The sequence below is a fragment of the Nocardioides sp. CPCC 206347 genome (assembly GCF_048654605.1).
Lineage (GTDB): Bacteria > Actinomycetota > Actinomycetes > Propionibacteriales > Nocardioidaceae > Nocardioides.
In genome coordinates this window covers 902,113-956,541 of sequence record NZ_JBMCYZ010000001.1, presented here as the reverse complement: position 1 = coordinate 956,541, position 54,429 = coordinate 902,113, and the positions used below count along the sequence as shown (strand labels likewise).

The 54,429-nt window shown below is 70.3% G+C and carries 63 protein-coding genes (2 of these 63 cut by a window edge); 36 read left to right on the top strand and 27 right to left on the bottom strand.

Annotated elements, in window-relative coordinates; genetic code table 11:
- The 7 genes from uraH to ACOACQ_RS04580 form a co-directional block, all read right to left on the bottom strand.
- Positions 1–248, bottom strand: partial view of a hydroxyisourate hydrolase gene (gene uraH / locus ACOACQ_RS04610; protein WP_378600739.1) — the 5' portion only. It extends 70 nt beyond the left edge of the window; the window shows 248 of its 318 coding nt (coding positions 1–248); its start codon is at positions 246–248; its stop codon lies beyond the left edge, outside the window.
- A complete protein-coding gene (gene uraD / locus ACOACQ_RS04605) occupies positions 245–763 on the bottom strand; it encodes a 2-oxo-4-hydroxy-4-carboxy-5-ureidoimidazoline decarboxylase (protein WP_378600736.1) in 519 nt (172 codons plus the stop codon). The genes uraH and uraD overlap by 4 nt, the downstream gene beginning before the upstream one ends.
- 104 nt (positions 764–867) lie before the next feature.
- Positions 868–1,797, bottom strand: a complete 930-nt coding sequence (locus ACOACQ_RS04600) for a threonine/serine dehydratase (protein ID WP_378600733.1) — start codon at positions 1,795–1,797, stop codon at positions 868–870.
- A gap of 150 nt (positions 1,798–1,947) precedes the next feature.
- A complete protein-coding gene (locus ACOACQ_RS04595; protein WP_378600730.1) occupies positions 1,948–2,535 on the bottom strand; it encodes an AMIN-like domain-containing (lipo)protein in 588 nt (195 codons plus the stop codon).
- A gap of 38 nt (positions 2,536–2,573) precedes the next feature.
- A complete protein-coding gene (locus tag ACOACQ_RS04590) occupies positions 2,574–3,737 on the bottom strand; it encodes an amidase family protein (protein ID WP_378600728.1) in 1,164 nt (387 codons plus the stop codon).
- Positions 3,737–4,810: an acetamidase/formamidase family protein gene (locus ACOACQ_RS04585; RefSeq protein ID WP_378600726.1), complete on the bottom strand. Its 1,074-nt coding sequence runs from the start codon at positions 4,808–4,810 to the stop codon at positions 3,737–3,739. The genes ACOACQ_RS04590 and ACOACQ_RS04585 overlap by 1 nt, the downstream gene beginning before the upstream one ends.
- A gap of 39 nt (positions 4,811–4,849) precedes the next feature.
- On the bottom strand, positions 4,850–5,890 hold the full coding sequence (locus ACOACQ_RS04580) for a hypothetical protein (protein ID WP_378600723.1): 1,041 nt from the start codon (positions 5,888–5,890) through the stop codon (positions 4,850–4,852).
- 50 nt (positions 5,891–5,940) lie between these two features.
- Between ACOACQ_RS04580 and ACOACQ_RS04575 the strand changes: the two genes are divergently transcribed.
- Positions 5,941–6,237: a hypothetical protein gene (locus ACOACQ_RS04575; protein ID WP_378600721.1), complete on the top strand. Its 297-nt coding sequence runs from the start codon at positions 5,941–5,943 to the stop codon at positions 6,235–6,237.
- Positions 6,238–6,240: 3 nt separating this feature from the next.
- Here the strand turns inward: ACOACQ_RS04575 and ACOACQ_RS04570 are convergent, their stop codons facing one another.
- Entirely contained in the window at positions 6,241–7,281 is a 1,041-nt protein-coding gene (locus ACOACQ_RS04570) for a hypothetical protein (RefSeq protein ID WP_378600719.1), read from the bottom strand.
- Between the two features lie 25 nt (positions 7,282–7,306).
- Here ACOACQ_RS04570 and mshB point away from each other — a divergent pair, with 25 nt between their 5' ends.
- The 7 genes from mshB to ACOACQ_RS04535 all read left to right on the top strand — a co-directional run bounded on the left by mshB (position 7,307) and on the right by ACOACQ_RS04535 (position 13,680).
- On the top strand, positions 7,307–8,230 hold the full coding sequence (gene mshB, locus ACOACQ_RS04565) for an N-acetyl-1-D-myo-inositol-2-amino-2-deoxy-alpha-D-glucopyranoside deacetylase (protein WP_378600717.1): 924 nt from the start codon (positions 7,307–7,309) through the stop codon (positions 8,228–8,230).
- The gene (locus ACOACQ_RS04560) at positions 8,227–8,610 is read left to right on the top strand and encodes a hypothetical protein (RefSeq protein ID WP_420287699.1); all 384 of its coding nucleotides are present in this window, start codon (positions 8,227–8,229) and stop codon (positions 8,608–8,610) included. Before mshB ends, ACOACQ_RS04560 begins: the two co-directional genes overlap by 4 nt.
- Before the next feature lie 10 nt (positions 8,611–8,620).
- Entirely contained in the window at positions 8,621–10,408 is a 1,788-nt protein-coding gene (locus ACOACQ_RS04555) for a VanW family protein (RefSeq protein ID WP_378600713.1), read from the top strand.
- A gap of 55 nt (positions 10,409–10,463) precedes the next feature.
- On the top strand, positions 10,464–11,036 hold the full coding sequence (locus ACOACQ_RS04550) for a 2'-5' RNA ligase family protein (RefSeq protein ID WP_378600711.1): 573 nt from the start codon (positions 10,464–10,466) through the stop codon (positions 11,034–11,036).
- Positions 11,037–11,067: 31 nt separating this feature from the next.
- The gene (locus ACOACQ_RS04545; RefSeq protein ID WP_378600709.1) at positions 11,068–11,937 is read left to right on the top strand and encodes an esterase/lipase family protein; all 870 of its coding nucleotides are present in this window, start codon (positions 11,068–11,070) and stop codon (positions 11,935–11,937) included.
- A gap of 64 nt (positions 11,938–12,001) precedes the next feature.
- The gene (locus ACOACQ_RS04540) at positions 12,002–12,496 is read left to right on the top strand and encodes a Zn-ribbon domain-containing OB-fold protein (RefSeq protein ID WP_378600707.1); all 495 of its coding nucleotides are present in this window, start codon (positions 12,002–12,004) and stop codon (positions 12,494–12,496) included.
- On the top strand, positions 12,496–13,680 hold the full coding sequence (locus tag ACOACQ_RS04535) for a lipid-transfer protein (RefSeq protein ID WP_378600705.1): 1,185 nt from the start codon (positions 12,496–12,498) through the stop codon (positions 13,678–13,680). The genes ACOACQ_RS04540 and ACOACQ_RS04535 overlap by 1 nt, the downstream gene beginning before the upstream one ends.
- Positions 13,681–13,687: 7 nt before the next feature.
- Here ACOACQ_RS04535 and ACOACQ_RS04530 read toward each other — a convergent pair whose 3' ends face one another.
- Positions 13,688–14,515, bottom strand: coding sequence for an adenylate/guanylate cyclase domain-containing protein (locus tag ACOACQ_RS04530; protein WP_420287698.1), 828 nt, complete (start codon positions 14,513–14,515; stop codon positions 13,688–13,690).
- Between the two features lie 53 nt (positions 14,516–14,568).
- On the opposite strand from ACOACQ_RS04530, the gene ACOACQ_RS04525 reads away from it, so the two are divergent.
- The 7 genes from ACOACQ_RS04525 (at position 14,569) to ACOACQ_RS04495 (ending at position 22,100) form a co-directional block, all read left to right on the top strand.
- A complete protein-coding gene (locus ACOACQ_RS04525) occupies positions 14,569–16,017 on the top strand; it encodes a magnesium chelatase (RefSeq protein ID WP_378600701.1) in 1,449 nt (482 codons plus the stop codon).
- Positions 16,010–18,013, top strand: coding sequence for a VWA domain-containing protein (locus tag ACOACQ_RS04520; RefSeq protein WP_420287697.1), 2,004 nt, complete (start codon positions 16,010–16,012; stop codon positions 18,011–18,013). Before ACOACQ_RS04525 ends, ACOACQ_RS04520 begins: the two co-directional genes overlap by 8 nt.
- A gap of 70 nt (positions 18,014–18,083) precedes the next feature.
- On the top strand, positions 18,084–18,665 hold the full coding sequence (locus ACOACQ_RS04515; protein WP_420287696.1) for a hypothetical protein: 582 nt from the start codon (positions 18,084–18,086) through the stop codon (positions 18,663–18,665).
- Complete coding sequence (locus ACOACQ_RS04510) at positions 18,656–18,982, top strand: hypothetical protein (protein WP_420287695.1); 327 nt, start codon at positions 18,656–18,658, stop codon at positions 18,980–18,982. The genes ACOACQ_RS04515 and ACOACQ_RS04510 overlap by 10 nt, the downstream gene beginning before the upstream one ends.
- The gene (locus tag ACOACQ_RS04505) at positions 18,982–20,796 is read left to right on the top strand and encodes an alpha/beta hydrolase (RefSeq protein WP_420287694.1); all 1,815 of its coding nucleotides are present in this window, start codon (positions 18,982–18,984) and stop codon (positions 20,794–20,796) included. The genes ACOACQ_RS04510 and ACOACQ_RS04505 overlap by 1 nt, the downstream gene beginning before the upstream one ends.
- Complete coding sequence (locus ACOACQ_RS04500) at positions 20,796–21,293, top strand: hypothetical protein (protein ID WP_420287693.1); 498 nt, start codon at positions 20,796–20,798, stop codon at positions 21,291–21,293. The genes ACOACQ_RS04505 and ACOACQ_RS04500 overlap by 1 nt, the downstream gene beginning before the upstream one ends.
- Positions 21,294–21,320: 27 nt before the next feature.
- Entirely contained in the window at positions 21,321–22,100 is a 780-nt protein-coding gene (locus ACOACQ_RS04495; RefSeq protein WP_420287692.1) for a sulfite exporter TauE/SafE family protein, read from the top strand.
- Between the two features lie 27 nt (positions 22,101–22,127).
- Here ACOACQ_RS04495 and ACOACQ_RS04490 read toward each other — a convergent pair whose 3' ends face one another.
- The 4 genes from ACOACQ_RS04490 to ACOACQ_RS04475 form a co-directional block, all read right to left on the bottom strand.
- Positions 22,128–22,490 (bottom strand): hypothetical protein, encoded by a 363-nt coding sequence (locus ACOACQ_RS04490; protein ID WP_420287691.1) that lies wholly within the window; start codon positions 22,488–22,490, stop codon positions 22,128–22,130.
- A gap of 3 nt (positions 22,491–22,493) precedes the next feature.
- Positions 22,494–23,855, bottom strand: a complete 1,362-nt coding sequence (locus tag ACOACQ_RS04485; RefSeq protein ID WP_420287690.1) for an ABC1 kinase family protein — start codon at positions 23,853–23,855, stop codon at positions 22,494–22,496.
- Between the two features lie 25 nt (positions 23,856–23,880).
- On the bottom strand, positions 23,881–24,531 hold the full coding sequence (gene msrA, locus ACOACQ_RS04480; protein WP_378597357.1) for a peptide-methionine (S)-S-oxide reductase MsrA: 651 nt from the start codon (positions 24,529–24,531) through the stop codon (positions 23,881–23,883).
- Between the two features lie 78 nt (positions 24,532–24,609).
- Positions 24,610–25,584 carry a DUF5995 family protein gene (locus tag ACOACQ_RS04475; protein WP_378597358.1) on the bottom strand — a complete coding sequence of 325 codons (975 nt, stop codon included), beginning with the start codon at positions 25,582–25,584 and terminating at the stop codon, positions 24,610–24,612.
- 55 nt (positions 25,585–25,639) lie between these two features.
- On the opposite strand from ACOACQ_RS04475, the gene ACOACQ_RS04470 reads away from it, so the two are divergent.
- Positions 25,640–26,812, top strand: a complete 1,173-nt coding sequence (locus tag ACOACQ_RS04470) for a cystathionine gamma-synthase (protein ID WP_420287689.1) — start codon at positions 25,640–25,642, stop codon at positions 26,810–26,812.
- 10 nt (positions 26,813–26,822) lie between these two features.
- Positions 26,823–28,148 (top strand): AI-2E family transporter, encoded by a 1,326-nt coding sequence (locus ACOACQ_RS04465; protein ID WP_420287688.1) that lies wholly within the window; start codon positions 26,823–26,825, stop codon positions 28,146–28,148.
- Here ACOACQ_RS04465 and greA read toward each other — a convergent pair.
- Entirely contained in the window at positions 28,145–28,657 is a 513-nt protein-coding gene (gene greA, locus ACOACQ_RS04460) for a transcription elongation factor GreA (protein ID WP_378597361.1), read from the bottom strand. The genes ACOACQ_RS04465 and greA overlap by 4 nt on opposite strands.
- Before the next feature lie 77 nt (positions 28,658–28,734).
- The gene (locus tag ACOACQ_RS04455; RefSeq protein WP_378597362.1) at positions 28,735–29,142 is read right to left on the bottom strand and encodes a DUF4307 domain-containing protein; all 408 of its coding nucleotides are present in this window, start codon (positions 29,140–29,142) and stop codon (positions 28,735–28,737) included.
- 41 nt (positions 29,143–29,183) lie between these two features.
- Between ACOACQ_RS04455 and mca the strand changes: the two genes are divergently transcribed.
- The 3 genes from mca to ACOACQ_RS04440 are packed head-to-tail and all read left to right on the top strand — an operon-like array spanning position 29,184 to position 30,997.
- Entirely contained in the window at positions 29,184–30,095 is a 912-nt protein-coding gene (gene mca / locus ACOACQ_RS04450) for a mycothiol conjugate amidase Mca (protein WP_378597363.1), read from the top strand.
- 12 nt (positions 30,096–30,107) lie between these two features.
- A complete protein-coding gene (locus ACOACQ_RS04445; protein ID WP_378597364.1) occupies positions 30,108–30,356 on the top strand; it encodes a hypothetical protein in 249 nt (82 codons plus the stop codon).
- Positions 30,356–30,997: a LysE family translocator gene (locus tag ACOACQ_RS04440; protein ID WP_420287686.1), complete on the top strand. Its 642-nt coding sequence runs from the start codon at positions 30,356–30,358 to the stop codon at positions 30,995–30,997. The genes ACOACQ_RS04445 and ACOACQ_RS04440 overlap by 1 nt, the downstream gene beginning before the upstream one ends.
- Before the next feature lie 4 nt (positions 30,998–31,001).
- Here ACOACQ_RS04440 and ACOACQ_RS04435 read toward each other — a convergent pair whose 3' ends face one another.
- Positions 31,002–31,595, bottom strand: coding sequence for a TetR/AcrR family transcriptional regulator (locus ACOACQ_RS04435; protein WP_378597365.1), 594 nt, complete (start codon positions 31,593–31,595; stop codon positions 31,002–31,004).
- A 37-nt stretch (positions 31,596–31,632) separates the two neighbouring features.
- A complete protein-coding gene (locus ACOACQ_RS04430; RefSeq protein ID WP_378597366.1) occupies positions 31,633–32,595 on the bottom strand; it encodes a diguanylate cyclase in 963 nt (320 codons plus the stop codon).
- Between the two features lie 74 nt (positions 32,596–32,669).
- Here ACOACQ_RS04430 and ACOACQ_RS04425 point away from each other — a divergent pair, with 74 nt between their 5' ends.
- Positions 32,670–33,938 (top strand): oxygenase MpaB family protein, encoded by a 1,269-nt coding sequence (locus ACOACQ_RS04425; protein WP_420287685.1) that lies wholly within the window; start codon positions 32,670–32,672, stop codon positions 33,936–33,938.
- A gap of 6 nt (positions 33,939–33,944) precedes the next feature.
- Here the strand turns inward: ACOACQ_RS04425 and ACOACQ_RS04420 are convergent, their stop codons facing one another.
- From ACOACQ_RS04420 to ACOACQ_RS04400, 5 genes are read right to left on the bottom strand one after another with little or no spacing between them, the layout of a single operon-like run.
- Complete coding sequence (locus ACOACQ_RS04420; RefSeq protein ID WP_420287684.1) at positions 33,945–35,006, bottom strand: hypothetical protein; 1,062 nt, start codon at positions 35,004–35,006, stop codon at positions 33,945–33,947.
- Complete coding sequence (locus ACOACQ_RS04415; RefSeq protein WP_378597369.1) at positions 34,999–35,535, bottom strand: SigE family RNA polymerase sigma factor; 537 nt, start codon at positions 35,533–35,535, stop codon at positions 34,999–35,001. The genes ACOACQ_RS04420 and ACOACQ_RS04415 overlap by 8 nt, the downstream gene beginning before the upstream one ends.
- Positions 35,536–35,585: 50 nt before the next feature.
- Positions 35,586–36,674: a DNA glycosylase AlkZ-like family protein gene (locus tag ACOACQ_RS04410; protein WP_378597370.1), complete on the bottom strand. Its 1,089-nt coding sequence runs from the start codon at positions 36,672–36,674 to the stop codon at positions 35,586–35,588.
- A gap of 3 nt (positions 36,675–36,677) precedes the next feature.
- Positions 36,678–38,348: a DUF885 domain-containing protein gene (locus ACOACQ_RS04405; protein WP_420287683.1), complete on the bottom strand. Its 1,671-nt coding sequence runs from the start codon at positions 38,346–38,348 to the stop codon at positions 36,678–36,680.
- A gap of 10 nt (positions 38,349–38,358) precedes the next feature.
- Complete coding sequence (locus ACOACQ_RS04400; RefSeq protein WP_420287682.1) at positions 38,359–39,330, bottom strand: helix-turn-helix transcriptional regulator; 972 nt, start codon at positions 39,328–39,330, stop codon at positions 38,359–38,361.
- A 105-nt stretch (positions 39,331–39,435) separates the two neighbouring features.
- Between ACOACQ_RS04400 and ACOACQ_RS04395 the strand changes: the two genes are divergently transcribed.
- Positions 39,436–40,551: an epoxide hydrolase family protein gene (locus tag ACOACQ_RS04395; RefSeq protein ID WP_420287681.1), complete on the top strand. Its 1,116-nt coding sequence runs from the start codon at positions 39,436–39,438 to the stop codon at positions 40,549–40,551.
- Positions 40,552–40,578: 27 nt separating this feature from the next.
- Here the strand turns inward: ACOACQ_RS04395 and ACOACQ_RS04390 are convergent, their stop codons facing one another.
- Positions 40,579–40,935 (bottom strand): DUF4345 family protein, encoded by a 357-nt coding sequence (locus tag ACOACQ_RS04390; protein ID WP_378597374.1) that lies wholly within the window; start codon positions 40,933–40,935, stop codon positions 40,579–40,581.
- 115 nt (positions 40,936–41,050) lie between these two features.
- Between ACOACQ_RS04390 and ACOACQ_RS04385 the strand changes: the two genes are divergently transcribed.
- A complete protein-coding gene (locus ACOACQ_RS04385; RefSeq protein WP_378597375.1) occupies positions 41,051–41,329 on the top strand; it encodes a hypothetical protein in 279 nt (92 codons plus the stop codon).
- Positions 41,326–41,754, top strand: a complete 429-nt coding sequence (locus ACOACQ_RS04380) for a TA system VapC family ribonuclease toxin (protein ID WP_378597376.1) — start codon at positions 41,326–41,328, stop codon at positions 41,752–41,754. Before ACOACQ_RS04385 ends, ACOACQ_RS04380 begins: the two co-directional genes overlap by 4 nt.
- Before the next feature lie 3 nt (positions 41,755–41,757).
- Here the strand turns inward: ACOACQ_RS04380 and ACOACQ_RS04375 are convergent, their stop codons facing one another.
- Both ACOACQ_RS04375 and ACOACQ_RS04370 read right to left on the bottom strand, forming a co-directional pair.
- Positions 41,758–42,009, bottom strand: a complete 252-nt coding sequence (locus ACOACQ_RS04375; RefSeq protein ID WP_420287680.1) for an acyl-CoA carboxylase subunit epsilon — start codon at positions 42,007–42,009, stop codon at positions 41,758–41,760.
- 121 nt (positions 42,010–42,130) lie between these two features.
- Entirely contained in the window at positions 42,131–43,735 is a 1,605-nt protein-coding gene (locus tag ACOACQ_RS04370) for an acyl-CoA carboxylase subunit beta (protein WP_420287679.1), read from the bottom strand.
- A 105-nt stretch (positions 43,736–43,840) separates the two neighbouring features.
- On the opposite strand from ACOACQ_RS04370, the gene ACOACQ_RS04365 reads away from it, so the two are divergent.
- From ACOACQ_RS04365 to ACOACQ_RS04335, 7 genes are all read left to right on the top strand, one after another.
- Positions 43,841–44,677: a biotin--[acetyl-CoA-carboxylase] ligase gene (locus tag ACOACQ_RS04365; protein WP_378597379.1), complete on the top strand. Its 837-nt coding sequence runs from the start codon at positions 43,841–43,843 to the stop codon at positions 44,675–44,677.
- A 61-nt stretch (positions 44,678–44,738) separates the two neighbouring features.
- Positions 44,739–45,260 carry a PH domain-containing protein gene (locus ACOACQ_RS04360; RefSeq protein ID WP_378597380.1) on the top strand — a complete coding sequence of 174 codons (522 nt, stop codon included), beginning with the start codon at positions 44,739–44,741 and terminating at the stop codon, positions 45,258–45,260.
- Entirely contained in the window at positions 45,253–46,215 is a 963-nt protein-coding gene (locus ACOACQ_RS04355) for an adenylate/guanylate cyclase domain-containing protein (protein ID WP_420287678.1), read from the top strand. Before ACOACQ_RS04360 ends, ACOACQ_RS04355 begins: the two co-directional genes overlap by 8 nt.
- Before the next feature lie 83 nt (positions 46,216–46,298).
- The gene (locus ACOACQ_RS04350; protein ID WP_378597382.1) at positions 46,299–46,625 is read left to right on the top strand and encodes a winged helix-turn-helix domain-containing protein; all 327 of its coding nucleotides are present in this window, start codon (positions 46,299–46,301) and stop codon (positions 46,623–46,625) included.
- Between the two features lie 27 nt (positions 46,626–46,652).
- Positions 46,653–47,843 (top strand): 5-(carboxyamino)imidazole ribonucleotide synthase, encoded by a 1,191-nt coding sequence (locus ACOACQ_RS04345; RefSeq protein ID WP_378597383.1) that lies wholly within the window; start codon positions 46,653–46,655, stop codon positions 47,841–47,843.
- A gap of 35 nt (positions 47,844–47,878) precedes the next feature.
- Positions 47,879–48,370, top strand: coding sequence for a 5-(carboxyamino)imidazole ribonucleotide mutase (gene purE, locus ACOACQ_RS04340; RefSeq protein WP_420287677.1), 492 nt, complete (start codon positions 47,879–47,881; stop codon positions 48,368–48,370).
- Positions 48,367–49,527: a heparan-alpha-glucosaminide N-acetyltransferase domain-containing protein gene (locus tag ACOACQ_RS04335; RefSeq protein WP_420287676.1), complete on the top strand. Its 1,161-nt coding sequence runs from the start codon at positions 48,367–48,369 to the stop codon at positions 49,525–49,527. The genes purE and ACOACQ_RS04335 overlap by 4 nt, the downstream gene beginning before the upstream one ends.
- On the opposite strand, the gene ACOACQ_RS04330 is transcribed toward ACOACQ_RS04335, so the two are convergent.
- The gene (locus tag ACOACQ_RS04330; RefSeq protein ID WP_420287675.1) at positions 49,524–49,958 is read right to left on the bottom strand and encodes a CoA-binding protein; all 435 of its coding nucleotides are present in this window, start codon (positions 49,956–49,958) and stop codon (positions 49,524–49,526) included. The genes ACOACQ_RS04335 and ACOACQ_RS04330 overlap by 4 nt on opposite strands.
- A 36-nt stretch (positions 49,959–49,994) precedes the next feature.
- Here ACOACQ_RS04330 and ACOACQ_RS04325 point away from each other — a divergent pair, with 36 nt between their 5' ends.
- From ACOACQ_RS04325 to ACOACQ_RS04305, 5 genes are all read left to right on the top strand, one after another.
- A complete protein-coding gene (locus tag ACOACQ_RS04325; RefSeq protein ID WP_378597388.1) occupies positions 49,995–51,170 on the top strand; it encodes an acyl-CoA dehydrogenase family protein in 1,176 nt (391 codons plus the stop codon).
- Between the two features lie 234 nt (positions 51,171–51,404).
- Complete coding sequence (locus ACOACQ_RS04320) at positions 51,405–51,917, top strand: hypothetical protein (RefSeq protein ID WP_420287674.1); 513 nt, start codon at positions 51,405–51,407, stop codon at positions 51,915–51,917.
- Positions 51,918–51,986: 69 nt separating this feature from the next.
- Positions 51,987–52,766 carry a class E sortase gene (locus ACOACQ_RS04315; protein ID WP_378597390.1) on the top strand — a complete coding sequence of 260 codons (780 nt, stop codon included), beginning with the start codon at positions 51,987–51,989 and terminating at the stop codon, positions 52,764–52,766.
- A 132-nt stretch (positions 52,767–52,898) separates the two neighbouring features.
- Positions 52,899–53,465: an LPXTG cell wall anchor domain-containing protein gene (locus tag ACOACQ_RS04310; protein WP_378597391.1), complete on the top strand. Its 567-nt coding sequence runs from the start codon at positions 52,899–52,901 to the stop codon at positions 53,463–53,465.
- A gap of 107 nt (positions 53,466–53,572) precedes the next feature.
- Positions 53,573–53,716 (top strand): DUF1059 domain-containing protein, encoded by a 144-nt coding sequence (locus ACOACQ_RS04305; RefSeq protein ID WP_420287673.1) that lies wholly within the window; start codon positions 53,573–53,575, stop codon positions 53,714–53,716.
- 3 nt (positions 53,717–53,719) lie between these two features.
- On the opposite strand, the gene ACOACQ_RS04300 is transcribed toward ACOACQ_RS04305, so the two are convergent.
- A protein-coding gene (locus ACOACQ_RS04300) for a crotonase/enoyl-CoA hydratase family protein (RefSeq protein ID WP_378597392.1) crosses the window boundary here: on the bottom strand, positions 53,720–54,429 show its 3' portion. It continues 154 nt past the right edge of the window; the window shows 710 of its 864 coding nt (coding positions 155–864); the start codon falls outside the window, past its right edge; it ends in the stop codon at positions 53,720–53,722.

The window sequence follows — 54,429 nt, the reverse complement described above, 5'->3', positions numbered from 1 at the left end:
GGCTCGACGGTGAAGTGCAGCGTCACCCCGGGATAGAAGGTCTTGCGCTGCTGCTTGGCGAACCAGGGTCCGGTCGCGAAGGTCAGCCGGTAGTCGCCGGGGGCGAGGTCCGCGTCGAACCGGACCCGCCCGTCCGCATCGGTCACCGCTTCGGCCAGTGCAGCGTCCACCGACGTCAGGAGTACGGCGATGCCGGCTGCCGGTCGTCCGAGGGCGGCGTCGAGCACGTGGGTGGAGCAGGTGCTCACCGAATGACCTCCCGGTCATCGGTGCTGAGAAGGTCGGCCAGGCGCAGCAGCGCGATCTCGCCCAGCTGCTGCCGGGTCACCTCGAGTTCGGTCACGGGGTCATTGTCGAGGCGCTGCTCGAGCAGCGCCAGCATCTCCGCGCCGGTACGCCCCTTGGCCCGCACCAGGTAGATCCGGTCGAACCGTTCCTCGTAGCGGGCGTTGCCGTCACGCAGGCGTTCGGCGAGGTCCTGGTCGGTGGCGTCCACCCCTGCCTGCTCGTTGCGTGAGTGCTCTGCGGTGGCGCTGTCCGGCGCAGGTCGTTCACCGATCCGCGGATGGTCGGCCAGTGCGGCCTCGACGTCGGCCGGCGCCCACCCCACTACCTGGGCGCGGCCGGCGTCGAGAAGCTGGGTCGTGTCGTCGTACGGACGACCGGAGGCGAGGTCGGTGACCCAGGAATCGATGGCCACGCAGGCGCGGAGCGCGGCCTCGACCTCGGCGTCGGGCAGCGCATTGAACTCCTCGATCCGCACGCTGCCCCCTGTCCCTTGGTGCCCCGGTCTTCGCCTGTGGAGACTGAAACTAGATCCTCCCGGTCACAGGCTCGCGAAACAATCGTTTCAGCGACATTACGTGTCTAGAGGGTGGAGGGGTCCGTGTTCGCACCGCAGAGCACGACGACGAACCTCTCGGCCGCTGCGGGTACGTAGGCGCCGCTGGTGAGGGCAGCGAAGGCGGTGGCGGCTCCGTGCTCGACGACGATCCGGTAGGTGTCCCAGAGGATCCGCCGCGCTCGGGTGATGTCGTCGTCGGTCACGAGGACGGACTGCACACCCGTGCGCGTGGCGACGTCGAAGGCGATGTCGCCGATGCGTCGCGCACCCAGGGAGTCCACGGCGATGCCGGACACGTCCACGTCGGTCGGCCTGCCTTCGGCCAGGGCCGTGTGCAACGTCGGGATGGTCAGCGGCTCGACCCCGACCACCCTGGCCCGGCCCTCGGTCGCCGCCGCGACGCCGGCCATCAGCCCGCCGCCACCGACAGCGAGGACGATCGTGTCCACCTCCTGGAGGTCCTCGAGGACCTCCAGGCCCAGGGTGCCTGCTCCCGCCACGATCGCCGGTTGGTCGTAGGCGTGGCAGTAGACCGCGCCGGTGGCTTCCGCGTGCTTGATGGCCGCCTCGTAGGCCATCGCGTACTCCGTCCCGCGGAGCACCACCTGCGCGCCGTACGTGCGAAGCTTCTCGACCTTCACGGCCGGCGCGTTCTCCGGGACGAAGACCGTCGCCGACACGCCGAGAGCAGCGGCCGCGAACGCATTCGCCAACCCGGCGTTGCCGCCCGACGCCACGACGACGCCGACCTTCGGGTCCAGGCTGCCGTCCTCGGCCGCACCGAGGATCCGGTTGAACGCCCCGCGCGCCTTGAACGTGCCCGTGTGCTGGAGGTGCTCCAGCTTGAACCAGCCCGCGCCGCCGAAGCCTGCGTCCATCGTCAGGAGCGGAGTACGACGCACGCGCCCCGCGATGCGTTCCCGGGCCGCCTCGACGTCGGTGCGGGTGATCATCGCTGCTGCCTTCTGCTGGTCCAGTGGGGTACTCGCGAGCCTAGACAGGAGCTGGGAGCGGATCGTCCTGGGCGCCCGCGCGAGATTGGGGTACTTCTGATCAAGCAGGTTGATCAGAAGTACCCCAATCCTGCTGAATCAGGCGCCGGGTCAGTACCAGAGGTGCGCGACATCCACGACGAGCCGGTGCCCGCCGCCGGTGTTGTTCAGGACGAACGCCCGCATCGGCAGCCGGGCGCGCACACCGAGCCCGATCGTGGTCTGCCCCTCGAAGCTCCCGGCCCACGCGACCTGGCGGAAGGTCCGGTAGCCGGAGACGTTGACGAGCTCGCGACGATTGGCGGGCCGGTACGTGAGGTTGCCGTTGGCGTCGTACGCCGGGGCCTTGACGACGACCTGCAGTCGCGCACCGCCCCGGAGCGGCACGACGGCGCCGGATCCGTCCGTGACGACCTGCGAGACGTAGGCGACCCGGTACCCCGGTGTGCCCGTGCCCCGGGCGTTGATGTCGATCACTAGCCGGTCGAAGCAGAGGTGCCGACCGGAACGGACGTTCGTGAGCTGCTTGCTCGTGTACGGCGTTCGCGCCTTCGCGAGCGACCCCCACTGCGCCTCGCAGACCGTGGACGATGCCGTCGGTGCGGAGGTGACCGCCGCGAGCGGCACGATGCTCACCGATACAGCGAGGGCGAGAGCGAGTGGGCGCACCATGCGCCTCAGTTGCTGGGAAGTGTTCATGGCGTCCTCCTTCTGGACACCTGTTGGACGCGGAACGCCTACGCCTGGTTGACGAGATCGAGCAGATCCTTGTCGCGTCCGGGCGCGGCCACCAGGCACACCCCGCACGGCAGCCCGCCGGCGGTGGTGAGAGGCACGGTGACGGCGGGCAGTCCACCGATCCCGGCCAGGCAGGTCAGCGCCAGGGTGGCCTCGCGCGCAGCTTGCAGCCGTTCGCCCAGGCCGGGGCCGAGGTCAGGCGCCACGGTCGGCGCCGCAGGGAGTACGACGATCCGGTCGGCCACCAGGTCGCGGATCACCTCCCGCGCCTCCGTGACCACCGAGCGTGCCGCCGAAGCCTCGCCCTCCGTGACCAGCCGAGCCCGCTCGAACCGGCCACGTACGTCCTCGCCCAGCGTGTCGAGACGACCCTCCAGCCAGACACCGTGGGCCTGCCACGCCTCCCAGCCCTGCAGCGTCACGAACGCATCCCGCCACCCCGGCAGGTCCTCGAGCGGCCACGCCTCGGGCAGTCGCAGGCCCAGGTCCGGCTGCCAGCCGGCGACCGCCGCAGCCACGTCGGCATCCGCCAGGGCGAGCAGCGACGGGACCGTGACCAGTCGCCGATCCTCAGCAGTGACCGACCCCGGCAACAGGACGTCGCCGACCCGCGCCAACAGCCCAGGAGAACGCGTCAGCCAGCCCACCGTGTCGAAGCTCGGCGCCAGCGGCAACAACCCGTCCCGTCGTACGACGTCGTGGCTGGTGCGGATACCGAACAGGCCCTGGTAGGCGGCCGGTACCCGGATCGAGCCACCCGTGTCCGTACCGAGCCCGATCGACGCCTCGCCGAGCGCGACCGCGGCCGCCGAGCCCGACGACGACCCTCCCGGCACCCGGCCGGGAGCGGCCGGATTGGGCGGCGTCCCGTAGTGGGCGTTGGTGCCGGCGAGGGAGTAGGCGAACTCGTCGGTCCGGCTGATGCCCCGCACCGAGGCGCCTGCCGCCAGCAGCGTCGACACGACGGGAGCGGACACCGCAGCAGGCGACGAGGCCGCCAGCCACGCAGGGTTTCCTGCGCCGACGGCGAACCCCGCGACGTCGTACAGGTCCTTGACGGCGACGGTCTCGCCGACCAGTGGGCCCTCGGGAGCGCCAGGCACCAGGGGAGAGCCGACGACCCGCCACACCCGCTCGTCCCACGCCTCGCCCGCGGCGCCCATCACCGCACCTCCGGGAAGTCGCTCTTCCGGATCCGCGCGTGCACGCCCTTCACCAGGTCGACGACCTGGGAGATGTCGAAGTCGGTGGCCGCGCTGAGGTAGGCGTAGGCGAGGTGCGGGGCCATGCCGTAGCGCGCGCCGAGGAGAGCGATCGCCGCCCGCACGCAGTTCTGCAGGGCCACGTCGAGCGAGGGGTCGAGGCCTGTCGGCACCAGATGCTCGGTCGTCTCCGCCAACGGTCCCGCGAGCTCGCCGAAGCGCCGCAAGGCGTCCTCGCGCGGCACCACGTCGAACCGGATCGTCGCCCGCAGCGAGGCCTCCAGTGCGGTGAGTGACACCTCGCCGTCGCCCTGCGCGAAGTGCGGGTCGCCGACGTAGGCCAGCGCACCGTCGACCTGGACCGGGAGGTAGAGGGTGGCGCCCACGGTGAGCAGGTTGATGTCGATGTTGCCGCCGTAGGCGCCGGGTGGAACGGAGTGCGGACGTTCCGCGGCCGCCGACGCGACGCCCATGATCCCGAGGAACGGAGCGAGCGGGAACGACACGACCGGGTCGCCACCCTCGACCAACGGCAACAAGCCGGAGGCGCCGTCGTCGGACACCCGCGTGAAGACCGAGACCGTCTCGCCGCCGGCCGGGAACTCCCCGGGCAACGCACCTCGACCGTGCCGGTTCGACACCACGCCGTACGGCACCCGCGGCAACGTCTCGACGACCGTCATCGCGAGCAGATCGCCCACCCGGGCGCCGGAGACGTGCACCGGCCGCGACACCACGTGCGGCCCGTCGACACCCACCACGTGCGAGACGGTCGAGGACGCCAGGGCGACCGCGTCGGAGAGCACGCCGTCCTCGGCAACACCGTGGCCACCGAAGAACGCACGCGGATCCCGCCCCTGGTCCTCGAGGATCCCCTCGTGGCTGATCGTGTCGAAGGTGACCTCTGCGCCGGACTCCACCGTCAGTGCCGGAGCGTCAGCCGAGCACGGAAGCCGACCCCACAGGACCGTGTCCGGGTCCGCGGGAAGATAGGACGCCGCCCGGATCGGGCCGGTCCCGGGCTGCAGGATCATGGACCGACCCTAGAGCCCCGATATTTCAGGCAAGGTCCATCAGGCCGGCAGGTTCGAGCGCTTCATGCCGAAGATCCAGCGCCGGCGCGGGTGCTCGCTGACCGACCAGAACCGCTTCGTCTCGGGCCACCAGACCAGGTCCTCGGGACCGATCACCGTCGCCCACCGGTGCTCGCGGAAGGAGCCGGGCGCGCCGACGTAGACCGAACCGGGGAAGTAGCCGCTGCGCGACGAGGTCACGTAGTAGACGCCCTCAACGACCGAGACCCCCTGCATCCGGGCCTGACCGCGCTCGTCGATCACGGGTCGCGCCAGCCCCTCGGCGTCGGCGGCCACCAGCCCCGTGGCCGGATCGAGCGGGAACCGCGCCATCCGGCGGGTCTGCTTGCGCGAGCCGTACTCGCCGACGACCAGGGTCGGCTCCGTCGTACTCCGGTCGATGGTGAAGAAGGAGAACCGCAGCTTCGCCTGTCCCTCGTCCGCGTTGCCCCGGTGCGCGAACCGGACCGGCAGGACGTAGCGGTGCCCGAAGGTCTCGTACGACGACCCGGCCGGCACGCGAAGGAGGTCCTCGAGGCGGCAGCTGAAGAAGCCGCGGCCGGTCCCGGCGACGTGCAGGTAGTCGCCGTGCCACACGATGCCGCCGGCGTGCACCTTCAGCGGCTTGAAGCCGGGCTCCCCGTCGACGAGGGTGGGGGTGACCAGCAGCACGTGGCCGTAGCGGTGCCGCTCGAGGTCGATGATGCTGATCCGCGACCCGGCGCCGTGCTTGGAGTACCAGGAGGACGCCAGGACGTCGTGGCCGAAGTCCTCCTTGAAGCCGGTGAGCGCCGAGGTGGTGATGCCCTGCGGCCACCACTCCGGATCCCGCCGGTCGAACGCCTCCCACGTGTAGGCCCGGCTGACCTTGAGCCCGAGCAGGCGGGGCGTGGGTGCGAACGTGCGGCGCAACCTGCCGGTCAGGTCCGGCAGCATGCCCGCGAGGCCGACCCGGCCGCCGCCGTCGGCCGCCAGGGCCGCCGCGAGCGCGTCTATCTCGGCGCCGTTCTCCGCGGTGCGGGTCAGGTGAAGTCCGGCCACGGCCGTCACGCTAGCCCAACCCCAGCGACCTCCTGCGTCATGATGGTCACGTGAGGGGCATCTTCTTCGAGGAGGAGCACGCGCGGTCCGCCGCGCTGGTGCTGGTCCGTGGCGGGTACGCCGCGGAGGTCGTCCGCGAGCGTCTCGCCGGCGAGGACGACGACGAGGGCCACCCGTGGGCGGTCGTCACGGACGCGCCGGAGATCCAGCTCGACATGCTCGTGGAGATGTACGACGGCTGGCTGGACTACGACGAGGACGAGTCCGCGCCGGTCGAACCGCCCACCAGGGCCGGGTTCGTGCTGCCGTTGCCGGACCAGCCGAAGCGGATCAAGCGACCCGAGTGAGGCTCACGCCGGCGAGCAGGCGAACGGCCCTTCGCCGCGCGTCCATGCCTGGGTGATCGGCTGACGGTCGTCGAAGTCCGCCTCGACGACGACGGTGCTTCCGTCGACCTCGGTGTCGAGCTCGACGTCGAGCCCGGCGGCCTTCGCCGGTCCGTCGAGATGGGTCACCAGGCCGTTCTCGTCGTCCGTGGCCGCCTCCTCGTCCCGGAAGAGGCGCACCACCTTCAACCGCTCGTCGGCAGCGGCGAAGTAGCCGATGTTGCGGGGGTGGCCGAGGTTGCCGAGGGCCTGTTCCGCCTGCTCGGGTGTGACCCTTCCCCCGAGCGCTGCCCCGCAGGGCGGGTCGAAGGCCATCGTCGCGAACTCGAGGTCGTCCTGGCTCGGCGCCTGGTCGAGCACGTCGTCGAACCTGCCCGAGTCGGCCAGCGAGTCCTTGTCCTCGCCCACGACGTCGAGCCCCTCGGCGATGTCGCCCGTCACGATGAGGTGTTCGTCGGGAACCAGGGCGACGTTGAGCAGCACGCTGGGATAGCGGCCGCCGATCAGTCCGGTCGTCGCGTCCGCGGACGACAAGTCGGCCGTGAACGTCTCGGCATCGCCCTTCTTCGAGCGTTCGTAGCCGGCGTCCTCGAGGTCGTCGGCGATGGCTTCGAAATCCACGTCGGCGTGGAGCTTGGTCACCCGCACCAGGTCGTCCTCCGACGTCGCGGTCGCCTCCCACTCGACGTCGAACTCGCTGAACGCGGCGTCCTGCATGACGGCGGTCCAGTTGCGGAGCTCGGAGCCGTAGGCCTCCTCCTTCGATGCCTCGATCCACCGGTTGATGTCGTCCTCCGAGGCTCCGGTCTCGAGGTCGTCGACCTCCAGCCGCTCGGCGATCGCAGCCTCGTCGACGAACACGACGCTTGTCGCGTCGTCCGGGAGGTACTCGAGGGCTTCCTGGATCCGCGAGCTGCCGTCCAGCAGCCCGCAGCCACCCAGCCCGGAGGTGGTCAGCACGACGACTGCAGAGACGGTCACGAGGCGCCCGAGCGTGGAAGTCATGGGTCACATCATTACGCTCCAGAGCATGAGTGAAACACCGGCACACCGGCTGCTGCTCGTCCACGCTCACCCCGACGACGAGTCGATCGGACAGGGCGCCACCATGGCGAAGTACGTCGCCGAGGGTCGCGGCGTCACGCTGGTCACCTGCACTGCCGGGGAGATGGGCGAGATCCTCGTGCCCGGACTGGTGCACCTGGCCGCCGATCAGGAGGACGGCCTCGGCGAGCACCGCAAGGGTGAGCTCGAAGCCGCCATGGTCGCGCTCGGCGTGACGGACCACCGGTTCCTCGGGGGTTTCGGCACCTACCGCGACTCCGGCATGAAGTGGCACGAGGACGGCCACGCGGTCGCTGCCGACGACATCCACGACAACGCCTTCTGGCACGCCGACCTCACCGAGGCCGCCACCCAGCTCGTCGCGGTCATCCGCGAGGTGCGGCCGCAGGTGATGGTGGCCTACGACGAGTTCGGTGGCTACGGCCATCCCGACCACATCCAGGCCCACCGGGTCGCGATGTACGGCGCGCAGCTGGCCGCCGCGCCGTCGTACCGGCGGGACCTGGGGGAGGCCTGGGACATCGAGAAGATCTACTGGGGCGCGATGTCGGAGAGCCGGATCCGCGAGGGCCTGCGCTCGTTGCGCGCTGCCGGTGACACGACGACGTTCGAGGGCATGGACCCGGACGGGCCGCTGCCGCCGATGTTCCGTCCCGACGAGGACATCGACTGCGAGGTCGACGCCGGTGAGTACGTCGAGCGCAAGCTCGACGCGCTCCGCGCCCATGCCACCCAGATCACCACCGACGGGCCGTTCTTCGCGTTGTCCAACAATGTCGGCGCCCAGGCCTTCGGACGCGAGCAGTTCCGCCTGGTCAAGGGTGTCGCCGGCGATCCGGGCGACAACGGGTGGGAGACCGACCTGTTCGCAGGCGTCTCCGCCGGGTGAGCTCCGAAGGCGTCATGCCGCTCCCGTGGCGTGCGTTGCTGGCGGTGCCGTGCGTGCTGCTCGGTGTCGTGGTTGCCGTCTGCGCGGTCGCCCTGCACGACTACGCCTGGGGCCTCGCCCTGGGACTGGCGGCAACCGCTGCCACGCTGGTGGCGCTGCCCGCGGGCTGGTGGTCGCGCCTGTCGTTCGCGCTCGGGTGGGTGGCCGTCCTCGTGGTGGTGACCCCCGAGCGCGCTGAGGGCGACGTCGTCGTGTCCGGTGACCTCGACGGCTACCTGTTGCTCGGTGCCGGAATCGCGGTGTTCGGTGCGGGATTCGTCGGTCTGGTCGCGCCCCGGGAGGCCGTTCGCGATTCAGGCCAGTCGGGTACCGCTCCCTAGACTGACGCGCGTGACGAACTGGGAGCCCACCGAGGGCAAGAGCGAGCGCGCCGGCGGCAAGGTCGTTGCCGGTGTCGTTGCGATCCTCGTCGTCCTCGTCGGTGGCGCCTACGCCGGTGCCTACGCGCTGGCCGGGGACAAGGTGCCGCGCGGCACGTCCATCTCCGGTGTCGACGTCGGAGGCCTCAGTCGGGACGCTGCCGTCGAGAAGCTCACGAAGGTCTTCGACCCGCGGGCCGACGCATCCATCGACGTCTCGGTCGAATCGGCATCGGGTAAGTCGGCGGAGGGCAACGGCGCCGCCGTCGAGCCCGGCGACATCGGCCTCCGCGTCGACTACGCCGCGTCGGTCGACGCGGCCGGGGCCGGCTCGAGCTGGAGCCCGGGTCGCCAGTGGGACTACTTCACCGGCGGCACGGACGTCGACGCGGTGGTCACCGTGGACGACACCCTGTTCGACGCGAAGCTCGATGACCTGTCGAAGGGCCTCGGCACGCCGCCGAAGGACGGCCAGGTCAACTTCACCCCCGACGGCGTCGAGACCGTCGAACCGCAGTCGGGCAAGGCCGTCGACCGCGACGCCGCCCGGACCGCGATCATCGACGCCTACCTGGCTGGCGAGAAGTCCGTGTCCCTCCAGGTTGCCGACGCCGAACCCGAGATCGACGCCGCCGACGTGGCCGAGGCCGCCGAGTCCTTCGCCAACCCCGCGATGGCCAACGCCGTCACGCTCGTCTTCGGTGAGAACGACATCAAGCTGGAGCCGCGCAAGTTCGCTGCGGCACTGTCGATGAAGCCCGAGAACGGCGAGCTCGTCCCGGTGGTCGACCAGGCCGTGCTGACCAGGCTGGTCGAGGCTGCGACGACCACCGGCAAGCCGGTCGACGCCACCGTGAAGCTCGTGAAGGGCAAGCCGAAGGTGATTCCGGCCAAGCCGGGCGTCGCCTTCGATCCGGCCGACGTCGCCACCGTGTTCACCGGACTGTTGACCGCACCCCAGGGCTCGCGCAGCGGCGAGGTGAAGGCCGAGGTGACCGACGCCGAGTTCACGACGCAGGACGCCAAGGACCTCAAGATCGTCGAGAAGGTCTCGCAGTGGGTGACCTACTACCCGCACGCCGACTACCGCAACGTGAACATCGGCCGCGCCGCCGAACTGATCGACGGCACCGTCCTCAAGCCCGGCGAGCGGTTCTCCCTCAACGGCATCGTGGGGGAGCGCACCGCCGAGAACGGCTTCACCGAGGGCTACGTCATCAACAACGGCATCCTCAAGAAGGACCTGGGCGGTGGGGTGTCGCAGCTCGCGACGACCACCTTCAACGCGATGTTCTACGCCGGCCTCAAGGACATCGAGCACAAGCCGCACTCGTTCTACATCGATCGCTACCCGGCGGGCCGCGAGGCGACCGTGGCCTGGCCCACCGTCGACATGTCGTTCGAGAACGACAGCCCGTACGGCGTCCTGGTGCGCGCCTGGGTGCAGCCCAGCAGCTACTCCTCCCAGGGCGTCGTCACCGTGCAGATGTGGTCGACGAAGGTCTGGGACATCAAGTCGAAGAGCTCCGAGCGCTACGCCTACGTCGCGCCCGCGACCCGCACCCTCACCACGCCCGACTGCGAGGTCCACACGGGCTCGTCCGGGTTCCAGATCGACGTGACCCGGATCTTCCGCAAGCACGGCGAGTCCACGGTCCACCACACCGAGAAGTTCCACACCAACTACACCCCGGCCGACACCGTCGTGTGCAAGAAGCCCGGTCCGCCGCCACCGGAGGACCCCGAACCGGGGGACTAGTTTCCTTCGGATCCTTCGCGTCGGGCCGATGGGGCTCGATGGAGGGATTGCGATGATGCTTCGAGCGGCATTCGTTCCGCCGGAGGAGGCGGTCGAGGAGTTGCGCGCGCTCGCTGGCCGCTTCGGCTTCCTGCCGGGCGTGCACCCGTTGCCCCTCGACCAGCTCGACATCCGCATCGCGCGGTTGGGCAACCTGCACGCAGCCGACGCGGTCAAGCTCGCCGACAGGTTCCAGGAGTGGCCCGGGGTCGACGTACTCCCCGAGGTGCGGTGGTCAGGTGTGCACCTGGAGCCCAACGGTGACGTGGGAGTCGGCCTGGCCGGGGACCTCGACCGCCTGGCGGAAGTGGCGCGTGCTGTCGGCCTGAGCGCCGAGAAGGTCAATGTGTACGTCGACCGGCGGGCCTTCGTGCCCGTGGCCATCGCGGCCACGATGGACGAGCAACGGCCCGGCTCACGCGTCGGGTCGGCCCTTGCGGGGATGAGCGACGTGGGCGGCACCCCCTGGACCATGTCGGAGGTCGCCCTGATCCGGATCCGCTGGTTCGCCGGGCAGGAGGCGAGCGAGGTCGTGGAGAGGATCCCGATCCCGGTGCTGGAGCCGATCGTCGAACGCGAGGCCGTGTGACCTGCGTCGCAGGGTGTCGTTGATTGCTGATGTGCGCACCCGATACCGGCTCCCGGCCCTGCTGACCTCGCTGCTGACCTCGCTGCTGACCTCGCTGCTGGTCGGCCTGGGTGGCGTGACGGCCGCACCGGCCGGCGCGGACACGATCCTGCCGCCGCTCCCGACCGCGCCGGACGGTGACATCCCCGGGGTCAACATCTGGACCTGCAAGCCGAGCGCCGCGCGGCCGACGCCGGTGATCCTCGTGCACGGCACGCTCGGTGACCGGACGCACCTGCTGGAGAACCTCGGCAAGGCCATCAAGGCCAAGGGCTTCTGCGTCTACTCGCTCGACTACGGCAACCGAGGCACCAACGACATCGTGAAGTCCGCCGGCGAGCTCAAGGCGTTCGTCGCGAAGGTGCGCACCTCGACCCGGGCCGCGAAGGTGTCCCTGGTCGGGCATTCGCAGGGCGGCATGATGCCGCGGTACTACATCAAGTTCCTCGGTGGTGCGCCCTACGTCGACGACCTCGTCGGCATCGCGCCGTCGAACCATGGCACCCGTCTGATCCCGGCGCTCAACCCGCTGGCGGACGTGCTGCCCGGCCTGATCTGCGTGGCCTGCCAGCAGCAGGCCCAGGGATCGCCGTTCCTGGTGAAGCTGAACGCCGGCGACCAGACCCCCGGATCGGTCAGCTACACCCAGATCACCACGAAGTACGACGAGATCGTGGTGCCGCACACCAACGGCTATCTCGCGGCCGGGCCGCTGACGACCAACGTCACGATCCAGACCAAGTGCCGATGGTCCATCTCCGAGCACGTCCTGATCCCGGCCGACCGGGCAACGATCAGCTACACCCTCAACGCACTGACCCGTCCCGGCCCGGCGCTCGCGACGTTCACTCCTGCCTGCTGAGACCTCGGTGGTCGCGCCCGTCGCAACCGGCTAGAATAAGAACACGTTCTAGTTCAGGAGTGCCATGACCGCCACCCCCGTCAGCCCCGTCATCGAGGGCTGGTTCACCACGGGCGCGGAGCCCCGGCTGCTCGCGTCCCGGTGCACCAGCTGCAGCAACGTGGTGTTCCCGCCGGTCTCCTCCGAGGCGAGCGCCGCGGCGTTCTACTGCCGCAACCCTGCCTGCGACGGGGAGCAGTACGACGCCGTCGAGCTCTCGCCCCGCGGCACGGTCTGGTCCTACACCGACGCCCAGTACCAGCCGCCGGCGCCGTACGTCCCCGCCAGCGACCCGTACCAGCCGTTCGCGCTGGCCGCCGTCGAGCTGCCCGAGGGCCTCGTGGTCCTCGGCCAGGTGGCCGACGGGTACGGCGTCGCCGACCTCGCCGTCGGTGCCGAGGTCGAGCTCGTGATCGAGACCCTGCACACCGACGAGACCGGGGAGCGCACCATCTACCGCTGGAAGCCGGTGGGTTTCGAGGCTCGCTCCGCTCGCACCTCGACCACCGAGGAGGCCTGATGTCTGTCGTGATCGCCGGGGCCGGCATGCACCCCTGGGGCAAGTGGGGCAAGAACTTCGTCGAGTACGGCGTCCACGCGGCCCGGGCCGCCCTCAACGACGCCGGCGTCGCGTGGTCCGACGTCGACTTCGTCGTCGGCGGTGAGACCGTCCGCAACGGCTACGCCGGGTACGTCGCCGGCTCGACCTTCGCCCAGGCGCTCGGCTGGAACGGTGCGCGGATCGCGACGTCGTACGCCGCCTGCGCCACCGGCGCCCAGGCCATCGACACCGCGCGCACCCGGATCATGGCCGGACTGTGCGACGTCGCCCTGGTGGTCGGTGCCGACACCACGCCCAAGGGCTTCCTCGCCCCGAACGCAGGCGAGCGCTGGGACGACCCGGACTGGCTGCGGTTCCGGCTGCTCGGCATGACCAACCCGGCGTACTTCGCGCTCTACGCGCGCCGCCGGATGGACCTCTACGGCGCGACCAGCGAGGACTTCGCCCAGGTCAAGGTCAAGAACGCCCGCCACGGGCTCGAGAACCCGAACGCCCGCTTCCGCAAGGCGGCCACGATCGCTGACGTGCTCGCCTCGCCGGTGGTCTCGGACCCCCTGCACCTGCTCGACATCTGCGCAACGTCCGACGGCGCCGCTGCGGTCGTGCTCGTCAGTGCGGAGTACGCGAAGAAGCACGGCATCGCGTCACCGGTGAAGGTCGCGGCGGTCTCGACCGTCACGCCGACGTTCCCGAACACCGTCATCGACATGCCCCTGCTGTCGACCGACTCGTCGGCGCTCACCGGCGTGCCCGAGCGCACCTTCAAGGAGGCGATCGGCCAGGCCGCCTACGAGGAGGCGGGCATCGGCCCCGAGGACGTCGACGTGGCCGAGGTCTACGACCTCTCGACGGCGCTCGAGCTCGACTGGATCGAGGACCTGCAGCTCTGCAAGCGCGGCGAGGCCGAGGTCCTGCTGCGCGCGGGCGACACCACCATCGGTGGCCGGATCCCGGTCAACCCGTCCGGTGGCCTTGCGTGCTTCGGCGAGGCGGTGCCGGCCCAGGCGATCGCCCAGGTCTGCGAGCTGACCTGGCAGCTGCGCGGTCAGGCGACCGGTCGTCAGGTCGAGGGCGCGAAGGTCGGCATCACGGCCAACCAGGGCCTGTTCGGCCACGGCTCGTCGGTGCTGCTCACCGTCTGATTCCCGGCTAGGGAGCAGGCGGCAGGATCCGCCAGATGACGTGCTCGCCGGTGAGGCCCTTGAGCTCGACCGTCTCGAGCTCCTCGAGCCGGACGGCGGCGTCGTCGTCCAGGGCTTCCCGGACGGCGTCGCTGGCCAGGATCTCGTCGCCCTGGGCGAGATCGGCCACCCGTGCGGCCATGGCCACGTTGCGTCCGAAGTAGTCCCCGTCGAGGGCGACCACCTGGCCGGTGTGGATGCCGATCCGGATGTGGATGCCGCCGTACCGGCGCAGGGTCGCGTCGCGCGGCAGGTCGCGCTGGATGGCCAGCCCGGCCCGGCAGGCGGCTTCGGCGTCACGGAAGGTGACCATGTAGCCGTCGCCGGCGGTCTTCACGACCTGGCCGCGGTACTGCTCGATGCGGGCCCGCAGCACGCGGTCGTGGGCCGCGAGGACCTTCACCCACGCGGCGTCCCCGAGCCGGTCGTTCAGGGGCGTCGAGTCCTTGATGTCGGAGAAGAACAGGGTGACGGTGCCGTCGGAGGCGGCCATGTTGAGGATGTCGGCGCGGGCGTCGTCGCTGGCCCAGTTCTGCAGGTCCTCGATCGTGCCCTGGATCAGGCCGCTGATGCCGTGCACGCGGACCCGCGACGCCGTCCGCAGCACACGGCGGACCGTCCGCTCGGCCGAGCTGCTGGGCGGAGGTGGCCGGAGTGCGGCGTCGAGGTCCGATTCCAGCTGGGTGATGTGGTGCTGCGCGTCGGCGAGCTGGGCCTGCAGGCTCGCCCGGCCCCGGGCGAAAAGGACGATGATGCCGAGCAGCAGCACGCACACGACGCCAAGGACGATGACCACGTCCGAAGCGTAGAGCGCAGACGGCCGTTGTGTGTCCGCAGTAGCGTGAGACGGTGACCACTCCGGCTCCCGCGTCCGCCCCCACGACGGCCCCCACCCTTGCCACTGTCGGCGCGCTGCGCGCCTCCGGCCATGTCCAGAAGTCCCTGCGTGTCGAGCTTCGCGAGAACCTCCTCGCCCGGCTCCGCGCCGGCGAGGACCCGTGGCCGGGGCTGCACGGCTTCGAGGACACCGTCATTCCCCAGCTCGAGCGGGCAATCATCGCCGGCCACGACATGGTGCTGCTGGGGGAGCGCGGCCAGGGCAAGACTCGGCTGCTGCGCACCCTGGTCGGGCTGCTCGACGAGTGGACGCCCGTCATCGACGGCGCCGACCTCGGGGAGCACCCGTACGAACCGATCACGGTGGCCTCGCGGCGCCGCGCCGCCGAGCTCGGGGACACGCTGCCCATTGCGTGGCGGCACCGTGAGGAGCGGTACGCCGAGAAGCTGGCCACGCCCGACACCAGCGTCGCTGACCTGATCGGCGACGTGGACCCGATGAAGGTCGCCGAGGGCCGGTCGCTGGGTGACCCCGAGACCATCCACTTCGGCCTGATTCCCCGCTCCCACCGGGGCATCGTCGCGATCAACGAGCTGCCCGACCTCGCCGAGCGGATCCAGGTCGCCATGCTCAACGTGATGGAGGAGCGCGACATCCAGATCCGCGGCTACGTCCTCCGGTTGCCCCTCGACGTGTTCGTCGTGGCCTCGGCCAACCCCGAGGACTACACCAACCGTGGCCGGATCATCACGCCGCTGAAGGACCGGTTCGGGGCCGAGATCCGCACGCACTACCCGAAGGAGCTCGCTGCCGAGATCGCCGTGATCCAGCAGGAGGCAGACCTGCTCGCCGACCAGGTGATCGTCCCGGGGTTCCTCGTCGAGATCCTGGCGCGCTTCACCCGCAACCTGCGTGACTCCAGCGCCGTCGACCAGCGCTCCGGCGTCTCGGCCCGCTTCGCGATCGCCGGCGCCGAGACCATCGCCGCGGCTGCGCTGCGCCGGGCGACGATCGAGGGCGAGGACCACGCAGTGGCCCGCGTCGTCGACCTGGAGACCGCGGTCGACGTACTCGGGGGAAAGATCGAGTTCGAGTCGGGCGAGGAGGGCCGGGAGACCGAGATCCTCACCCACCTGCTGCGCACCGCGACGGCCGAGACGGTGCGGGAGAAGTTCCGGGGCCTCGACCTCGCCCTGCTCGTCGGCGCCATCGAGGACGGTGCCACGGTCACGACCGGCGAGCGGATCGGCGCCCGCGACCTGTTGAGCGGGCTGCCGGTGCTCGGGGAGTCGGACCTCTACGACCAGGTCTGCGACCGCGTCAACGGCGCCGGCAGCGGTACGACGGACGGCGAGCGCGCCGCCGCCATCGAGCTGGCGCTCGAGGGCCTCTTCCTGGCCCGCAAGATCGGCAAGGACCAGCACATCGGCAGCACCGGTTCCGAGACCGTCTATGGCTAGATACCTGCGGTACGACGGCGGCGACCCCCTCGCGCCACCCGTCGACATCGCCGAGGCGCTCGACGCCATCGGCGAGGACGTGATGGCCGGCTACAGCCCGGAGCGGGCGATGCGCGAGTTCCTGCGTCGCGGCGGTCAGGACCAGGCGGGGCTCGACGACCTGGCCCGCCGGGTGGCCGAGCGGCGCCGGGACCTGCTGCAGCGCAACAACCTCGACGGCACCCTGCAGGAGGTGCGCGAGCTGCTGGAGAGGGCGGTCCTCGAGGAGCGCAAGCAACTGGCCCGCGACGCCCTGATGGACGACGGCGACCGCGCGTTCCGCGAGATGCGCCTGCAGAACCTGCCGGACTCGCCGGCAGCCGCGGTCACCGAGCTGGGCGACTACGACTGGCAGTCCAGCGAGGCCCGGGAGGCCTTCGAGCAGATCAAGGACCTGCTCGGTCGCGAGCTCCTCGACCAGCGCTTCGCCGGCATGAAGCAGGCACTCGAGAACGCCACCGAGCAGGACCGGCAGGCGATCAACGAGATGTTGTCCGACCTCAACGACCTGCTGGAGAAGCACGCGGCGGGCGAGGACACGCCTGAGGACTTCCAGGAGTTCATGGACAAGCACGGACAGCACTTCCCCGAGAACCCGCAGGACATCGACGAGCTCCTCGACACGCTTGCCCAGCGGTCGGCCGCCGCCCAGCGGATGCTCAACTCGATGACGCCCGAGCAGCGCGCGGAGCTGATGCAGCTGTCGGCCCAGGCGTTCGGCTCGCCGGCCCTGATGGACCAGCTCGACCGTCTCGACCAGAACCTGATGGACCTGCGTCCCGGCGAGGACTGGGGCGGGTCCGAGCAGTTCGGCGAGGGCGGTACCGGCCTCGGGCTCGGCGACGGGACCGGCGTCCTCCAGGACCTCGCCGACCTCGATGCGCTCGCCGACCAGCTGTCGCAGGCCTACGGCGGTGCCCGGCTCGATGACGTCGACCTGGACAAGCTCGCCCGTCAGCTCGGCAACGAGGCCGCGGTCGACGCGCGCAAGCTGCAGGAGCTCGAGAAGGCGCTGCGCCAGTCGGGTGCCATGGAGCGCAGCTTCGACGGCGAGCTGAGGCTCACTCCGAAGGCGATGCGCCAGCTCGGCAAGGCACTGCTGCGCGACGTGGCGCAGAAGCTGTCCGGACGGCAGGGGCAGCGCGACCTGCGGCAGGCCGGAGCCGCCGGCGAGCTGTCCGGAGCCACGCGACCGTGGGCCTTCGGGGACACCGAGCCGTGGGACATCCCGCGCACGATGCTGAACGGAGTCCTGCGGCGCTCCGGTGAGGGCGGCCCGCTGCTGTCCATCGAGGACGTCGAGGTGTCCGAGACCGAGGCGCGCACCCAGGCGGCTGTCGCGTTGTGCGTGGACACGTCGTTCTCGATGGCGATGGACGGGCGTTGGGTGCCGATGAAGCAGACCGCGCTGGCGCTGCACACCCTGATCGGGTCGCGGTTCCGCGGCGACAGCCTGGAGCTGATCGGCTTCGGCCGGCATGCCGAGACCATGCAGATCGAGCAGTTGACCGCGCTCGATGCGAAGTGGGCCAAGGGCACCAACCTGCACCACGCCCTGCTGCTCGCCAACCGGCACTTCCGCAAGCACCCGAACGCCCAGCCCGTGCTGCTCATCGTGACCGACGGTGAGCCGACCTCGCACCTGGAGTCGAGCGGCGACATCTTCTTCTCCTACCCGCCGCACCCGATGACGATCGCGCTCGCTGTCCGCGAGCTCGACAACGCGCAGCGGCTCGGCGCCCAGACCACGTTCTTCCGGCTGGGCGAGGACCCGGGCCTGGCCCGGTTCATCGACTCGATGGCCCGCCGTGTGGACGGCTCGGTCATCGCGCCGGAGGAGGGCGACCTCGGCGCTGCGGTGGTCGGCTCCTACCTCGGGTCACGCCGGGGCGGACGCTCCGGTGCTGGTCCCGGGAGCTATGGCGACATGTTCGGGTCCCGGGGTTTCTGGGTCTGATCGGCTGAGCGCCTGTGGACAACGCCGGGCGTTGGTTTGTGTGACCTGACCCACGGGCACCGATCAGTCCATGAGCGAAGCGAATCCCGGGCGCCTCCATCGCGTCGATCCATCCCTCCTCGACGACGACCCGTTCTGGTCCGTCGTACGACGCCGCCACCCCGACCTCGACGTCGTCGTCCTTCCTGACGCCTCGACAGGGCCGGACGCGGCTGGCCCTCCTGCATCGGTCGATGAGGTGCGTCGGGCCGCGGCCGCCCTTCAGGAGACCTGGCGCGGGATCCGCCCGGTCGTCGCCGAACACGCTGACCCTGCGCCTCCGAGCATTCGTTGGCAGCAGGCGGAGGGGCAACGGTGCCTGGTCCTGAAGAAGGCCGTCACCGGGATCGGGCAGGAGGCGGGCACCGAGCTCCTGCAGCGGCTCTTCGTCCACCTGGGCGAACAGGGCTGGATGCTCCACCCGGGAGGCAGGGACGGCCTCCCGGTCCTGCGGGCGACCGACGGGCAGGTGGCGGTCGAAGCCATTGCCGGGCCGGGAGCCACCGTCGTGACCCTGACCAGCGTTCCCCTGGCGGTCACCTCCGAGCTCGCCCCCGAGGTCGTACAGGCGGTCCTTGACGACCTCCGGACGGAGGTGGCGTCATGGGAGTGACGATCGACGTCCCTCCGGGCGTCCTGGCAGCGGCCAAGACTGCCTGGGACGACGCGGCCGATGGACTGGACGGCGCGTGGCGCCGGCTGGGCAAGGCGTCGACGGCCGGGTTCGCGCCCGCGGTGGTCACCGCTGTCGAGGCGTTCCAGACGACCTGGACCGACGAGCTCAAGCGGCGCGCGGAGGCGGCCCAGGCCAACAGCGATGCCTTCGTCGAGGTCAGCGGCGACTTCGAGTTCACTGACGCCGCTGCTGCCGAGCAGGCACGCGCGCTCCTCGGTTGGGCTCACCGTGCGGCACCGATCGGGGAACGCTGATGGTCACGATCGAGCTTCCCCGCACGATCGACCCGGTCCCGACCCTGGACTCCACGGCGGTCCGGGCGGCCACGTTCGCGACCAACCTTCGCGCGGTGGAGGTGCAGGTCAAGGACGTCCAGGCGTGGGCCGAGTCCCAAGGGGTCCCCGAGGGGTGGCAGGGCGATGCGCGGGATGCCGCCGACCACGGCACGACCCGCTTCGCGCGGCGGGTCGACGTGTCGGAGGCTGCGCTGGAGCAGGCCATCATCGCGACCGACAGGTTCGAGGACCGGCTCGTGAGGCTCGGTGCCCGACGGATTGCGCTGGCAAAGCGTCGGACGACGCTGAACGACGACGTCGAGACCCTCCGGGCCGAGATCGAGGGCAACGAGGCGGTCGAGATCAACGTCACCGCGTGGGAACGTCGTGCAGCCGCCCTCCGCGCCGGAGCAACGGACCTGGTGGACGACATCACCGTGTGGAACGGCGACGCTGACGATGCCGAGGACGAGTTCGTCCGATCGCTCCGGGGCGTCGACGAGATCGCGGAGGGACAGCGGGCAGCACAGGATCCCGATCGGCCCGATCCCGACGCGCTCGGCCGCGCCTTCGACCGCCGTGTCGGCGATCCCGTGGCCCTGGCTGCCTGGTGGCGGACGCTGTCACGTGCGCAGAAGCAGGCCCTGCTCGCCGAGCGGCCGCACGACATCGGCAACGCCGACGGCATTCCCGTGCGTGATCGTGACGAGGCCAACCGTGCCGCGGTCTACAGCGACATCGATCGGCTCACCCGCCAGGAGGCCGACGGGGAGCTGACCGACGACGAGCGCGCGATCCTGGACAACGCCACGGTGATCCGCGAGGAGCTCAACGGCCGGCTGGACGACATCGATCCGCTCACCGGCGAGCACCTGGTCCACGTCATCGTCTACAAGCCCGGCGAGCACGGGGGCGACGGTGGGGTCGCGATCAGCTTCGGTGACCCCGACCGTGCCGACCACGTGTCGGTCAACGTGCCCGGCCTGACCAGCGAGACGTCGAGCCTGCCCGGCAATCTCGCCCGGACGGAGGACCTCCACGCATCGGCCAGTGGGCAGACGGACGGGACCGTGGCCAGCGTCTTCTGGCTCGACTATGACGCCCCCAGTGGCAATCCGGTGGGCAGGGTCGATGACCTGCTCGACTTCGGTTCCGTCGTCGGACCGGGTGCAGCTGATCGTGGCGGCGAGCGGTTCTCCGACTTCATCGACGGGCTCCGTGCGTCCGACGAGGGCGAGCGCGCCCACCTGACGGCGATCGGTCACAGCTATGGGTCCACCACCGTGGGCCACGCCCTCCAGGACGGCCTGCCCGTCGATGACGCCATCCTGATCGGCAGTCCGGGCGTCCCCGAGTACACGGCAGCGGCGCTGACGGACGCGGACGTGTGGGTGGGTGCCAAGGACAATGACCCGGTGTCGCTCCTGGGTGCCGACGACGGTCCCGGAACGCTGGGAGGCGACCCTGCTCAGGAGTCGTTCGGAGCCACGAGGTTCGAGACCGGGGACGGGTCCTCACGGATCCAGGACGCGCTCGACAATCACACGTCGTACTTCAAGGGCGATTCACTGCACAACCTGGGAGCCATCGTGGTCAACCAGGACGACAACGTCATCCACGACGAGGAGCGCGAACGATGGACCGACGAGGGGCACTATCAGACGCTGCCGGAGTATCTGGTGGAGTCGTCGATCAAGGGCGCGGGAGGGCCGATCGTGGACGGAGTCGAGGAATGGGGCAGGGACTTCATCGATTCGTTGTCGCGAGGCTTCGGTCCGGGACGGTTCCTCTGATGAGGGGCTGGACAATCGCTGCGGGCATGGCCTTGGCGGCGAGCCTGTCCGGGTGCAGCGACGACCCCGCCACCGACCAGAAGGACGTGGACGCCGTGGAGGCGCGGGCACTGGCCGCGGTGGATGGTGTCGTCCACGACGCCATGGACGGCACGGGCCCGGAGTTCGTGAGTGGGCGGCACCGGTTCGTGACCTGTGGGGACGGCCTGGCAGCGGGTGGTGTCATCCATCGGGTGTCCCTGAACTTCGGTCCGTCGGACGAGCCGGTGGAGGACATGGTTGATGCCGCCGCGAGCGCCATGGAGGCCGACGGCTGGACGGTGAAGCGCGTGGAGAACCCCGCCATCGTCGAAGGCTCCAGGGACGGGGACGACCTCAGGTTCCAGTTCGGGCCTGCCGGCACCCAGGTGAGCATCGGCTCGTCCTGCGTCGACACGTCGAACGACGTGGCCAACGACTACCAGGACCGGGGGTACACCGACCTCACGTGGAAGTAGTACGACGAGGTCGTAGGGTCGGTCGCGATGAGCGACCTGAGCCTGACCGTCCTGGCGCTCCTTGCGCTGGCCGCGCTGACGGCCGGCTTCGTGGACGCGGTGGTCGGTGGTGGCGGCCTCGTGCAGCTCCCGGCGCTGCTGCTCGGGTTGCCGGGTGCCAGCCCGGTGCAGATCCTGGCCACGAACAAGATCGCCTCGGTGTGCGGGACGGCGGCGAGCTCGGCGACGTACTACCGCAGGCTCCGGCCGGACCCGAAGACCTTCGGGCCCCTCATGCTGTTCGCGCTGGCGGGCGCGTTCACCGGCGCCCTCGCGGCCTCGAGGATCCCGCGGGAGGCGTTCGAGCCGATCGTGCTGGCAGCCCTCGTCGCCGTCGGTGCCTACGTGCTGGTGCGACCCAGCATGGGGGAGGAGACCGAGCTCCGGTTCGACGGCCACCGCCACCTGGTCGCCGCGATGGGGGTCGGCTTCGCCATCGGCCTGTACGACGGCATCCTCGGACCCGGCACCGGCAGCTTCTTCGTGTTCGCCCTCGTCGGCCTGATGGGCTACGACTTCCTGCAGGCCTCGGCCAAGGCCAAGCTGGCCAACCTCGCCACGAACATCGGTGCGCTGTTGCTGTTCATCCCGACCGGTGCCGTGCTGTGGGACGTCGGCCTGATGATGGGTGCCTGCAACCTGGTCGGCGGCTACCTCGGAGCGCGTACGGCGGTGTCGCGGGGCGCGAAGTTCGTGCGGATCTTCTTCATCGTGGTCGTGAGCGCGTTCATCGTCCGGATCGGTGGAGGCGTCATCGGGATCTGGTGACGTGGCCCCTCGCCCGGGCGAGGGGGCTCAGCCGAGCGCGCGTCGTACGGCCCAGGCGCCGAAGGCGGCGAACGGTACCGGGAGAAGGGTGGCGACCAGCCCCGGTCCCAGCCCGATCATCGGCGTCGACGCGGCGCCCACCGCGACGTCGATCGAGTCGCTCGCCAGGGCGGCGCAGCCCCACAGGGCGGTCGCGGAGGCGGGCGCCGCGACGGTGCCCGCGCCGATCACGAGGTCGCGGACCCCGATGGTCCGCAGCAGCAGGACGAAGGACGGGTCGTCGCTGCGTCCGATGAGGCGGGGCGCGGCCATCATGGCCACCCCCACGCCGACCCGCACCAGCCCGAGCGCCTTGACGGCGCGAACGTCACCGCCGGTGGTCGATGCCATTGGTCACTCCTCGGTGGTGCTGTGGCCGGGCGCCGCCGCCACAAAGCCCGGCAGGAACTCCTCCATCAATGAGCGGAACGATGCCTCGGCCTCGAGCTGGCTGAGGACGCCGACGCCGCCGAGCCAGGTGCGGTGGATCAGGACGTACGACGGCGGCAGGTTCAGCTTGAGCGACACCGTGTACGCCGGGTCCCGCGGATTGTTGATCCGCTGGAACTGCTCGCGCATCCACTCCCGGCTGAACCGGAACCGCTCGACCAGCGTGGGCTCCACGAACGGTGAGAGGTAGTCCATCAGCAACTGGGGGTCGAGGTTGATCCGGTCCTTGAGGAAGCCCTCCTCGCGCAGGCCCTCGATCAGCGCCTCGCCGTCACCCGCGGCGCACAGCGAGATCAGTCGGCCCATCGGCGCCGGCAGCCCACGCTGGGGGAGGCGGGCCACCGATCCGTAGTCGAGGACCCCCATCCGGCCGGGCGTTCCGTCGTCGTTCGGGATGATGCGGAAGTTGCCGGGGTGCGGGTCCGCGTGCAACAGGCCGGTCCGGGCCGGTCCGGAGAAGAGGAACCGGGCGAAGATCTCGCCGTAGTGGTCGCGCTCCTCCGGAGTTCCGTCGGCGATGATCGTCGCGAGCGATCCGGCCGAGTCGAGCCACTCGGTGATGAGCACCCGCGGGCCTACGGCCACCACGTCGGGGACGTCGATGACGGGATCGTCGCGGAACGTCGACGCGAACATCCGCTGCGCCTCGGCCTCGAGCTCGTAGTCGAGCTCCTCGCGCGCCCGGGCCTGGACCTCCTCCACGAGCGGCTTCATGTCGACGCCGGGGATCAGCGGCCCGATCGCGCGGGCGGCCCGCGCGAGCGTGCGCAGGTCGGACATCAGGGCCTCGCCGGCGTTCGGGTACTGCACCTTCACCGCGACCCGCCGGCCGTCGTGCCACCTGCCCTCGTGGACCTGGCCGATCGAGGCGGCCGCGGTCGGGGCGCCGTCCATCCAGACCAGCTGGTTCTTCCAGTTCGGGCCGAGGTCCTCGGCCAGGATGTTGCGCACCGTCTGGGTCGGCATCGGGGGTGCGGAGTCCTGGAGCCGGGTCAGGTGCTCGCGATACGGCGCCGCCATCTCCTCCGGCAGCGCCGACTCGAGCACCGACAGCGCCTGGCCGAACTTCATCGCCCCGCCCTTGAGCTCCCCGAGGGTGCGGAACAGCTGCTCGGCCGTGCGCTGCTGGATGTCGCTCATCACCGCCTCGGCGGAGGCCCCGCCCATCCGCTTGCCGAAGCCGAGCGCGGTACGGCCGGCGTAGCCCAGCGGCAGGGCGGCCAGACGTGCCGTGCGCGCTGCTGCCTTGCGCGGGAGATCAGCCATGCGTCGAGTGTGTCAGCCAGTCACATCAGGCCGGGAAGGAGATCCCGGTCGAGGCGTGGCAGCGGTAGCCGTGCGGCACCTTGTGCAGGTACTGCTGGTGGTGCGGTTCGGCGTAGTAGTACTCGGCGGCCGGGGCGATCTCGGTCGTGATCGGGTCGAAGCCGCGACGGGCCAGCTCCTCGCCGTACACCTTGGTGAGCTCGCGGGCGGTGGTCTCCTGCTCGGGGCTGGTGAAGTAGATCGCCGAGCGGTACTGCGTGCCGTGGTCGTTGCCCTGCTGCATGCCCTGCGTCGGGTCGTGGACCTCGAAGAACTTCTTCACCAGGTCGGCGTACGAGACGACGTCGGGGTCGAAGACGATCCGGACGGCCTCGGTGTGGCCGGTGCGTCCGCTGCAGACCTCCTCGTACGTCGGGTGCGGGGTGATGCCGCCGGCGTACCCGACCGACGTCGACCAGACGCCGGGGACCTGCCAGTAGATCTCCTCGGCGCCCCAGAAGCAGCCGAGGCCGAAGACCGCGGCCTCGAGTCCGTCGGGTACGTCACCCTCGGCGGGACCGGTGACCAGGGGCGTGTGCAGGACCTCGTGGAGAGGGGGGAGCGCGAACGCGGGAGCAGCGCGGCCAGGCAGGGCCTGGGCAGGGTCGACCATCTCGGACTTGCGACGGGAGAACATGCCCCCATTCTCTCCGGGCAGGCAAGCCTCACACCTGTGGGCGGGTCGTTGGTCGAGGAGGTTGCCTTCCGACCCTGATCAGTCGTCGCGGCCGTGCACGGCGCACCAGGCGTCGCGCTTCGCGGGCTGGGCGACGAGGACGGCGCGGATGACCTTTGCCTGGAGGACGGAGTAGAGCTCGATCTCCTGCTCGACGAGCCTGCGCTGCGCGGGGGTCTTCGCGAGGGTGAGGGCCTCGGCGTGGCGCCAGACCATCTCGCGCCAGCCGCGCATGATCAGGCCGGCGGCGGTCTCCTCGACGGTGCCGGCGTCGATGTCGTCGAAGGTCGGGTCGAAGCGACGCGCCTCCTCGGCGAAGACCGGTCCGTAGAGGGTGTCGAGCCGGTTGTTGTAGCGGTTGTGGTCGGCCTTGTGGCTGCCGTCGGGTCCGGTGAGGCCGACCGTGGCCAGCACGTGCGGGAAGTCGCGGTTGATGTGGGCGTTCATCGCCAGCATGAAGTTGCCCAGGCCGCTCATCGCCCGGTCGTCCTCCGCCTTCAGCGCGATCTGCCAGGCCATCGGGAGGCCGGTTCGCTGGCCGGACTCCCACTTGCTGGTCACGTCGAAGTAGAGCTCGGCGAACACGGCGTCGACGCGGTTGAGCCAGGCCCGGTCGGTGAAGTAGCCGGAGCGGACGGCGTCGCGGACGTTCTCGGTCACCCGCAGGTAGGCCAGCGAGAAGATCGACGAGTGGGCACACGACCCGGACAGCCGGTCGAGGCGTTCCTCCATCCGCACGACGACGTCGTCGATGCACTCGTCGGCACCGCTCACGCAGACGTTTCCCGTGTACGGCGTCGCGGGCAGCGGGAGCGGCGCGAACAGGCCGATGAGGCTGTCGAACACCGGCAGCACGAGCCCGCGCAGCGGGTCGGGATCGCCCGTTGTGCCCGTGTCGTCGGCGGAAGCGGCCGGCGCGCCGATCCCGCTGCCCCCGCTCGTGAGCACGGTCAGGAGCACGGTGGCGAGCAGGGTGGAGAGCAGGGCGACGAAGGAGCGGCGGGGCGCGGTCACATCAGGCTGAACGAGCGAGGCCGGTCCTCGTGACGGTGCTCGCTAGGCTCACGGGGTGAGCAACCGCGAGCACCTTGACACTGCTGGCTTCGAGACCCGGGCCATCCACGCCGGCTACGAGCCGGACCCGACCACCGGCGCCGTGATCCCGCCGATCTACGCGACCTCGACCTACGCCCAGGACGGCGTCGGCGGGCTGCGCAACGGCTACGAGTACAGCCGCTCGGCCAACCCGACGCGCACGGCCCTGGAGTCGACGCTGGCCGCGCTCGAGGGCGCCGCGCACGGCTACGCCTTCGCGTCCGGTCTCGCGGCCGAGGACACCCTGGTCCGCGCCCTGTGCCGGCCCGGCGACCACGTCGTGCTCCCCAACGACGCGTACGGCGGCACCTTCCGGCTCTTCGACAAGGTCGCGACGGCCTGGGGGCTGAGCCACAGCCCGGCACCCGTGACCGACCTCGACGCGGTCCGGGCCGCGATCCGGCCCGGCGAGACGAAGCTCGTGTGGCTCGAGACCCCCACCAACCCGCTGCTCTCGATCGGTGACATCGAGGCGATCGCCGCGGTGGCGCACGACGCCGGCGCGAGGCTCGTCGTCGACAACACCTTCGCGTCGTCGTACCTCCAGCAGCCGCTGGCGCTCGGCGCCGACATCGTCGTCCACTCGACCACCAAGTACGCCGGCGGCCACTCCGACGTCGTCGGTGGTGCGCTCGTCGTCGACGACGCCGAGCTGGCCGAGAAGATCGGCTTCCACCAGAACGCCATCGGTGGCGTCGCTGGTCCGTTCGACGCGTGGCTGGTGCTGCGTGGCCTGAAGACGCTGGCGCTGCGGATGGAACGACACTGCGACAACGCCGAGAGGATCGCCGACTTCCTCTCGACCCATCCGGCGGTCAGCCAGGTGATCTACCCCGGACTGCCCGAGCACCCCGGCCACGAGGTCGCGTCGCGCCAGATGAAGCGGTACGGCGGCATGATCTCGTTCCGCGTCACGGGCGGCGAGGAGCAGGCTCTCGCCGTGTGCGCCGCCACGCAGGTGTTCACCCTCGGTGAGTCGCTCGGCGGGGTGGAGTCGCTCATCGAGCACCCGGGCCGGATGACGCACGCCAGCGTTGCCGGCACCGACCTCGAGGTCCCGGCGGACCTGGTCCGGCTCAGTGTCGGGATCGAGACCGCAGACGACCTGCTCGCCGATCTCGACCGCGCCCTCGGTGGTCTCGTCTAGCCTGAGGCCCGTGACGAGCGACGGCCCGACCGAGCCCGAGGACCAACCCGCACCGGAGCCCTACGATCCCGTGGATCCGGACGAGGTGCCCGTGGCGGAGCCGCCGCTTTCCGAGGAGGAACGCGAGGAGCGGCGCTTCCGGCGCTTCGCCCACCAGTGGGCGATCGTGCGCGAAGAGCGCCGCGAGGAGCGTCGGGCCGAGCTCCCGGCGTTCGCGAGCGGTCCGTCGAACTACCGCCGCGCGGAGGTGCCCTTCGGGCTCGACCTCGCCGCGGGCTGGGCCTGGCGCATCCTCATCATCGCCGCGGCGACGTACCTGCTGATGCGGGTGCTCGGCTTCTTCGCCGTCGTCACGATCCCGATCGCAGTGGCACTGCTGATCAGCGCGCTGGCCGCACCGTTCGTCCGGGCCCTGACCCGGATGGGTGTCCCACGGGGCCTCTCGGCGTTGCTGGTCGTGATCACCGGCTTCGCGGTCGTGGGTGCGCTGCTCACGTTCGCCGGGCAGCAGGTCGCGTCCGGCGCGAACGACCTCGCCGACTCGACCGTGCAGGGCCTGCAGGAGATCCGGAACTGGCTGCGCGACGGGCCGCTCAACGCGAGCGACTCGCAGATCAACGACTACATCAAGAACGCCCAGGACATGATCCAGGACCGTTCGAAGAACGGGGAGCTGCTCACCCAGGTCACGGAGGTCGGCGCCGCGCTGGGCCATGTGGTCGCCGGGTTCTTCATCGCGGTGTTCGCGACGTACTTCTTCCTCGCCGACGGCGACCGGATCTGGTCGTGGATCGTGCGCATCGCGCCGCGTGCGGCCCGCGAGCGGGTCGACAGCTCGGGCAAGGTCGCCTGGATCTCGCTGGTCCAGTTCGTGCGCGCGACCGTCCTGGTCGCGCTCGTCGACGCGGCGGGCATCGCGCTCGGAGCGGCGATCCTGAACGTGCCGTTCGTGCTGGCGATCGGCGTCCTGGTGTTCCTCGGCGCGTTCGTGCCGATGATCGGTGCCTCGATCGCGGGCAGCGTGGCGATCCTGGTCGCGCTGGTCGACCAGGGGCCGCTGACCGCGCTGCTGATGCTCGGTGTCGTGATCGGCGTCCAGCAGCTGGAGGGCCACATCCTCCAGCCGTTCCTGCTCGGTCGCTGGGTCTCGCTGCACCCGCTCGGCGTGATCCTGGCGATCGCCGGGGGCGTGCTCGTCGCGGGCATCGCCGGCGCCCTCGTCGCCGTACCGCTGGCGGCGGCGGCCAACGCGGTGGTGCTGCACCTGGCCCAAATGGCAGAACCGCCCGCCTCCGAGGTGGAGACGGACGGTTCCGACGAACCCGTGGTGGCCTAGGCCACGAACGGCTTCGCGTCGAGGATGACGACGGTCTGTGCCTTGCCGTTGACCTCGTAGCTCACCGTCTCGCCCTTGCTGCGGCCGTTGATGGCCTGGCCGAGGGGGGACTGGGGGGAGTAGACGGTCAGCCCGTCGCCCGGGTCGATCTCGCGCGCGCCGAGGAGGAAGGACTCCGCGTCGGCGTCGTCATCGCCCTCGAACTTGTAGGTCACGACCATGCCGGGCTCCACGATGCCGTCGTCCGGCGGCGTCTCGCCGACCTCGGCACGACGGAGCATGTCCTCGAGCTGGAGGATCCGGAGCTCGTTCTTGCCCTGTTCCTCGCGGGCGGCGTGGTAGCCGCCGTTCTCCTTGAGGTCGCCCTCTTCGCGGGCGGCACTGATCTCGGACACGATCTCGGCGCGGCGGGGACCCTTGAGGTGGGCCAGCTCCGCCTGCAACTTGTCGTAGGCGTCCTGGGTCAGCCAGATGGTGTTGGCGCCGCCGGACTGGTCGGTCTGCGTCATGTGAAGCTCCTGTACTGCTCGTCGTGCACCCGTTCGGGTACAGAACGAACGAGTCTACCCGCCCGGGCTCGGGCGGGTCAGCGATACCGGGGCTGGCCCTCGGTCTTGCAGCCGATCCACTGCACCGTGGTCGCCCGGCGGTGCGTCTTGATGGCGATGTCGTACGTCGGCCCGTCGGCCGGGTCCGGCTCGAAGGTGAGCTCGCCGACGACGGCCTTGTCGTGCGAGATCGCACGCAGGTCGCACTCGGCGTCGACCGGCCCGTCGCCGTACTGGATCTGGACCTCGATGGTGGCGTTGTGGTCGTCGATCACCTTGTGGCCGATCTCCTCCGAGGAGACGGCCGGGCTGGCGTGGAAGAGCATCGCCCACAGCAACCAGCCGAGGAAGGTGACCGAAACGGCGACCGCGAGGGCGATCACCGCCAGCCGTCGGCCGCGCGACGGGGCGCCGTACCGGCTGGTCAGCGTGTCGGGAGAGCTCACCGGTTCATGGTCCCACGACCGTTCTTCCTACGATGGGGGGCATGCCCACCACGCACGCGCCCGCGATCGACCGCTCCGGGCTGCGGTTGATGCACGTCCACGCCCACCCCGACGACGAGTCGAGCAAGGGTGCGGCCTCCACGGCGAAGTACGTCGCCGAGGGTGCTGCGGTGCGTGTGGTGACCTGCACCGGCGGCGAACGAGGGTCGATCCTGAACCCCAAGATGGATCGCCCCGACATCCTCGCGAACATCACCGAGGTCCGTCGTCAGGAGATGGAGCGGGCACGCGACATCCTCGGTGTCAGCCAGACCTGGCTGGGGTTCGTGGACTCCGGGTGGCCCGACGGCGACCCCAAGCCGCCGCTTCCGGACGGCTGCTTCGGGCTGGCCCCGCTCGAGGAGGCGACCGAGCGCCTCGTGCGCGAGGTGCGCGAGTTCCGCCCCCACGTCGTGACGACGTACGACGAGCGCGGTGGCTACCCGCACCCCGACCACATCCGGTGCCACGAAGTGAGCGTCGCGGCCTTCGAGGCAGCAGGCGACCCCGACCGTTTCCCTGAGGCAGGGGAGCCGTGGCAGCCGCTCAAGCTGTACTACCACCACTCGTTCAACCGTCCCCGGATGCTGGCGCTGCACGAGGCGATGCTCGCGCACGACCTCGAGTCGCCCTGGGCCGAGCGCCTCAAGGAGTGGAAGCCGGAGCCCGAGTGGGACGCCCGGATCACGACCCGGGTGCCGTGCGGCGAGTACTTCGGCGTCCGCGACCAGGCCCTGCTCGCCCACGCCACCCAGATCGACCCCGACGGGTTCTGGTTCGCGATCCCGCGCGAGCTGCAGGAGAAGGTCTGGCCGACGGAGGACTTCGAGCTGGTGACCAGTCACGTCACCTCGCCACTGCCCGAGGACGACCTGTTCGCGGGCATCGCTGCGCCCTCACCGGGCGACGCCTGAGAGACTGACGTCATGCACGCGCTCGCTGTCACCGTCACCTCCGTCCTGCTCAGCGCCGAGGAGAAGGCACCGGACGACAACGACGTGGTCGCGGGGTGGATGGGCTTCGCCGTCTTCATGTTCCTGATCCTCGCCGTGGCGGTCATCGGCTGGTTCCTCACGCGCAGCCTGCGCAAGGCCGGCAAGGCCAAGGACGCCGGCGTGTACGGCGACGTCCCGGCTGCCGAGGACAACGACGTCGAGAGCAACGGGAAGGCCTGATGGTCGGCCTCGACCAGCTCCTGGGCTTCGGCCTGGCCGCGCTGGTCGTGATCGTCATTCCCGGACCGAGCGTCGTCTTCGTGGTCGGCCGGGCGGTCTCCTACGGCCAGCGGGTCGCGCTCGCCAGCGTCATCGGCAACACCCTCGGACTGTTCGTCGTGATGGCACTCGTCTGCCTCGGCCTGGGTGCGATCGTGGCCGAGTCGATGCTGGTCTTCACGATCATCAAGTTCGCAGGTGCCGCGTACCTGGTCTGGCTCGGCGTGCAGGCCCTGCGCCACCGCAGGGAGTTCCGGATGGGGGACGGCGACGCACGGGCGTCGCTCACCGGCTGGAAGGCCGTCCGGCAGGGATTCGTGGTCGGCATCAGCAACCCGAAGGGCTTCCTGATCTTCGCTGCGATGCTGCCGCCCTTCGTCGACCAGTCCTCGTCGTCACCGGTGCCGGCGCAGATGTTCGCGCTGGGCAGCCTGGCCGTGGTCCTCGGCCTGGCGTGCGACTCGGTCTGGGCGCTGGCCGCCGGCCGCGCGCGCGAGTGGTTCGTCGCCTCGGAGCGCCGCGGCAGTGCGCTCGGTGCCATCGGCGGTACGTCGATGATCGGGCTCGGCGTCGGCATGGCCCTCTCCGGCCGCCACAACTGATCGATCAGGCCTGCAGGTAGCCCATGACCAGGGCGACCATCTCGTCGAGGAGCTGGTCGCGGTCCAGGTTCGCAGGCTGGTCGAGCACCCACCGGGACGCGAGGGTCTCGAGACTGAGGACCAGCACCCACGCAGCGACCGTCGGGGACGGGCGTCGACTCGTCTCCGGTCGGGCCGCGAAGTAGATCGCGGCGAGGTCACTCACCTGCTTCTCGAGCGCGCCGCGCCGGGCCCGGTTGCGGGCCACGGGCAGTTCCTCGGCGATGACCCGCAGGAGGGCGGGGTCCGCCTCCAGCGCCGCCACGAGCGCATCAACGGTGTCGCGCACGGCACTCGCGCCCGAGCCGCCGATCCGGTCGGACACGGACGCCGCGACGCTCTCGGCCACGTGCTCCCAGTGGCGGTCGATGACCACGTCGAGGATCGCCTGCTTGTCGGGGAAGTACTGGTAGAGCGAACCGGGGCTGACCCCCGCGGTGGTCGCCACGCGGTTGGTGCTGAAGGCGTCGTACCCGTCCTTGATGAGTACGGCGCGGCCCGCGGTGATGATCCGCTCGACCATCTCGCGGGAGCGGGCCTGCCGGGGAGCCTTGCGCACGGGCCCGAGCGTAGACCGGTCAGGCGGGTCAGGTGGGTCAGGCGGTGCGGGTGGACAGGTGGCGTCGCTTGGTGTCGTACATCCGGGCATCGGCGTGGAGCAGCGCCTCGGGCAACCGGTCGATCGCAGTGAGCGGCGCGGTGCCGACGCTGGCGCGCCGAGCCAGGGCCGGGCCGAGGCGGGCGTGCAGTTCCTCGGCACTGAGGTCGGGGCTCATGACCGCGAACTCGTCGCCGCCGAGACGGGCGATGACGTCGCTGTCGCGCAGGTGGTTGCGCAGCACGTCGGCGACGCGGCGGATCAGGGCGTCGCCGGCGTCGTGGCCGCCGTCGTCGTTGACGAGCTTGAGGCCGTCGACGTCGATGAACGCGACGGAGGCGGTGTCGCCGGTGCGCTGCTCCCACCGCAGCTGTGCCTGCTCGAGGAAGCCGCGGCGGTTCCACAGGCCGGTCAGGTCGTCGGTGGTCGCGAGGCGGTGGGTGGCCTGGTGCAGCTCGACGGCGGAGGCCAGCTGGTGGTGGATGGTGACCTTGTCGAGCGTGACCGAGGCCGCGTTGGCGAGCCCCTGCAACAGCGCGACCTCGCCGTCGGTGGCGGTGTGGTGCTCGGCCCAGTAGGCGCCGATCGCGGCGATCGGATCGATCGAGCGCACGGGCATCATCACCAGGCTCTGCACGAAGGTCGGGCGGTAGGCCTCGAACGGAATGCGCGGGTCGGCGTAGATGTCGGGGATGACGACATGGGTGCCGTGCACCATCGCCCAGCCGCTGATGCAGGCCTCGAGGGGGAACCGGAGTCCCTTCCAGAGTGGCTCGATCGCGTCCTCGTCGTCGTAGAAGCACTGTTCGCCGTCGCGCAGGACGAAGGTCGCGCCGTCGCAGTTGGCGAGCTCGCGTGCCGCGGTGCGGACGACGGCCTGGACGTCGTCGAGGTCGGCGGCAAGCGACAGCTCCTGGATGGCGAGCAGCAGGCGCTCCACCCCGGTGACGTCGGTGGTCATGTCGAGACCATCGGCAGGATCGGGCTCGACATTCGCGACTTGAACACGAGTAAATGCTCGCGTCACCATGGAGCATGAGCGCAGCTGCTGACGTCACCCCCCAGGGGTCCCTGCCCGGCACCACCCCGACCCGCTTCATGGCGGGCGTCGAGCGCAACCGTCGCCTCGGCCGTCCGCTCAAGCTGGTCGGTCGCGTGAAGGGCGTCGACGAGGACCTCCTGGCCCGCATCGGCGAGGCGATGATGGAGCGTGACGAGCCCGGGGCCCGGCTCGCGGACGCGATCCGTTTGCGAGCAGGCGTCCCCGGCCGGGTCACGATGGAGCAGGTCCGCAGGGCCCTCGAGTACGGCGTCGGGTCGGTGCCCGACGCGCCGCCGGCCCTCATCGAGTTCTTCTCCCTCGTGGAGGCCGAGCCGGACTGGCTCGACCGGGCGCTGCTCGAGGAGGGCGCTCGCGTCTTCCGTCGCCTCGGCCAGAACGCGCAGGACGTCCTGCTCCAGCTGTCCCTCGTCGGTGGCTACCGGTTCGGTGGGCCGACCGACCTGCTCGTGGCCACGGGCGCCCTGACCGGTGGCGCGACGCTGCGCCGGCTGGCCGAGACGCAGAAGTGGGGCGCCAGCCTCACCGAGCCCGGTTCGCTGGTGGCGCCGCGCGACGGTGCGCCGGCAGGGGAGGGTTGGCGACTGACGGTGCACGTGCGCCTCATGCACGCCATGGTCAACCACGCCTTCGAGCCGAACTGGGACTCCGCCCGCTGGGGCCTCCCGATCAACCAGGCCGACCAGGCCTCGACCCTCGGGCTGTTCGACGGCGTCCTGCTCATCGGTTCGCGCGCCCTCGGCGTGCCGATCAACAAGCAGGAGTCGCGGGCCGTCATGCACCTGTGGAAGTACGTCGGCTGGCTGATCGGTGTCGACGACGACTTCCTCGTCGACGACGAGTGGGAACGCCACCGGATCGACTACCACGTGCTGCTCGCGCAGGGTCCCATGTCCGACGCCGGCCCAAAGCTCGCGCAGGCGGTCGTGGCGACGCAGGCCGAGCGCACCTACCCGGGCGTCCCGGCGCCCCTCCAGGGGCTTCGCGGCCGCTTCGAGCGGGAGCGGCTGCTCTCGATGCTGACCGTCTTCCTCGGCCCCGAGAGCATGCGCGAGCTCGGCCTCCCGATGCGCCCGCCCTGGGCCCACGCCTACCTCGTCGGCCTCAACACCCTGCGCTACCGCGTGCTCGGTCGCCTGCCCGGGGGCAAGGACCGGCTGACGCGCTGGGGCAAGCGTCGTACCCAGTGGGTGCTGGACAGCTACTTCGAGGGCAAGCCCGAGGACATCGGCAGGATTGGCTGAGCCTCGTCAGTCGAGGCCGAGGTCCTCGAGGGTCGTGGGGATCGCCTTGCCTTCGCCCAGCTCCCAGCTGTTCCAGTTGAGGAATCCGCATGGACTCTGGGTGAGACGGATGACGTCGCCGTGGTCGGTGGCCGCCACGAGAGTCAAGGGCGCGTCCTGGAGTTCGGTGCAGTTGTTCTCGCCGAACTCGTTGAGGTCCTCGGCGACCTCGCCCGGGTTCTGCCAGGCGGCGTCGAGGTCGGCGAGTTGGTCGGCGCTGAGGTCTGCCACCTTGCTCGTCGGTGCTGCGTCCGTCTGCGGCGAGCACAGCACGGCGGCGATGAGGTGCTCGCGACCGGGGCGGGCCGGGGACGGAGCGGTCCACTGGTCGCAGGAGAGCGGACCCTCGTACGGCCGGGTGTAGTCGAGGCGGTCGCGCTGCTCGCCCAGGGCGGCCAGGTAGGCGTCCGCCAGGAACCCGCCGTCGACTGCGTGGTCGTCGAAGCTGATCGGTGAGCACGGGGCGGTCGGGACCAGCACGGTGCTGCCGTCGGCGTAGCTGAACTGCAAGGACTGGCGGGTGGCGACGAAGTCGATCGCGGCACATCGTCCGGGATCGAAGGGCTCGATGTTCTCCAACTGGTCGGCGAACTCCGCGAAGTCGCCGACGAGGGCGTCCATCCCACCCAGTACTGCCTCACGAGCGCGCACCAGTTCACGCGACAACGACCCGGGTTGGCCGGCAGCATCGGGATCGGGGCACAGGCGCACACTCGTCAGCCCGCGCAGGTCATCGACCTGCATGTTGGCGTCGTTGAGCTCGGGCAGCGTCGCCGGACAGGCGGGGGCGTCGTAGGGCGCGGTCGTCCCGGTGCTGTCCGCAGCGCGATCGTCGTCCGGCCCCTGGGTCGCGACCACCGCGACGGCGCCGATGACGGCGATCGTCGCTGCGGCGGCGCCGAGGCCGACCAGGCGGTGGCGGTGGCGTGCGCGACGTGCAGCCGTGCTGACCACCTGCGGGTCGAGGCTCGAGGCGTCGTCGGGGACCGCGGCCCGGAGCAGGCTGCGGAGCTGGGTCTCGTCAGTCATGGGTGTCCTCCAGGAGTCCGGATGTGCGGAGGGCGCGCAGGGCGCGCGAGGTCTGGCTCTTGACCGTGCCGGCGCTGATGCCGAGCGCCTCGGCGGTCTGGGCCTCGGAGAGGTCGTCGAAGAACCGGAGCACGACGACCGCTCGCTGTCCGCGCGGCAGGCCGGCCAGTGCCACCAGCACGTCCCGGCGCACGCCGGGGTCGTGGCCGCGGTCGAGGGCACCGGAGGCCGGACGGTCGGGCAGTGTGCCCGTGGGCACCTCGCCGTTCCAGCGCCGCCGCCACCAGTCGGTGTAGGTGGTGAGCATCGTTCGTCGTACATAGGCATCGACGGCACCGCCGTCGATGCGGTCCCACCGGCGCCAGCACTTCATCAGCGCCGTCTGGACGAGGTCCTCGGCCTTGTGGCGGTCGCCCGTCAGCAGCCACGCGCTGCGCCACAGCGCCTGGCTGCGGGCAGCGACGTACTCCTCGAACGTCGGCGCATCGCCGGTCCTCTCGTTGACGAGCACGGGAACAGCCTCGCGCATCTCACCACCTCCACCCCTCAGGACGGGCTGGCGTCGACGGATGGTTGTCGTCAGCCGCGGACGACCTCCATGCCCAGCCAGTCGGCGAGCGCCTGCACCTCGGCCTCGACGGCGTCACCGATGGCCGGGTCCCACGCGAAGTCCTCGTGGACGGCATGCACCCGCAGCGTCCGGGTCTTGCGATCGGCCTTCGCGTCGAGCTTCCCGACCAGCCGGTCGTCGTACAGGATCGGGAGGGCGAAGTAGCCCCAGCGGCGCTTCGCGGCCGGCTTGTACATCTCCAGGACGTACTCGAACCCGAACAGCTCCTGCGCCCGGTCGCGGTCGTACACGAGTCGGTCGAACGGTGACAGGAGGGCGCACCGACCCTCGAAGGGCTCCTCGGACGCAGCGAGTGCGTCGCTGTCGACCCGCCACGTCCCGGAGGCGCCCTCCACCTCGGCCTCCTCCCCGATGTCGCCGACCTCGACGAACTCGGAGAACTGGGCGGCCGGCCTGGCGCGGGCGATCCCGAGGGAGGCGAGGCGCCGACCGGCGAGCTCGACACAGGCGTCTTCGTAGGACGGAACGGTGAGGTCGGCGGGATGGACCCGCTCGGCCAGGTCGAAGCAGCGCAGCCGTCCCCGTCGTCCGCTGATGGCGAGCTCGCCGAACATCATCAGGAACTCCAGCATGAGCACGACGTTCTTGTCGTTGGTCCAGCCCGTCGACTGCCACGGCTCGACCGCAGTGTCGGGTACCTCGCTCGCGATCACGGGTCCGGTGTCGCGCACCCGGGCCAGCACATCGGCCCGGAAGGCGGCGTTGGCGCCCATCCACTGCAACGCCCGGTCGTGGCGGCCCCAGCGGCGCACGGTCGCCAGGTCCAGCACGACGTCGTCCATCACCCGGACGTACGAACCGTGCTCGATGAGCGAGCGCTCCTGCTCGAGCGCGAAGCGCAGGTCCGAGGGGGCGTAGCCGGTCCCGAGGCGCGACCACGCGACCAGGTCGACGTTCGGCGCGATCGCGGCCGTCGGGTCGACCTGCAGCAGGGTCAGGTGGTCGACGGTCGCCACCAGCGACTCGGGGCGCCACGCGTCCAGTAGCTGCGCCCGGACGGCGATCCGCCGGGCCTGCTGGGGATCGAGCCGGAGCACGGCTCAGAGCCTGGCGAGCGCGGCCTTCAGGGGGTCGAGCCCCAGGGAGCCGAGGTCGAGCGCAGCGGTGTGGAAGGCCTTGAGGTCGAACGCGCTGCCGTGGCGCGCCTGCGCGTCCGCGCGGGCGTCGAGCCAGATCCGTTCCCCGACCTTGTACGACGGCGCCTGCCCCGGCCAGCCGAGGTAACGGTTGACCTCGAACCTGAGCGAGCCGTCGTCCATCCGGGAATGGGCCCGCATGAACTCGAAGACCCGATCGGCGTCCCAGACCTCGCCCGGCCGCCAGCCGAACGGGTTGTCCTTCGGGATCGTCAGGCCGAGGTGCACGCCGATGTCGACGATGACCCGCGCTGCCCGGAAGCCCTGCATGTCGAGGAAACCGAGCCGATCGCCCGGATCGGCGAAGTAGCCCAGCTCGTCCATCAGCCGTTCGGCGTACAACGCCCATCCCTCGCCGTGGCCGCTGACCCAGCAGAGCAGCCGCTGCCAGCGGTTGAGCAGTTCGGCCTGGTGGACGACCTGCGCGCACTGCAGGTGGTGGCCGGGCACGCCCTCGTGGAAGACCGTGGTCGTCTCGCGCCACGTGGAGTACTGCTTGTGGTCGTCGGTGAAGGAGAACCACATCGTGCCGGGCCGGGAGAAGTCCTCGGTGGGCGGGGAGTACCAGGCGCCGCCGTCGTTGGTGGGAGCCACCTTGCAGTTCAGGGTGCGGATCGGGTCCGCGATGTCGAAGTGCACGCCGTCGAAGTCGGCGAGGATCGCATCGGACTTGGCCTGCATCCACGCCTGGAAGGCCTCACGGCTGCCGCAGTCGCGGGCCGGGTCGGCATCGAGCGCGGCCACGGCGTCGGCGACGGAGCCACCGGTGACGATCCGCTGGGCGGTCGAGGCCATGTCGTCCTCGATCCGCTTGAGCTCCTCCCAACCCCAGGCGTAGGTCTCCTCGAGGTCCACGGTGGCGCCGAGGAAGTAGCGCGAGGCGAGGGAGTACGCCTCCCGGCCCACGCCGTCGGTCTCGCGGCCCCGGGGCCGGAGGTCGGTCTCGATGAACCGGCCGAACTCGGCGTACGACGACGAGGCGGCCTCGGCCGCCCGGGTCAACCCGGGCTTCAGGGCATCGGGTGCGGCGCTGACGGCCTGCTGGAAGTAGTCACCCGCCGTGCCCTCCTGCCCGGTCCAGCCGCGCACCTGGCTGGCCACCTCGGCGTACTGGCGCCGCGCGGAGACCCGGCCGGCGTTGGCTTCCTCCAGGAGGGTGGCCCGGTAGCCGTCGAGGGCGGCGGGGACGGCGTCCAGTCGCTGGCCGATCGCCTCCCACTCGTCGGTGGTGCCGGTCGGCATCAGGTCGAAGATCTCGCGGACCGCGTGGATCGCGCTGCTGATGACGGAGAACTCGCTGCGGTCGATCCGGGCGTCCGCGCGCTCGACGGTGAGCCCGACGCGTTCGAGGAAGGCGTCCTTGGCGACCTGCTCGCGGGCGTCGCTCACCTCCAGGGCGGCGACGTCGGCCAGGGCGCGGCGGTGCAGCTCCTCGCTGGCAGCGAAGCCGTCGGGGGAGAAGTCGGGCAATTCGTGCTCGTGGCCGGGGATGCCGGCATACGTCGCGGTCAGGGGGTCGAGTGCGGCCACGTCCTCGACGAATTGGTCGGTCCGGGCGTCCACGAGTCGCGTCATGACGGGAACCCTAGGGCGCCGTCCCGACAAGGGCACGCGCATATCGGTCGGCCAGGACCCGGAGATGGTCCACGAGCGCCGGTGGCGACTCGACCGTGAAGTCCAGTCCGAGCATGCCGATCCAGACCGCGACGATCTCGAGGCTGTCGCCACCCGTGACCAGGACACAGCGTCCGTCCTCGCGGGCCTCGACCACACCGACCGCCGGATTGATCCGGGCCAGGACCTCGTCGGCGGGCGCGTCGATCACGAGCCGGGCGTGCACCGCCCAGCCCGTCCGGGCCACCTCGCGCACCACGAGCTCGGTCAGGTCGCCCGGCAGGGGAGCAGGGGTGAAGGCGCGCCCGCCGGGGAGGCGGAGCGTCAGCCAGTCGACCCGGTACGGCGACCAGTCGCCCGTGGACGGATCGCGGCCCACGACGAACCACCGCCGCTGCCACGCCACCATCCGGTACGGCTCGAACTCGATCCGCTCGTCCAGGTCGTCACGGCGATAGAAGACGCGCAGGCCGCGATGGTCACGGATCGCCGCCGCGATCTCGGTGAGCACGCCGGGATCGACCTCGGGGTCCTCGACGTTGGAGTCGGTGTTGACCGGACCCGCCTCGGTGGCGTCGCGGAGGCTGGCGATGTGGCGTCGCAGCCGGTCGGGCAGGACGTGCTCCAGCTTGGTGAGTGCCCGAGCACCGCTGTCCTCGAAGCCCGCGACGCCGGTGACCGTGCGCAGCCCCACGGCCACCGCCACGGCTTCCTCGTCATCGAGCAGCAGCGGCGGCAGCTTCGCTCCGACCCCCAGCCGGTAGTGGCCGGCTCGGCCTCGCTCGGCCTCGATCGGATAGCCCAGCTCGCGCAGCCGACCGATGTCGTTGCGCACCGTCCGGTCGGTCACCCCGAGCCTCTCGGCGATCTCCGGAGCGGTCCATTCGGCACGCGTCTGGAGCAGCCCGAGCAGTTCCAGGACCCGTCCCGAAGTTTTCTTCACAGGGCTGTTCTAACAGGAACGAAGGGTTCCGGATTGCCTCATAACGTCGTGTTCAAGAGGAAGGGCCCCCACCGACCAGGCCCACCCCAACCGAGAGGCACGACGATGACCGAGCAGATCACCCCCTTCAAGATCGACGTCCCCCAGGCCGACTTCGACGACCTGCAGGCCCGGCTGGAGCGCACCCGCTTCGCCCCGGCCGTGCCCGGCGACTCGTGGGACTACGGCACCCCGGAGTCCTACCTGCGCGACATGGTGGAGCAGTGGAAGTCCTTCGACTGGCGCAGCGTCGAGGCCCGCCTCAACGAGCACGCCGGGTACGTCACCGAGATCGACGGCCAGCGGATCCACTTCCTGCACGTGCGCTCCGCGGTCGAGGGTGCGACGCCCCTCCTGCTGGCCCACACCTACCCCGGCTCGGTGCTCGACTTCCTCGACATGATCGACCCGCTCGTGAACCCCGAGGCACATGGCGGAAAGGCGGAGGACGCCTTCCACGTCGTCGTACCGTCGATGCCCGGGTTCGGCTGGTCCACCCCCGTGGTCGACACCGGATGGACAATGCGCCGGGTCGCGGCGGCGTACGACGTCCTGATGCGCCGGCTCGGCTACGACGCCTACGGCGTGCACGGCAGCGACGGCGGTGCCATGGTCGGCCGCGAGCTGGCGGTCCTGAACCCCGAGGGCTTCCTCGGCGCCCACGTCCTGCACCTGTTCTCGTTCCCGTCCGGTGACCCGTCGGAGTTCGAGAGCTTCGGACCCAAGGAGTACGCCGCGCTCGAGCACATGCAGTGGTTCCAGTCCGTCGGCGGCTACAACCAGATGAACGGCACCCGCCCGCAGACGATCGCGGCCGGTCTGGCCGACTCGCCGGTCGCAGTGCTGGCCTACAGCGAGCTGTTCGAGAGCTTCGGCAACGGCACCAGCCTCGTGAAGCCCGATCAGGTGCTCGCCCAGGCGACGCTCTACTGGCTGACCAACACCTACGGGTCGGCCGCGCGCTACCACTACGAGGAAGGGCACTCCGGCGCCGAGCCGGTCGTCAGCCAGGGACGGATCGGCGTCGCAGTCTTCAAGGACGACTTCCAGACGATCCGCTCGCTCGCCGAGCGCGACAACGCAAACATCCAGCACTGGTCGGAGTTCGCCGCGGGCGGCCACTTCGCCGCGATGGAGGTGCCCCAGGACGTGGTCGGCGACCTCCGGGCGTTCTTCGCCTGAGCGCTGCTTCCCAGCGCCCGGTCGGCCTCAGGCCGACCGGGCGCTTCGGCGTGCACCAAGCAGCAGTGCGGCGGCCGCGGCGGCCTCGAGCGCGATGAAGCCGGCCATCGTGGGGCTCGGCCGGCCCTCGAAGGCAGAGGACGCTGCACGGCCGGCCGCCATGCCGGCGGTGGCGATCCCGACTGCGTTCGCAGAGGCCGGGTTGGCGACCAGCGCCGCGGCGAGACCAAGGGGCAGGCCGCCGTACACGGCACGGATCTCGGTGCGCGAGTCCGCATTCGGGGCCGTGAGCCCGGTGGTGGCAGGCACCACGGAGGGCTTGAAGAAGGAGGCGATGCCGAGGCCGGCGTAGCCCGCGGCGCCGAGAGCAATGAGGGGATTCATGCCGTCATCGTCCCGCGTGGATCGTCAGCGCACCATGACCTCGGAGGTCATCGGCACAGTTCGGGAGATGGGGGTGATGCGGGTGATGCATCCATGGTGATGCTAGGATCATCACGTGCGTACGACGGTGAACATCCATGACGGACTGCTCGACACGGTCAAGCGGCACGCGCTGGAGCATCACCGCACGTTGGGCGACGTGATTGAGGAAGCCCTCCACCGCTACCTCCTGGTCATCGACCAGCCGCGGGAGCAGGGCCCACCGCTTGCCGTGTTCCGACGCGGAGGTGGCGCGCGGCCGGGAGTCGACCTGACCAGCAACGCATCAATCTACGAGGCTCTGGGCGACGAGTACGAAGACTTCGCGCGACAGACTCGGGACGACGCGTCGTGAATCTCCTCGATGTCAACGTGCTCATCGCACTGTTTCGTGGGGAGAGCGCCCATCACTCAACGGCCATGGCGTGGTGGAGTCAGGCCGACGCGATCGGCGCGCCCTTCACCGTGACTGACCCTGTCTGGGCATCGTTCGTCCGGGTCGTCACGAACCCGCGGGCGTTCGATGTGCCAGCGACCTTCGATGAGGCCTGGGCGTTTGTCGGCACCATTCGGTCCCAACCGACCTACCGCCGCTACCTGGACGCGTTCGAGCCGCTTCACGAGTTCGAGCGACTTTGTCGTGGCACCAACGCCACGGGCATTCTGGTCACGGATGCCTACATCGCCGCTTGTGCCTCGGCGATCGGAGCGACCGTGGTCACCTTCGACCGCGACTTCCGCAAGTTCGACGGACTGCGTGTCCTCGAACTCAGCGTCTGACGGTCAGCGCGGCAGGGCGCTGGCGCGCCAGGCGCCCCGGCCGTGCGCGGGGGCGCGACCGGGGTAGGTACGCAGCTTCCGTGCGGGCGAGGCCCACTCCGACTTCACCGGCTCCTCGGCCGGAGCGCCTCCGCCCAGGGCGGAGAACACGGCGACGATCGCGGCGACCTCTTCCGGGGTGGTGGACGGCGTGATGATCCGGAGGAGAGGCGCGGCAGGAGCCGCGACTGCCTCGGGGTTGGTCTCGTTCGTCATGTCGGTCCTCTGATTTCGACGCGGCCGTCGCGGCTGCTCGCTTCGCTCGCCGCCGCGGGCCTTGCTCAATCCTGCCTCAGTTCGGTCGCCCCGCTCCTGCGTTGCGGGGCGACCGAGTCGGCTAGAGCGGGATGTTCCCGTGCTTCTTGGGCGGCAGCGTCTCCCGCTTCGTGCGGAGCAGGCGCAGCGCCTTGATGACCTCGGCGCGGGTCTCGTGCGGCATGATCACGCCGTCGATGTAGCCGCGCTCGGCCGCGATGAACGGGTTGGCGAGGGTCGTCTCGTACTCGTCGATCAGCTCGGCGCGACGCGCTTCCACGTCGCCGCCGGCAGCGGCCAGGTCGGCCAGTTCGCGCCGGTGGATGATGTTGGCCGCGCCCTGGGCACCCATGACCGCGATCTGGCCGGTGGGCCACGAGAGGTTGATGTCGGCACCGAGGTGCTTGGAGCCCATCACGTCGTACGCGCCGCCGTAGGCCTTGCGGGTGATCACGGTGACGAGCGGGACGGTCGCCTCGGCGTAGGCGTAGATCAGCTTCGCGCCGCGGCGGATGATGCCGGTCCACTCCTGGTCGGTGCCCGGCAGGAAGCCGGGCACGTCGACGAACGTCAGCACCGGGATGTTAAAGGCGTCGCAGGTGCGGATGAAGCGGGCCGCCTTCTCCGACGCGTCGATGTCGAGGCAGCCGGCGAACTGCATCGGCTGGTTCGCGACGACGCCGACAGGGCGTCCCTCGACGCGGCCGTAGCCGACGATGATGTTCGGGGCGAAGAGCGGCTGCACCTCGAGGAAGTCGGCGTCATCGAGGATCGAGGTGATGACGTCGTGCATGTCATAGGGCTGGTTCGGGCTGTCCGGGATCAGCGTGTCGAGCGCGCGGTCGACGTCGGTCGGCTCCAGGTCGGCGACCTCGTCGTACGACGGCGCCTCGTCCAGGTTGTTCTGGGGGAGGAAGGACAGCAGCGCCTTGACGTACTCGACGGCGTCCTCCTCGTCGGCAGCCATGTAGTGGGCGTTGCCGGACTTGGTGTTGTGCGTGCGCGCACCACCGAGGTCCTCCATCGTGACGTCCTCACCGGTGACGGTCTTGATGACGTCAGGTCCGGTGATGAACATCGCGGAGGTCTGGTCGACCATGATCGTGAAGTCGGTGACGGCGGGGGAGTAGACGTGGCCACCCGCGCAGTTGCCCATGATCATCGAGATCTGGGGGATCACGCCGGAGGCGTGGACGTTGCGGCGGAAGATCTCGCCGTACAGGCCGAGCGAGACGACGCCCTCCTGGATCCGGGCACCGGCGCCTTCGTTGATGCCGACGATCGGGCAACCGGCCTTCATCGCCAGGTCCATGACCTTGGTGATCTTCTCGCCGTAGACCTCGCCGAGCGAGCCACCGAAGACGGTGAAGTCCTGGGAGAACACGCACACCTGGCGGCCGTCGACGGTGCCGTAGCCGGTGATGACGCCGTCGCCGTACGGACGGGTCTTCTCGAGCCCGAAGGCGGTCGACCGGTGCCGGGCGTATTCGTCGAGCTCGACGAAGGAGCCCTCGTCGAAGAGCATCGCGATCCGCTCGCGGGCCGTCTTGCGACCCTTGGCGTGCTGCTTCTCCTGCGCCTTGGCGGCCGGTGCGTGCACGGCCTCGTCGGTACGACGTTCCAGATCGGCGAGCTTGCCGGCGGTGGTGTGGATGTCGATCTCTGCCGGCTCGGGCTGCGCGGTCACGGTGGGCTCCTCCTACGATGACACCCCAGCTGGTGGGCCCTCTGCTGGGCCGCTTGACGGGCACTGGGGTTTTCTCAGGGCGTCTGCTGCGCAAGGGTAGTGCCCGTGACGGCCAGCCCGACCCAGCGCCCTGCTCGTGGACCACTCGACGCCCAACGGCTGTCGGATGCCTTCGCGCTCCACCCCGATCTCAGCCTGGAGCTCCTGGCCGAGGCGCCATCGACCAACCAGGTTGCTGCGGAGCGTGCCCGCGAGGGTGCCGCGGAGGGTCTCGTCGTGGTCGCCGACCACCAGGTCGCCGGTCGCGGCCGGCTCGACCGCACCTGGGACACGCCCCCGGGGACGGCGGTGACCTTCTCGATCGTCCTGCGCCCGACCGTTCCTGCGGCGGTCTGGCCGTGGCTGCCGCTCCTGGTCGGCCACAACGTGGCCAAGGCGATCACCTCCCGGGGGTACGACGCCCGGGTGAAGTGGCCCAATGACGTCCTCCTCGACGGCGACCGCAAGGTGGCCGGAATCCTGGTCGAGCGGATCGAGACGCCCGACGGTCCGGCCGCCGTCGTCGGGGTCGGGATCAACGTCGACACCACGTCCGACGAGCTGCCCGTGCCGACGGCGACGAGTCTCGCGATCGCCGCACCCGGCGCCCCCGACCGCACCCAGGTGCTGCTCGAGGTGGTGGCCGCCATCCGTGAGGGGTACGACGTCTGGCAGGCCGGCGGCGACCTGGGCACGGCGCGCCTGTCGACGTCGTACCGCTCCCACTGCGTGACGCTGGGCCGCGACGTGCGTGTGGAACTGCCCGGTGGTGGCGAGCTGCTCGGTCGCGCCGTCGACGTCGACGAGCACGGTCGCCTGGTCGTGGAGAAGGCGGACGGCAACCGGGAGCTGGTCGGCGCGGGAGACGTCATCCACGTCCGGAGCGCCGACGCCGCCCGATGAACGCACCCTGAGTTGCCCGATCGGGGCTGGCGGATCGGGGCCGGGGTGGGATGATCTCCACGTGGCCATCTCCAAGAAGCTGCTGAACCCCGGCGAGCGACTCATCATCAGCACCCGTCAGCACCCCAAGGCGCTGTTCGTGCCCATCCTGCTGCTGGTGCTGTTCCTGGCCATCGCGGTCTTCGCGCAGGTGAAGCTCGAGGACGACGGCTTCCAGCAGACGCTGACCTACATCGTGTGGGTGCTCGCCCTGCTCGGCATCCTGTGGTTCACGGTCCGGCCCTTCTTCGTCTGGCTGACCACGGTCCACGCCTTCACCGACCGGCGGCTGATCACGCGCAACGGGATCCTGACGCGCCGTGGCCACGACATCCCGCTGGCCCGGGTCAGCGACATCTCCATCGAGATCAACCTCATCGACCGCCCGTTCGGTTGTGGCAGCCTGTTGATCGCGGACGCGTCGACCAACGGGCTGGTCCGCCTCAACGACATCCCGCACGTCGAGGCCGCACAGCGCCAGCTCAACGAGCTCCTCCACGGCCTGCACCGTGCGCCGGAGGTCCGCCGGGACGAAGGTGTCTGACAGCGACCCCGAGCGGAAGCTCCTCGGCGAGGAGCCCCAGCTCACGGCTGCGGAGGTCGCCGAGCTCGCCGGCCTGCCCCTCGAGAAGGCGCGGCGACTGTGGCGCACCCTCGGGTTCCCCGAGCACGGTGACGAGCGCGCCTACACCCATGCGGACGTCGCTGCCCTGGGCCTGATGGTCGACCTCGTCGGTGAAGGAGTCATCGACTTCGACGTCGCGCTCAACGTCGCGCGTGGGGTCGGCCTCACCATGGCGCGGCTCGCCGACTGGGAGGTGGGCGAGCTCGTCCACCACGTCAACGACGCGTTCGTCGCTGAGACCGGTGGCGAGGACGGCGACTCCACCGGCTGGGTGATCGACCGCTTCGGCACTCGTTTCGAGGACCTCCTCGTCTATGCATGGCGCCGGCACCTCGCCGCATCCGTGGTGCGGATGCAGTCCGTGCGCGCCATCGACGCCGATCCGCACACCACCGACCTCTGTGTCGGCTTCGCCGACATCGTCGGCTTCACGGCCCTGTCCAACGAGGTGACCCGCGAACGGATCGGCGAGCTCGTCGACATCTTCGAGGCCCGCTGCGGTGACGTGATCAACCGCGAGAAGGGCCGGATGATCAAGAGCATGGGTGACGCCGTGCTCTTCGTGAACGACGATCCGATGGCCGCCTTCGCCACGGCCGAGGGAATCATCAACGTGATCGGCCGCGATCCGCGGATGCCGGACGTACGCGTCGGCCTCGCCACCGGCGGTGTGGTGCTGCGACTGGGCGACGTCTTCGGACCTCCGGTGAACCTCGCTGCACGCCTCACCCAGGTCGCCCGGCGCAACCGGATCATCGTCGACCAGGCGACCGCCGACCTGCTTCCGGCGGACCAGATCGAGACCCGTCCGCTGCCCCCGCGACCCGTCCGCGGCTTCGGCGTGGTCGAGCCGGTCGCCGTACGCCGGGCCTGACGCCACTACTCCCAGGGACATGGGTCGGCAAAATTCTTGCCGTTTCCCCGCGAGATCCCGGCGCGATCCTTACCTTGAACCCTGTGATCGAGGTGCAGGACGTGCGGGTTGATCCGTCAACCCGCAGGACGTGGCGTGGGGACCGCGAGGTACTCCTGTCGCGCAAGGAATTCGACCTGGTGCACGCCCTGATCGCCCGCGCCGGCTCCGTGGTCACCCGCGAGGAACTCATGCGGGACGTCTGGGGAGTCACCTTCTGGACGTCGTCGAAGACCATCGACGTCCACCTCGGCTGGGTACGACGCAAGCTCGGTGACGACACCCGCCAGCCCCAGCTGATCACCACGATCCGTGGTCAGGGCCTGCGATTCGAGACCACGGTCAGCGCTGACCTCACCGGTTCGGCCTGACACCTCCCGATTGCGTAGGGTTCGGCCGTGTCCACGACCGATTCCGCTGCGCCCCGTATTGCCGTCATCGGTGGCGGACAGCTCGCCCGGATGATGGCCCAGCCGGCCATCGCGCTCGGCGTACCGCTGCGCCTGCTGGCCGAGGCCGAGGGTGTCTCCGCCGCCCAGGTGATCCCGGACCACCGGGTGGGGGACTACCGCGACCTCGCTGACCTGCGCGCGGTCACCGAGGGCTGCTCGGTCGTCACCTTCGACCACGAGCACGTCCCGACCGAGCACCTGCGCGCGCTGGCGGCCGACGGCGTCATCGCACACCCGGGCCCCGAGGCCCTGGTGCACGCCCAGGACAAGATCGTGATGCGCGAGGCGATGGCCCGGCTCGGTGCGCCGCAACCGCGCTGGGCGGTGGTCGGCTCGGCTGCCGATGTCGAGGCGTTCGGCCTCCCGTGTGTCCTCAAGGTCAGTCGCGGAGGGTACGACGGCAAGGGGGTCTGGGTCGTCCGTACTCCTGACGACGCCACCGAGGCACTGGCCGTGGCCGCGTCGGCCGGCGTGCGCGTGCTCGCCGAGGAGTTCGTGGACTTCCGTCGCGAGCTCTCCGCGCTGGTGGCCCGGGCGCCCAGTGGCCAGGCTGCTGCGTACCCGGTCGTCGCGACCCTGCAGGTCGACGGCGTCTGCCGGGAGGTGGTCGCGCCGGCACCCGACCTCGACCCGGGCCTGGCCACCTCTGCCCAGCAGCTCGCCCTGCGGATCGCGGGCGAGCTCGGCGTGACCGGCATCCTCGCGGTCGAGCTCTTCGAGACCGTCGACGCCGAGGGTCGGGTGCAGGTCCTGGTCAACGAGCTCGCCATGCGACCGCACAACACCGGCCACTGGACCCAGGACGGCGCGGTCACCAGCCAGTTCGAGAACCACCTGCGCGCCGCACTCGACCTGCCCCTCGGCTCACCCGAACCGCGCGCCCGCTGGACCGTGATGGTCAACATCCTCGGCGGCGACCAGGGAGACGGGCACCAGGTCGGACGCCTGTACGACGGCTACCCCCACGCCTTCGCCCGCGACCCGCACCTGCGGGTGCACCTCTACGGCAAGGACCTGCGCCCGGGCCGCAAGGTCGGCCACGTCAATGTCTACGGCGACGACCTCGAGGACTGCCTCGAGCGCGCCCGGCACGCCGCCGACTGGTTCAGTGGAGACCTCGGCAACGACAGCGAGTGAGCTGGCCGGACCCGGCAACCTCTAGGCTCGCGCCCATGAGTGCGCGTGTAGGCATCGTGATGGGCTCCGACTCCGACTGGCCGGTGATGCAGGCTGCGGCAGAGGCGCTGGCCGAGTTCGACATCCCCTTCGAGGCGGACGTCGTCTCCGCCCACCGGATGCCGGAGGAGATGCTGCAGTACGGCAAGGATGCCGCGAGCCGCGGCCTGTCGGTGATCATCGCCGGTGCCGGCGGGGCCGCCCACCTGCCGGGCATGCTCGCTTCCGTCACTCCGCTGCCGGTCATCGGTGTTCCGGTCCCGTTGAAGTACCTCGACGGCATGGACTCCCTGCTCTCCATCGTGCAGATGCCGGCCGGTGTCCCGGTCGCCACCGTCGCGGTCGGGGGCGCGCGCAACGCCGGCCTGCTCGCCGTACGCATCCTCGCGGCGACCGACGTCGCCCTCCAGCAGAAGATGACCGAGTTCCAGGCCGAGCTCAAGGCCGCCGCCCGGGCCAAGGGTGCGGTGGTACGGCGCGAGGGATGATCCTGCGCCCCGCTCGATCAGCCGGGCGACTGGTCGGCGTCGACCTCGCCCGCACCATCGCCCTGCTCGGGATGGTGGCGACCCATGTGCTCGACGGCCACACGGCCAGCGGCGGCCTGACCACGGTCCAGTGGCTGGCGGGCGGGCGTGCCTCGGCACTCTTCGCGGTGCTGGCCGGCGTCAGCCTCGCCCTGATCACGGGCGGGACCACGCCGCAGGCGGGACGCGACCTCGGGCGGTCCGCGGCCGGGATCGCGGTTCGTGCGGTGCTGATCGCGCTGATCGGGCTCGCCCTCGGCGGGCTGGAGACCGGCCTCGCGATCATCCTGGCCTACTACGGGGTGCTGTTCCTGCTGGGCCTGCCGTTCCTCGGCCTGCGTGCCCTGCCGCTGGCGATGCTGGCCGGTGCGTGGCTGGTGGTCGCGCCCGTGGTGTCCCATCTGGTGCGGCCCGAGCTCCCGGACCGACTCTCCGGAAGTCCCGACTTCGCCTCGCTCGGAGACCCCGGCCAGCTGCTCGCCCACCTGCTGTTCACGGGCACCTATCCGGCCGTGCCGTGGCTGGCGTACCTGCTGGCCGGCATGGCGCTCGGACGCACAGACCTGCGCGGGTGGCGCACGCCGCTGCGGCTGGCCGGCTGGGGTGCCGGCCTCGCGGTGATGGCGACCGTCGTGTCGCGCCTGTGCACTGCGGATCCGGGGATCCGTGGCGCGCTGTTCCCGCACCGCGTGCTCACCCACGAGCAGGCGCTGCGCGTCCTGCAGGACAGCCTCCACGGATCGCCACCCACGGGGGGAGCGTGGCAGTGGCTGCTGGTGGTCTCGCCCCACTCGGCAACGCCCTTCGACCTGGCGCAGACGATCGGCAGCGCCCTGGTCGTCCTGGGGCTGGCGCTCGTCCTCGTCGACGTGGTCCCGCGTCATGGCAAGGTCGCGCTTGCGCTGGTGGCCGGCGCCGGGGCCATCCCGCTCACGGCCTACACGGTGCACGTCGTCACGAAGACCGAGCAGGTGTGGCCGGCCGAGCAGCCCGACAACTTCGGCTGGTACGCCGCCATCGTCCTCGGGCTCGGCGCCGCGTTCGCGTTGTCCGGGCGCCGGGGACCGCTCGAGGCCATCGTGGGCTGGCCGGGCCGCTGGCTCCGGCGGAGCGACTAGGTTCGCTTGCGCCATTCGATGGCCGGGCACGTGTCCATGACCATCGGGACGCCGGCGGCACGGGTGCGCTCCAGCGCGGCCCGGTCGATGACACCGAGCTGGAACCACACGGCCTTCGCGCCAACGGCGACGGCCTGGTCGGCGAAGCGACCGGCCTCCTCGGACCGCCGGAACACGTCGACGACGTCGATCGGGAACGGCACGTCGGCGAGCGTCGCGTAGCCCTGCTCGCCCAGCACCACCGGCGCGGACGGGTGGATCGGGACGATCCGCTTGCCCCGCTCCTGGAGCATGCGGGCGATCGAGTACGCCGTACGCGCGGGGTTGCCGGACAGTCCGACCACGGCCCACGTCTCGCAATCGTCGAGCATGAAGTCGACTGCGGTCGGGTCGATCGATGCGATCTCGGTCACAGTCTCCTCGGCGGCCATGAGGAGGCAATGCTAGGACGTCCTACTATTATTCCCATGACCAACGCTGACTTCCCGACGTACGCCCTCACCGAGGAGCACCAGGCCATCCGCGAGGCCGTCCGCGCGATCTGCGACGCCAAGGTGGCTCCCTTCGCGGCCATCGTCGACGAGGAGGCGCGTTACCCGCAGGAAGCCCACGATGCCCTGGTGGCCTCGGACTTCCACGCACCGCACGTTCCCGAGGAGTACGGCGGCGCCGGCGCCGACGCGCTCGCCACCGTCATCGTGATCGAGGAGGTCGCCCGCGCCTGCGTCTCGTCGTCCCTGATCCCCGCCGTGAACAAGCTCGGCTCGCTGCCCGTCCAGCTCGGTGGCGGCGAGGAGATCAAGAAGAAGTACCTCTCGAAGCTGGCTGCCGGTGAGGGCGGATTCTCCTACTGCCTGTCCGAGCCGGACGCCGGCTCCGACGCCGCCAACCAGAAGACGACGGCCGTGCGCGACGGTGACTTCTGGGTGCTCAACGGCGTGAAGCGCTGGATCACCAACGCCGGGGTCTCGGAGTACTACACGGTCCTCGCGATGACCGACGCCTCCAAGCGCACCCGCGGCATCACCGCCTTCGTCGTCGAGAAGTCCGACGAGGGTGTCTCGTTCGGCGCGCCGGAGAAGAAGCTCGGCATCAAGGGCTCCCCGACCCGCGAGGTCTACTTCGACAACGTGCGCATCCCCGCGGACCGGATCATCGGCGCGGAGGGCGAGGGCTTCGACATCGCCATGCGCACTCTCGACCACACCCGCGTCACGATCGCCGCCCAGGCCGTCGGCGTCGCACAGGGCGCGCTCGACTACGCGCTGGAGTACGCCAAGGGCCGCATCCAGTTCGGCAAGCCGATCGCGGACCAGCAGGGCCTGCAGTTCCTGCTCGCCGACATGGGCATGAAGGTCGAGGCCGCACGCCAGATGACCTACGCCGCCGCCGGTCGCTCCGAGCGCGGCGACAAGGACCTCACCTTCTTCGGTGCCGCGGCGAAGTGCTTCGCGTCCGACGTGGCCATGGAGGTCACCACCAACGCCGTGCAGGTGCTCGGTGGCTACGGCTACACCCGCGACTACCCGGTCGAGCGGATGATGCGCGACGCCAAGATCACCCAGATCTACGAAGGCACCAACCAGGTGCAGCGGATCGTCATGGCGCGGCAGCTCCTCGCCGGCGTGCAGAGCGACATCTGAGTAATCGTCCTGGGTGGTTCGTGTCGCCACGCCTGGCCGAGCGCAGGGTGCCCGCGGCGCGCATGCGAACGAAAAAAAGTAAAAAGAGTGCGGATTGTCGCGTAACAAAAATCACATCTGCGGGTTGAAGGCATATCCGACCATCGTGGGGAACTGCGTCGGGCGTTCTGTGCATCAAGGTGATGAGGTCAAATGCGACAGTTCATGGTCATCGTTTTCGCTGCCTTGGCACTGATGGCTGCCCCTGGGGCGGCGCAGGCCGACGACACCTACAGCCCTGACGTTCCGACCAGCTGCAACGTCACTGTGCCCACCGCCGTCGCCGGCCAGCGGGTCGTGATGCGCGTCGTCGTGACCGCCAACACCAACCTGCCCGTGACCGGATCGGTCGACATCAAGATCACGAAGGGCGCGGCGACTGCCCGGACTGCCCGGGTCGCGCCCGTCACGGTGTGGACGAAGACGGTCCGCTACGAAGACTCGCCCTTGCGCGTCGTGGGGCCACGACTGTCCCGCGGTGACCACATCGCCAGCGTCCGTTTCACTCCCGACGCTGCCACCTTGATCGGCTGCGAGGACGTTGCACCGTTCGAGGTCGGTGGTGTCCGTGACGACGGCGACGTCGGGGGCGAAGGCGATCTGCCCGACACGGGTGGCCCCAACATCCTGTTGCTCCTGGCGGGTGCGGTCATGGTCGTCGCCGGTGTCGAGCTGGTGGCCTCAAGCCGGCGCCGCTCCCGGGCGTGACGCTCTCCACCGCGTAGCGTTGGATGAGTGGGTGACCCGAGGGACGGTCGCCCGAGGAGGGGAACCCGCATGACGCAGTCGGACAACGAGGCCGTGGAGTCGACGGACGACACCGCCGACAGCGGCACCACGCGCGTGCGCCGTCGGCGCTCGCGCTCCAGTGACACGACGCAGGGCGACGGCAAGCCGCCGGCGTCGGCGCGCAAGAAGATCTCGTTCTGGCTCGGCTGTGGCCTGATTGCGGCCGGCCTCTCCGTCCTCGGCTGGGTGGCCTGGCAGTTCTGGGGCACCAACTGGCAGTCGCAGCAGCGCCAGGGTGACGTCCGTGAGGCGCTCCACGACGGTTGGGACGACGGCCAGGACGTGGTCCGCACGAAGTTCGGCAACGCGAGCGCGATCCTGCACATCCCGCGGTTCGGCAAGGACTACGCCGTCCCCGTGCTCGAGGGCTCGACCGACGAGGTCCTCGCGGCCGGCGTCGGACACATGGAGGACACGGCGGCCGCAGGCGCGAAGGGCAACTACGTGCTGGCCGGACACCGGGTCACGCACGGCGAGCCGTTCGCCGACCTGCCCGAGCTCCAGGCGGGCGACAAGGTCTACGTCGAGACCCGCGTGGCGACGTACACCTATGAACTGGACACGGGCGGGGAGGACCTCATCGTCCCGTTCACGGCGGGCTGGGTCCTGGCGGCCTCACCGGTCAACCCGAAGTCGGGCGGCACCCAGCCACCGTCCGACGTGGGCGACTACCTGATCACCCTGTTGACCTGTTCCGAGATCTTCCACACCGACAACAGGTCTGTGCTGTTCGGGCACTTGATCGAGACCGCACCCACTGCTGGGTGAGACTTGGACCACTTTCGCTACCCCGCTCGCCCAGAGTGGCGCAATGACGCTACTGTGATTCCATTCGAGCGCCCCGTGACGTCACCTTTGGGTGGCCCGGGTCGTTGCATGGGGTAGTTGAAGGAGGTCGTCTTGCTCAGGAAGACAGTTGCGCTCGCCGCGCTGGCCGCAGCGTTCGTCGTTGCGCCCGCCACGTCGGCAGTCGCTGATCCGTACTCACCGAAGATTCCGACCGAGACCAGCATCGAGGTCACGAGCACCGGCCCCGGCGATCCGATCTCGATCGTCGTGAGTGCCAGCGCGAACTACCCGACGCCTCCCGAGGGTGACATCGCTGTGGCGATCTCCGCGAGCTCGAGTGCCGCACGCGGCGCCCAGTCCGTGGTGGCCGCACCGCTGTTCACCACCACCGTCCACTTCGTCGACCAGCCGATCACCATCGAGGGCCCGGGTCTGCCGAAGGGCAGCTACATCGGCACGGCGTCCCTGACGCCCGATGACTCCGGCCTGTTCCTCCCCTCCGACGACACCGACGCCTTCCGCATCGGCGTCGCAGGCGAGACCGGTGGCGAAGAAGAAGGTGGACTCCCGAACACGGGCGGTCCCAACGTCATGTGGCTGGTCCTCGGAACTGGCCTCGTGGCCGCAGGCGCCGGTGGCGTCGGCTACGGCCGTCGCCGCGAGGGCGCAGCAGCCTGACCGCACAGCAGCATCCATCCCGGCCGTCCCCCAAGGGGCGGCCGGGATTGCTTTTCCCCCGACTCCACTAGGCTGGCAGGAACCTGTTCTCGTTCCTGGAGGTCCTGATGCCGTCGCTGCGCTGTCCCTGTGCCCTCACCCTGCGGGGTGACACCGACGACGAGCTGGTCGAGAAGGTGCAGGAGCACCTCGCGGCCGAGCACCCCGGCCGGGAGTACTCCCGTGACGAGATCCTGATGATGGCGATGTAGCGCTCACTCGATCGCGGGGAGCTCCGACGCCTTGCCGGTGAACTGCGGCGCGCGCTTCTCGAGGAACGCGGCCACGCCTTCCTTGCCGTCACCGATCGACGCCCAGTACATCGCGAGGGAGTCGGTGAGGTGCGCCTCGAGCGGGTCGGCGGCAGCGACGTTGCGGTAGAGCAGTCGCTTCGCCAGGCCCAGTGCCACGGGCGAACGGCCCACTACGAAGCTGCGGGCCAGGTCGTACGCCGCCGGCAGCAGGTCGTCGGGTGCGTGGACGCTGCGGACCAGACGGCCGGCGAGGGCCTGTTCGGCGGTCAGGATGTCGGCGGAGTAGACCCACTCGAGGGCTTGCTGGATGCCGACGATCCGCGGCAGGAACCAGCTGGAACATGCCTCGGGCACGATGCCGAGCCGACCGAAGACGAAGCCGATCCGCGCCTTCTCCGACGCGAGGCGGATGTCCATGCCGAGCGTCATCGTCGCCCCGATCCCGACAGCCGGACCGTTGATCGCGGCGATCACGGGCTTCGGCAGGGCGTGGATCGCGAGCGTCACCTTGCCGCCGGTGTCGCGGATGCCGGTGTCGTACGGCGCTTCGTCGTACGACGCCCGGAAGTCCTCGGGAGTGGGCGAGAGCGATTCGTCGAGCCCGAAGACGTTGCCCTCGGCCGACAGGTCCATCCCGGCACAGAAGGCCCGGCCCGAACCGGTCACGACCA

Excerpts from the sequence above, each read along its gene's own strand:
- purE (WP_420287677.1), top strand. The coding sequence starts at position 47,879 with ATGAGTGCGCGTGTAGGCATCGTGATGGGCTCCGACTCCGACTGGCCG.
- ACOACQ_RS04315 (WP_378597390.1), top strand. The coding sequence starts at position 51,987 with ATGACGCAGTCGGACAACGAGGCCGTGGAGTCGACGGACGACACCGCC.
- greA (WP_378597361.1), bottom strand. The coding sequence starts at position 28,657 with ATGACGCAGACCGACCAGTCCGGCGGCGCCAACACCATCTGGCTGACC.
- ACOACQ_RS04335 (WP_420287676.1), top strand. The coding sequence starts at position 48,367 with ATGATCCTGCGCCCCGCTCGATCAGCCGGGCGACTGGTCGGCGTCGAC.
- ACOACQ_RS04495 (WP_420287692.1), top strand. The coding sequence starts at position 21,321 with ATGAGCGACCTGAGCCTGACCGTCCTGGCGCTCCTTGCGCTGGCCGCG.
- ACOACQ_RS04485 (WP_420287690.1), bottom strand. The coding sequence starts at position 23,855 with ATGGCTGATCTCCCGCGCAAGGCAGCAGCGCGCACGGCACGTCTGGCC.
- ACOACQ_RS04420 (WP_420287684.1), bottom strand. The coding sequence starts at position 35,006 with ATGACTGACGAGACCCAGCTCCGCAGCCTGCTCCGGGCCGCGGTCCCC.
- mca (WP_378597363.1), top strand. The coding sequence starts at position 29,184 with ATGCCCACCACGCACGCGCCCGCGATCGACCGCTCCGGGCTGCGGTTG.
- msrA (WP_378597357.1), bottom strand. The coding sequence starts at position 24,531 with ATGTTCTCCCGTCGCAAGTCCGAGATGGTCGACCCTGCCCAGGCCCTG.
- ACOACQ_RS04515 (WP_420287696.1), top strand. The coding sequence starts at position 18,084 with ATGAGCGAAGCGAATCCCGGGCGCCTCCATCGCGTCGATCCATCCCTC.
- ACOACQ_RS04570 (WP_378600719.1), bottom strand. The coding sequence starts at position 7,281 with ATGACTTCCACGCTCGGGCGCCTCGTGACCGTCTCTGCAGTCGTCGTG.
- ACOACQ_RS04590 (WP_378600728.1), bottom strand. The coding sequence starts at position 3,737 with ATGGGCGCCGCGGGCGAGGCGTGGGACGAGCGGGTGTGGCGGGTCGTC.
- ACOACQ_RS04535 (WP_378600705.1), top strand. The coding sequence starts at position 12,496 with ATGTCTGTCGTGATCGCCGGGGCCGGCATGCACCCCTGGGGCAAGTGG.
- ACOACQ_RS04540 (WP_378600707.1), top strand. The coding sequence starts at position 12,002 with ATGACCGCCACCCCCGTCAGCCCCGTCATCGAGGGCTGGTTCACCACG.
- ACOACQ_RS04500 (WP_420287693.1), top strand. The coding sequence starts at position 20,796 with ATGAGGGGCTGGACAATCGCTGCGGGCATGGCCTTGGCGGCGAGCCTG.
- mshB (WP_378600717.1), top strand. The coding sequence starts at position 7,307 with ATGAGTGAAACACCGGCACACCGGCTGCTGCTCGTCCACGCTCACCCC.
- ACOACQ_RS04510 (WP_420287695.1), top strand. The coding sequence starts at position 18,656 with ATGGGAGTGACGATCGACGTCCCTCCGGGCGTCCTGGCAGCGGCCAAG.
- ACOACQ_RS04330 (WP_420287675.1), bottom strand. The coding sequence starts at position 49,958 with ATGGCCGCCGAGGAGACTGTGACCGAGATCGCATCGATCGACCCGACC.
- ACOACQ_RS04320 (WP_420287674.1), top strand. The coding sequence starts at position 51,405 with ATGGCTGCCCCTGGGGCGGCGCAGGCCGACGACACCTACAGCCCTGAC.
- ACOACQ_RS04490 (WP_420287691.1), bottom strand. The coding sequence starts at position 22,490 with ATGGCATCGACCACCGGCGGTGACGTTCGCGCCGTCAAGGCGCTCGGG.
- ACOACQ_RS04585 (WP_378600726.1), bottom strand. The coding sequence starts at position 4,810 with ATGATCCTGCAGCCCGGGACCGGCCCGATCCGGGCGGCGTCCTATCTT.
- ACOACQ_RS04425 (WP_420287685.1), top strand. The coding sequence starts at position 32,670 with ATGAGCGCAGCTGCTGACGTCACCCCCCAGGGGTCCCTGCCCGGCACC.
- ACOACQ_RS04595 (WP_378600730.1), bottom strand. The coding sequence starts at position 2,535 with ATGAACACTTCCCAGCAACTGAGGCGCATGGTGCGCCCACTCGCTCTC.
- ACOACQ_RS04325 (WP_378597388.1), top strand. The coding sequence starts at position 49,995 with ATGACCAACGCTGACTTCCCGACGTACGCCCTCACCGAGGAGCACCAG.
- ACOACQ_RS04505 (WP_420287694.1), top strand. The coding sequence starts at position 18,982 with ATGGTCACGATCGAGCTTCCCCGCACGATCGACCCGGTCCCGACCCTG.
- ACOACQ_RS04375 (WP_420287680.1), bottom strand. The coding sequence starts at position 42,009 with ATGACGAACGAGACCAACCCCGAGGCAGTCGCGGCTCCTGCCGCGCCT.
- ACOACQ_RS04405 (WP_420287683.1), bottom strand. The coding sequence starts at position 38,348 with ATGACGCGACTCGTGGACGCCCGGACCGACCAATTCGTCGAGGACGTG.
- ACOACQ_RS04395 (WP_420287681.1), top strand. The coding sequence starts at position 39,436 with ATGACCGAGCAGATCACCCCCTTCAAGATCGACGTCCCCCAGGCCGAC.
- ACOACQ_RS04390 (WP_378597374.1), bottom strand. The coding sequence starts at position 40,935 with ATGAATCCCCTCATTGCTCTCGGCGCCGCGGGCTACGCCGGCCTCGGC.
- ACOACQ_RS04440 (WP_420287686.1), top strand. The coding sequence starts at position 30,356 with ATGGTCGGCCTCGACCAGCTCCTGGGCTTCGGCCTGGCCGCGCTGGTC.
- ACOACQ_RS04445 (WP_378597364.1), top strand. The coding sequence starts at position 30,108 with ATGCACGCGCTCGCTGTCACCGTCACCTCCGTCCTGCTCAGCGCCGAG.
- ACOACQ_RS04415 (WP_378597369.1), bottom strand. The coding sequence starts at position 35,535 with ATGCGCGAGGCTGTTCCCGTGCTCGTCAACGAGAGGACCGGCGATGCG.
- ACOACQ_RS04305 (WP_420287673.1), top strand. The coding sequence starts at position 53,573 with ATGCCGTCGCTGCGCTGTCCCTGTGCCCTCACCCTGCGGGGTGACACC.
- ACOACQ_RS04430 (WP_378597366.1), bottom strand. The coding sequence starts at position 32,595 with ATGACCACCGACGTCACCGGGGTGGAGCGCCTGCTGCTCGCCATCCAG.
- ACOACQ_RS04550 (WP_378600711.1), top strand. The coding sequence starts at position 10,464 with ATGCTTCGAGCGGCATTCGTTCCGCCGGAGGAGGCGGTCGAGGAGTTG.
- ACOACQ_RS04600 (WP_378600733.1), bottom strand. The coding sequence starts at position 1,797 with ATGATCACCCGCACCGACGTCGAGGCGGCCCGGGAACGCATCGCGGGG.
- ACOACQ_RS04520 (WP_420287697.1), top strand. The coding sequence starts at position 16,010 with ATGGCTAGATACCTGCGGTACGACGGCGGCGACCCCCTCGCGCCACCC.